Origin of the sequence: Streptomyces gardneri (assembly GCF_006539185.1) — a bacterium.
Lineage (GTDB): Bacteria > Actinomycetota > Actinomycetes > Streptomycetales > Streptomycetaceae > Streptomyces > Streptomyces gardneri.
Genome location: NZ_BJMN01000013.1, coordinates 169,144 through 225,608, shown reverse-complemented (window position 1 = coordinate 225,608; position 56,465 = coordinate 169,144). Strand labels below are relative to the sequence as shown.

The window sequence follows — 56,465 nt, the reverse complement described above, 5'->3', positions numbered from 1 at the left end:
GGTGGCCGAGGTCGCCCGCGAGGTCGGCGCCACCCCGTCCCAGACGGCCCTGGCCTGGCTGCTGCACCGGGCGCCGCACGTCCTGCCCATCCCGGGCACGAACTCGGCGGCCCACCTCCTGGAGAACCTGGGCGCGCTCGACGTCCGGCTCACCGAGGAGCAGTTCGCGCGGCTGGGGGCGGTGGGGGACGCCGCCTCATGAGCGGACGTGCCTCACGGACGGGCGCTTCATGAACCCGACGCGCCCCACACGGGCGCCTCAGGAGCGGACGATGCCCTGGGCCCGGGCGGCCGCGAGCCACGCGGGGAACTCCGAGACGAGCCTGTCGTACAGCTCCGCGTCCGGGACCCGGTGCGGCTCGCGGCCCGCGTGGAAGAAGCCGGCGTTGTCGACGGGCCGCTTCGCCGGCACGGCCAGCTCGTCCAGCCTGCGCAGGAAGTCGAACTGCCGGCTGTCGGGGTCGCCGAAGCCGATGAACTGCCAGAAGAGCGGCAGCCGGGACGCCTTGCACACGTACCGCTCGGCCGCGAGCTTGTTGATCGGCCCTCCGTCGGTCTGGAAGACGACGAGCGCGGGCGCGGTGGAGCCGCTGTCCAGGTAGTGGTCGATGACGGCGTCCATGGCGAGGTGGTAGCTGGTCTTGCCCATGTGGCCGAGCCCGGCGACGATCCGGTCGATGCTGCCGGCGTGGTCGTCGAGCCGGATGTCGGTCTCGGCGTCGATGTCGGTGGAGAAGAAGACGACCGGCACGCGGCCGTCGTCGTCGAAGTGCGCGGAGAGCCCGAGGACCCGGTCGGCCAGGGCCTGGACGGTGCCGTCGGCGTAGTACGGCTTCATCGACCCCGAGTAGTCGACGACGAGATAGACGGCGACCCGCTGCCCGCCCAAGCCGTGCCGGCGGAGCGACTCCCCCGCCGACATGTAGGGGCCGACCAGCGCGGGCGCGGTCTCCTCCACCTTCCGCAGGCTCATGGCCATGGGCGCTCCTTCTCCAGCCGTTCGATGTCCGCGAGCATGGCGTCGGCCAGGTCGCGCTCGGCCGCGTAGTACCGCTCGGCCCAGGTGAGGGTGAGCCGGGGGTACGCCCACGCCTCGTCGGTCCCGGCGTCCGCGGCGTCGGACTCGGCGCGCAGCCGCATGGACTCGGCGTACTCCCGGTGTCCGGCCAGGATCTCGCGCATCCGGTCGGGTTCGAGGAGGTGGCCGAGCCAGAGGCGCAGCATCGGACCGTGCTTGAGGACGGGCGGGTCGAGGGGGGCCGTGCGGGCCCAGGTGCGGACGGCGGCGAGGCCCTCGGCGGTGATCCGGTAGACGCGCTTCTCGCGCGAGCCGGTCTCCGGTGCGACCAGGCGGGAGGTGGCGTAGCCGGTCTTCTCCAGCCGTTTGAGCTCGCTGTAGATCTGGCTGAACGACGGGCTCCAGTAGAAGAGGCCGAGGGACCGGTCGGACCACTTCTTGACGTCGTATCCGGACAACTCCCGCCCGAAGGAGAGCAGTCCGAGGACAGCCCAGCTGGTCGCGGGAAGCTCCGGCACGGTCTCGTCGTCCACCACGACGGGAAGTCTACGACTCCCTTCCCTCCTCCACCTATGCCTGCTAGAAGTATTTCGATTAGGCATAGCTCGCTGAGGCACGACCATCCGGCCGCCGCCACGGGAGGAGCCCCCGGTGAAGTTCTCCATGATCTTCGAAGCCCAGCTCGTCGACCCCACCCCCGCACGCGAACGCGCGATCATCCACGACTGCGTCGAACAGGCCGTCCTCGCCGAGGAGATGGGCTTCGACCGCGTCTGGGCGGTCGAGCACCACTCCCTCACCCAGTACGCCCACATGAGCGCGTCCGAGATCTTCCTGACCTGGGTCGCCGCCCGTACCCGGACGATCCGCGTCGGGCACGGCGTGGTCACCATGCCGTTCGGCTACCAGCACCCGGTCCGGGTCGCCGAACGCGCCGCCATGCTCGACGTGCTCTCCGGCGGACGCCTCGACGTGGGCGCGGGCCGGGGCGCGACCCGCCAGGAGATGCGGATGTTCGGGGTGGACCCCGCCGACACCCGGCCGCAGACGGAGGAGGCCCTGCGGATCTTCGCCGCCGCGTGGCGCGAGCCGGAGTTCGAGTGGCACGGCTCGCTCGACATCGGCCCCGGCGCGGTCCTCCCACGCCCCGTGCAGCACCCGCACCCGCCCCTCTTCATGGCCTGCTCGCAGCACGACTCCCTCCGGCAGGCGGCCGAACTCGGCATCGGGGCGCTGGTGATGGGCTTCGCGGGCGCCGACGACGTCCGCGCCATGCGCAGGGTGTACGACGAGGCCCTCGCCTCCCGGGACGGATCGCGCTTCGTCTCCACCGAGGTCAACGACCACTTCTCCGCCCTCTGCCCGACGGTCGTCCTGGACGACGCCGACCGCGCCCTGCGGCTCGGCACCCGCGGCCAGCGCTTCTTCGCCGAGTCGATCGCCCACTGGTACGGCGGGGCCCCCGCGCCCACCGGGTACGCGGAGGACGAGGACCATGCGGGAGCACTCGGCCAGGAGCGCGAGAAACTGATCGCCCGCCTCCACGAGGCGAACATCCCGGCCCGCCCGGTCGACACCGGCACGTACAACACCGACCACGCCTACGGGGACGCGGCGACGGCGATCGCCTACGTGGAACGACTCCGCGAGATCGGCGTCGACGAGGTGATGTGCCTGATCCAGATGGGCACGGTGCCGCAGGAGGTCTGCCTGGAGACCATCCGCCAGTGGGGCACGAAGGTCATCCCCCACTTCCGCGAGCCGTCCAAGGACCTATGACGGGAGCACCGCGGCGCCCACCCAGTCGTCCGGTCGGGGACATTCGGGGGGCGCCGCGCTCAGTTCCGCACGTCGTTGTACGGGACGTTCTCAGGGGTGATCCGGCGGGATCAGACCGTCAGCGAACGGTCCGTCGGACGGATCGGGGCCGGCAGGGAGCTGGCTCCGGTCAGGTAGCGGTCCACGCCACGGGCGGCGGAGCGGCCCTCGGCGATGGCCCACACGATGAGGGACTGGCCGCGACCGGCGTCACCGGCGACGTACACGCCATCGACGTTGGTGGCGAAGTCCGCGTCACGGGCGATGTTACCCCGCTCATCAAGGTCCAGACCAAACTGGGCGACCAGACCGTTCTCCACGTCCGTGCCGGTGAAGCCCATCGCGAGCGTGACCAGCTGGGCGGGGATCTTGCGCTCCGTGCCCGGCTTCTGGGTCAGCTTGCCCTCGACGAACTCGACCTCGACGAGGTGGAGGAACTGGACGTTGCCCTCCTCGTCGCCCTCGAAGTGGGTGGTGGAGACGGAGTAGACCCGCTCGCCGCCCTCCTCGTGCGCGGAGGTGACCTTGTACAGCATGGGGAAGGTCGGCCAGGGCTGGCCGGCGTTCCGGTCCTCGCCCGGCTTGGGCATGATCTCCAGCTGCGTGACCGAGGCCGCGCCCTGGCGGTGCGCCGTACCGACGCAGTCGGCGCCGGTGTCGCCGCCGCCGATGACGACGACGTGCTTGCCCTCGGCGGTGATCGGCGGGGCCACGAAGTCACCCTCGACGACCTTGTTGGCCAGCGGCAGGTACTCCATCGCCTGGTGGATGCCGTTCAGCTCACGGCCCGGGACGGGCAGGTCGCGGGCGGTGGTGGCGCCGGCGGCGATGACCACGGCGTCGAACCGCTTGCGCAGGTCCGTCGACGTCAGGTCGCGGCCGATCTCGATGCCGGTGCGGAACTTGGTGCCCTCCGCGCGCATCTGCTCGATGCGGCGGTTGATGTGCCGCTTCTCCATCTTGAACTCGGGGATGCCGTAGCGCAGCAGGCCGCCGATGCGGTCGGCGCGCTCGTACACGACCACGGTGTGGCCGGCCCGGGTCAGCTGCTGGGCGGCGGCGAGACCCGCCGGGCCCGAGCCGATGACGGCGGCGGTCTTGCCGGACAGGCGCTCGGGCACCTGCGGCTTGACGTCGCCTCCGTCCCAGGCCTTGTCGATGATGGAGACTTCGACGTTCTTGATGGTGACGGCCGGCTGGTTGATGCCGAGCACACACGCCGACTCGCACGGAGCCGGGCACAGGCGGCCGGTGAACTCCGGGAAGTTGTTGGTGGCGTGCAGACGCTCCTGCGCCGCCGACCAGTCCTCGCGGTAGGCGAAGTCGTTCCACTCGGGAATGAGGTTCCCGAGGGGACAGCCGTTGTGGCAGAACGGGATGCCGCAGTCCATGCAGCGGCCGGCCTGCTTGCTGATGATCGGCAGCAGGGAGCCGGGAACGTAGACCTCGTTCCAGTCTCTGACTCGCTCGCCCACCGGACGGGTCTTGGCGACCTCGCGCCCGGTGGTCAGGAAGCCCTTGGGGTCAGCCATTGGTCGCCGCCTCCATCATCTTCTCGGTGGTCTCGGTCTCGGAGAGACCGGCGAGCTCAGCGGCGTCCTTGGCGGCGAGCACTGCCTTGTACGTGGTGGGGATGATCTTGCTGAACCGGGCCGCCGCGGCGTCCCAGTCGGCGAGGAGCTTCTCCGCGACCGTCGAGCCGGTCTCCTCCTGGTGGCGGCGCACGACATCGTGCAGCCAGTCCTTGTCGGAGTCCGACAGGGTCTCGATCGCCCCCAGGTTCCCGGAGTTGACGTTGTCCCGGTCGAGGTCGACGACGTACGCGACACCGCCCGACATGCCCGCCGCGAAGTTGCGGCCGGTCTCGCCGAGGACGACCGCCGTACCGCCGGTCATGTACTCGCAGCCGTGGTCGCCCACGCCCTCCGAGACGACCAGGGCGCCGGAGTTGCGGACGCAGAAGCGCTCGCCGGTGCGGCCGCGCAGGAACAGCTCGCCGCCGGTCGCGCCGTAGCCGATGGTGTTGCCCGCGATGGTCGAGTACTCGGCCAGGTGGTCGGCGCCGCGGTCCGGGCGGACGACGACGCGGCCGCCGGAGAGGCCCTTGCCGACGTAGTCGTTGGCGTCGCCCTCCAGGCGGAGAGTGACACCGCTCGGCAGGAAGGCGCCGAAGGACTGGCCGGCGGAACCGGTGAAGGTGATGTCGATGGTGTCGGCGGGCAGGCCCGCGCCACCGAACTTCTTCGTCACGTGGTGGCCGAGCATGGTGCCGACGGTCCGGTTGATGTTGCGGATCGCGACCTGGGCTCGGACCGGCTGCGCCTCCTCGGCGGAGGCGGCGTTCAGGGCCTCGGCGGCGAGCTGGATCAGCTCGTTGTCGAGGGCCTTCTCCAGACCGTGGTCCTGCTCGATCAGGGCGTGGCGGACCGCGCCCTCGGCCAGCTCGGGCACGTAGAAGAGCGGCTCCAGGTCGAGACCCTGCGCCTTCCAGTGCCGGACGGCGCGGCTGGTGTCGAGCAGCTCGGCGTGGCCGACGGCCTCTTCGATCGTGCGGAAGCCCAGCTCGGCGAGGAGCTCGCGGACCTCCTCGGCGATGAACTCGAAGAAGTTGACGACGTACTCGGCCTTGCCGGAGAACCGGTCGCGGAGCGCCGGGTTCTGGGTGGCGATGCCGACCGGGCAGGTGTCCAGGTGGCAGACGCGCATCATGACGCAGCCGGAGACGACGAGCGGCGCGGTCGCGAAACCGAACTCCTCGGCGCCGAGCAGCGCGGCGATGACGACGTCGCGGCCGGTCTTGAGCTGGCCGTCGGTCTGGACGACGATCCGGTCGCGCAGGCCGTTGAGCAGCAGGGTCTGCTGGGTCTCGGCGAGGCCGAGCTCCCAGGGGCCGCCCGCGTGCTTCAGCGAGGTCAGCGGGGAGGCGCCCGTTCCGCCGTCGTGGCCGGAGATGAGGACGACGTCCGCGTGGGCCTTGGAGACACCGGCGGCGACCGTGCCGACGCCGACCTCGGAGACCAGCTTCACGTGGATGCGGGCGACCGGGTTGGCGTTCTTGAGGTCGTGGATCAGCTGAGCCAGGTCCTCGATGGAGTAGATGTCGTGGTGCGGCGGCGGCGAGATGAGGCCGACGCCGGGCGTCGAGTGACGCGTCTTGGCGACCCACGGGTAGACCTTGTGGCCGGGCAGCTGGCCGCCCTCGCCGGGCTTGGCGCCCTGGGCCATCTTGATCTGGATGTCGTCGGCGTTGACCAGGTACTCGCTGGTGACGCCGAAGCGGCCGGAGGCGACCTGCTTGATGGAGGAGCGGCGCGCCGGGTCGTACAGGCGGTCCGGGTCCTCGCCGCCCTCACCGGTGTTGGACTTGGCGCCCAGCTGGTTCATGGCGATGGCGAGGGTCTCGTGCGCCTCGCGGGAGATGGAGCCGTACGACATGGCGCCCGTCGAGAACCGCTTGACGATCTCGCTGACCGGCTCGACCTCGTCGATCGAGATCGCTTCCCGGTCCTCGGAGAAGCCGAAGAGGCCGCGGAGCGTCATGAGGCGCTCGGACTGCTCGTTCACCCGCTCCGTGTACTTCTTGAAGATGTCGTACCGCTTGTTGCGCGTGGCGTGCTGCAGGCGGAAGACGGTCTCCGGGTCGAACAGGTGCGGCTCGCCCTCGCGGCGCCACTGGTACTCGCCGCCGATGTCCAGGGCGCGGTGCGCCGAGGGGACGCCGGAGACGGGGTACGCCTTGGCGTGGCGGGCGGCGACCTCCTTGGCGACGACGTCGAGACCGGCGCCGCCGATCTTGGTGGCCGTGCCGTTGAAGTACGTGGCGACGAAGGCGGCGTCGAGGCCGACGGCCTCGAAGACCTGGGCGCCGCGGTAGGAGGCGACGGTCGAGATGCCCATCTTGGACATGACCTTGAGGACGCCCTTGCCGAGCGCGTAGATCAGGTTCCGGATGGCCTGCTCGGGCTCCAGGCCCTCGATGAAGGTGCCGGCGCGGACCAGGTCCTCGACGGACTCCATGGCGAGGTACGGGTTGACCGCCGCGGCGCCGTAGCCGATGAGCAGGGCGACGTGGTGGACCTCGCGGACGTCACCGGCCTCGACCAGCAGACCCACCTTGGTGCGCTGCTTGGTGCGGATGAGGTGGTGGTGGACGGCCGCGGTGAGCAGCAGCGAGGGGATCGGCGCGTGCTCGGCGTCGGAGTGCCGGTCGGAGAGCACGATCAGGCGGGCGCCGCCCTCGATCGCGGTGTCGGCCTCGGCGCAGATCGCCTCGATGCGGGCGGCGAGGGCCTCGCCGCCGCCGGAGACCCGGTAGAGACCGGAGAGGGTCGCGGCCTTCATGCCGGGCATGTCGCCGTCGGCGTTGATGTGGATGAGCTTGGCCAGCTCGTCGTTGTCGATCACCGGGAAGGGCAGGGTGACGCTGCGACACGACGAGGAGGTGGGCTCCAGCAGGTTGCTGCCGGGGCCGAGCGAGGAGCGGAGGCTCGTCACGAGCTCCTCGCGGATGGCGTCCAGCGGCGGGTTGGTGACCTGCGCGAAGAGCTGGGTGAAGTAGTCGAAGAGCAGCCGCGGGCGGGAGGACAGGGCCGCGATCGGCGAGTCCGTGCCCATGGAGCCGAGCGGCTCGCCGGCGGTGCGGGCCATCGGGGCGAGGATGACGCGGAGCTCTTCCTCGGTGTAGCCGAAGGTCTGCTGGCGGCGGGTCACCGAGGCGTGGGTGTGCACGATGTGCTCGCGCTCGGGGAGGTCGGAGAGCTCGATCTCGCCGGTCTCCAGCCACTCCGCGTACGGGTTCTCGGCGGCGAGACCGGCCTTGATCTCGTCGTCCTCGATGATCCGGTGCTCGGCGGTGTCGACGAGGAACATCTTGCCGGGCTGGAGGCGGCCCTTGCGGACGACCTTGGCGGGGTCGATGTCGAGGACGCCGACCTCGGAGGAGAGGACGACGAGGCCCTCGTCGGTGACCCAGTAGCGGCCGGGGCGCAGACCGTTGCGGTCGAGGACCGCGCCGACCTGGACGCCGTCGGTGAAGGTGACGCAGGCCGGGCCGTCCCAGGGCTCCATCATCGTGGAGTGGTACTGGTAGAAGGCGCGGCGGGCCGGGTCCATGGAGTCGTGGTTCTCCCACGCCTCGGGGACCATCATCAGCACCGCGTGGGGCAGGGAGCGGCCGCCGAGGTGGAGCAGCTCCAGGACCTCGTCGAAGGAGGCCGAGTCGGAGGCGTCCGGGGTGCAGATCGGGAAGATCCGGTCCAGCGAGCCCTCGCCGAAGACCTTGGAGTCGAGCTGGGCCTCGCGGGCGGTCATCCAGTTCCGGTTGCCCTTGACGGTGTTGATCTCACCGTTGTGGGCGACGAAGCGGTACGGGTGGGCCAGCGGCCAGCTCGGGAAGGTGTTGGTGGAGAACCGGGAGTGGACCAGGGCCACGGCGGAGGCGCAGCGGCGGTCCGACAGGTCCGGGAAGAAGGGCTCCAGCTGGCCGGTGGTCAGCATGCCCTTGTAGACGATCGTGCGGGCGGAGAGCGACGGGAAGTAGGTCGCGGCCTCGCGCTCGGCGCGCTTGCGCAGCACGAACGCCTTGCGGTCCAGCGCGATGCCCGTGTTCTCGCCTCCCCCAGAGCCTTCGGCCTGGGAGGTACCCCCAGCCACGAAGAGCTGGCGGAAGACCGGCATGGTGGAGCGGGCGGAGGCGCCGAGCAGCTCGGGGGCGACGGGGACCTCGCGCCAGCCGAGGACGGTGAGGCCCTCTTCGGCGGCGATCGTCTCGATCTTCGAGACCGTCTCGTCCGTGCCGTCCTCGGGGAGGAAGGCGATGCCGACGGCGTACGCGCCGGCCTCGGGGAGCTCGAATCCGGCGACCTCGCGGAGGAAGGCGTCCGGGACCTGGAAAAGGATGCCGGCGCCGTCTCCGGAGTCGGGCTCGGAGCCGGTGGCGCCGCGGTGCTCGAGGTTGCGCAGTACGGTCAGCGCCTGCTCGACCAGCGCGTGGCTGGCTACACCGGTGAGGGTGGCCACGAACCCGACACCACAGGCGTCGTGTTCGTTACGGGGGTCGTACATCCCCTGCGGAGCGGGGCGACCGTCCATGGGCGACCAGGCGTCGGAACGCATCGGCTCTCCCGTCGTCGTCGTGGCATATGCAACTGCCGAGGGACGACGTTGGCCCTCCGCGAAATTTCGTGCAGGTTACATGATGGCTGGCTTCTCGCGAAGTGGATAGCTCGTTCCAGCATGCGGACACCACCGACACGCAATGGTGGTGCGTTCTCACCTGTAGGAGTGCGGGAGCAAGGACTGTCCCGCGGGGACGGGCCGGAGGGAGCCGAAGGGATCTCCGGGCTTCCGGCGGTCCGTCACTGAGCGGGCTTCGTTGCCCGCCTGGCTGGGCCTCATTGCCCGACGACGCTCATGCCTCATTCCCGTTGGTCACGAGTTCGAAACCGCCGAGTAACCGGCTACTTATGTGGCGTCGTGCATAGTGTCTCATCGCAGCGGCGGATCGAGCCAGGGATATACGTCACAACCCATACGGGCCCTATGTCCAGAAAAGGTGCCCTGAAATGCCGGAAAGGCCCCTCGAAGGGGCCTCCCGGTCGTCTCTACGGGCACGAAATCCGTTCCGATATCCGGAGCGGCGACACCGCCACCACGAACGCCTACAACGCCGCTCCGAAGAGCATCCCGAGCCCGTACGTGACGGCGGCCGCGGCCCCGCCCAGGACGAGCTGACGCATCCCGCTGAAGAGCCAGCCGCGGGCGGTCACCCGGGCCACCAGCGCCCCGCAGGCGAAGAGGCCCAGGAGCGCGAGCAGCACGGCGGGCCAGAGCGCGGTCGCCCCGAGCAGGTAGGGCAGTACGGGGAGCAGAGCGCCGAGCGCGAAGGAGCCGAAGGACGAGACCGCGGCGACCATCGGCGACGGCAGGTCGTCCGGGTCGATGCCGAGCTCCTCGCGGGCGTGGATCTCCAGTGCCTGCTCGGGGTCCTTCGACAGCTGCATCGCGACCTCGCGGGCGAGCGCGGGCTCGACACCCCGGGACACGTACAGCGCGGCCAGCTCCTCCATCTCGTCGATGGGGTGCTTGCGCAACTGGCGGCGCTCGACGTCCAGTTCCGCCTGGACGAGCTCACGCTGCGAGGCCACGGAGGTGTACTCGCCGGCCGCCATGGAGAAGGCGCCGGCGGCCAGTCCCGCGACGCCGGTGATGACCACGGTCTGCGTGGACACCGCGCCGCCGGCGACGCCGGTCATCAGGGCGAGGTTGGAGACGAGACCGTCCATCGCGCCGAACACCGCCGGGCGCAGCCAACCGCCGTTCACGTCACGGTGCGTGTGGTTGTCGCGGTGCGCCTCGTGCAGTGGTGCCTGAGCTTCGATGATGGACATGGTTCTCCCCTCGTTCCGGCGGGCCGGGTCGCACCCGCCGCCCCCAACACCCTCGAAAATACGCGCGATGTAAGGGGTCCGCCAGCAAGGCAGGCCGTACTTACTAAGGCCCGCCTCACTGGGCGCACCGGATTCCGACGTGGTGTCAGCCGGGTGACAGAACCGTTTCTTCGGCGAGTTCGCGGCCCGCGGTGGCACAGATCCAGGCATCGGGGCGCCGACCGCGCGCCCCACCCGAGGAAGGGGCCGCGAGATGGTGACCACCACGGCATGCGACACGCGTGAACGGGCGAGGGGGGCGCTCCTCGGCCTCGCCGTCGGCGACGCCCTGGGAGCCCCCGCCGAGAACATGCGCCCTTCGGAGATCCGCCGCCGATGGGGCCGCATCGAGGGCTTCGTGACGGACCGTCCTGCAGGCACCGACGACACCGAGTACGCGATCTTCTCGGCCCTGCTCCTCGCCCGACACGGCTCCGCGCTCACCGTCCACCACGTCGAACGGGCCTGGCACCACTGGATCGCCGACCTCGACGAAGGCCCCTTCCGCGGCGCGGGCTTCTCCGAGCGCGGCACGCTGGAGAACCTCCGGCGGGGGCTCGCCGCTCCCATCTCCGCCCAGCACCGCCACGCCTGGAGCGACGGTCTCGCGATGCGCGCCGCGCCGTTCGGGGTCTTCGCCGCCGGCCGCCCGGCGGAGGCGGCGCGCCTCGTCGCGATCGACGGCAGCGTCAGCCACGAAGGGGAGGGCATCTACGGCGGCCAGGCCGTCGCGGCGGGCGTCGCGGCGGCGATGGCGGGCGCGGGCGTGACCTCGGTCATCGCGGCGGCGCTCTCCGTCGTCCCGATGGACTCCTGGACGGCCCGCTCCCTGCGCCGCGCGGTCGTCGCCGCCCAGCGCGTCCAGCCGGACCCGCTCACCCGCGAGCGACAGGTCCGCTCGGCGGTCGTCATCGGCGGCTACCCGTGGACGGACCTGGCCCCGGAGGCGGTGGGCCTGGCCTTCGGCGCCTTCGCGGCGGCCCGCGGCGACTTCCGTACGGCGGTCCTGACCGCGGTCAACATGGGCCGCGACGCCGACACGACGGCGGCGGTGGCGGGCGCCCTGGCCGGCGCCATGTCGGGCGTCTCGGCGATCCCGGAGGAATGGTCGACGGCCATCGCCCCCGTCACCGGCAGCTGCCTGCCCTCCATGCGCGGCTACCACGTCCTGGACGTCGCGGACCTGCTGACCCCGGAGGGGGAATCCTGATGAGCGGAGACACAACGACCAGCCTCCCCACCGCCACCGCTGTGGGCAATCGTCCCGCAGGGCGTGGGGGTCCCCCCTCCGGGGGAGGGTGGGCACAGCCCCCGATGCCGGATGCCGGCCCCTCGCTCGCCGCCCACCAGGACCTGGCGGTGACCCTGGTGTCGGGCGCCGAAGCGCCGGACCTCACCGCGCAGGAGCAGCCCCCGGTGCGGGGCACCGGGTCGTGGGGCGGCGCCCACGAGGCCCCGCACCCCGACGCGCCCCGCAGGGCAAGTCGCGACAGGACCGAGGGCCTCCTCCTCGGCCTCGCCGCAGGCGACGCCGCCGGCTGGCCCGCCGCCCGCCACAGAGCCGCCCGCATGCCCGAGTGGACCCGCCGCCTCACCCGCGAACTCGACACCTTCGCCGAGCAGAACGCGACGACCACCCTCCCCGTCCCCATCGCCCTCAACCAGCCCCCCGAGCCCCTCCGCCTCGGCCCCTCCGACGACGCCGAGTGGGCGGCCTTCACCGCCGAGGCGATCCTCGCCGCCGCCGGCCCCGTCTTCGCCGGCCTCCCCCCGGAGCGCCGTCTCCGCGCCGCCGTCGACCTCGCCTGGAACGCCCTCGCCGGCCAGGTCGCCGCCGCCGCCGACCGCGCCCCCGAGGTCGAGTCCGCCGTCCTCCCCCTCCGCGCCCGGATCTCCGTACGCGCCGGCCTCGGCAATCTCGCCACCGGTCTGCGCCCGCCCGCCACCGGCCACGACAACCCGCACTACTTCGACGACGCCGCCTGCGTCCGGGCCGCCGTCCTCGCGGTCGTCCACCCCGGCGACCCGCGCGCCGCCGCCGAACTCGCCGAGTTCGACGCCCGGTACACCCAGGACGGGGACGGCGTCCACGGCGCCCGCGCGACGGCGGCGGCCATCGCCGCGGCCCTCGGCGGGGCGACGGTCGACGAATCCGTCGGCGCGGCGCTCGCCGAACTCCCGCCCGCCACCGAGATCGGCCGCAACGCCCGGTACGCGGTGAAGCTGGCCAGGGCCGCCGGTTCGGCCTTCGAACTGGTCCCGCTCCTGGAGCACCAGATCGTGGACCACGTCTACAGCTACGGGATCGCCGCCGCCGAGACCGTCCCGGTCGCCCTCGCCCTCGCCACCGCCGCCCGGGGCGAGATGGCGGCCGCGGTTCCGGCCGCCGTCTGCCTCTCCCGGGTCGCGGACTCCGCCCCCGCGCTCGCGGGCGCGCTCACCGGCGCGCTGGGCGGCGGCCGTTCGGTGCCGGCGACCTGGCGCGAGGCCTGCCGGACGCTCGCGGGGTGCGCGCTGCCCTGGCTCGCGGGGACGGATCTGGTCGAACTCGCCGGGCTGCTGGGAGCCACGGAACCGGCCTCTCCAGGTGGACAATTCCGACATGACACCCACACTGGATGTGCCCACCCTGGATGACCGGATCACCGGCAGCCTCCTCGGGGCCGCCGTCGGCGACGCGCTCGGCGGCCCCGTCGAGGGCTACACCCCCCAGCAGATCCTGGAGCGTCACGGCGGCCGCGTCACCGGGATCGTCGGCCCCTGGAACGGCGACGACTGGCGCACCGCCCGCCCTATCGCGCCGTACCACAAGGGCGACGGGCACGTCACCGACGACACCTTGATGACCCACGCCCTGATCCGGGTGTACGAGAAGGTCCGCGGCCACCTCGACGCGTACGCGGTCGCGGACTTCCTCGTCCCCGAACTCATGGGCTCCCCCGTCTGGATCCCGGAGCTGGAGGCCGAGGCCCTCCCCCTCCAGCGGATCTTCCTCGCCGAGAAGTGGCTCGTGGCCCGGCTCCACTACGGGCACGTGGATCCGCGCGAGGCCGGCGACGGCAACATCGTCAACTGCGGTGCCGCGATGTACATGGCGCCGGTCGGACTCGTCAACGCCGCCCACCCCGCGGCCGCCTACGCCGAGGCGCTCGACATCGCCGGCGCCCACCAGTCCTCCTACGGCCGGGAGGCGGCCGGCGTGTTCGCGGCGGCGGTCGCCGCGGCCTGCGCGCCGGGCGCGACGCCCTCCTCGGTCGTCGACGCGGCCCTCTCGCTCGCGAAGGACGGCACCCGGTCGGCGATCGAAGCGGTCACCGAAGTGGCCGTCCGGCACACGGACTTCGAGTCCGCCCTCGCCCCGCTCCGCGCGGCGGTGGCCCCCTTCGACACGGTCGGCCCCGACTACCGCTCCCCCTCCCTCGGTGCCCGCCGCCCCTCCCGGCTCCACGCGATCGAGGAGCTGCCGATCGCCCTGGGCATGCTGCTCGTCGGCGAGGGCGACTTCCGCCGTACGGTCCTCGGCGCCGTCAACTACGGCCGCGACTGCGACTCGATCGCCACGATGGCCGGCGCGATCGCCGGCGCGCTGCACGGCGAGGCCGCCGTGCCGTCCGACTGGGCGAAGCGCGTCGCGGAGGCGAGCCGGCTCGACCTGCACGCCCCGGCGGCCGCACTGGCCCGGGTGACCCGCGAGGTCTTCGCCCGGGACGTGGAGCTCCGCCGGGCGCACGAGTCGGCGTTCGCGACGCTGGCGAGCGCGGACCGGTGAACCTCCGGCTGACCTGGGTGCAGCCGGAGGACCTGGTGGGTCACGAGCTCCGCCAGGCGGCGGAGGACGGCCGCGACGCCCACGACCTCGCGGCCCGCTGGTACGAGGCGGGCGGCCCGCCCGCCCCGCCGACGGCGGGCGCGTCCGAACTCCCCCGCCCGGACCTCCGCCCCCTGGCGGAGGAACTCCTCGACTCCCTGGCGACCCTCCCCACCCCCCTGTCGGGCGACGAGCCGACCGCCCTCCCCGAGATCCAGGCCTCGGCGGCCCCCCACGATCTCTCGCCCACCCCCGTGCCGGGCGCGAGCCCGGACGCCCTCCGCGACCGCCTGCACGCAGCCTGGCTCGGGCGGGCCGCCGGGTGCCTGCTCGGCAAGCCCGTCGAGAAGCTGCCCCTCCCCGCCATCCGCGCCCTCGCCCGCGCCTCCGGCAACTGGCCCCTCTCCACGTGGTTCACCGCCCGGGGCGTACCGCCGGAGCTGCTCGCCGCCCACCCCTGGAACCGGCGCTCCGCCACCACCTCCCTCGCCGAGAACATCGACGGGATGCCCGAGGACGACGACCTCAACTACCCCCTCCTCAACCTGCTGCTCCTCAGGCGGTACGGTCGCGGCTTCACCACCGCCGACGTCGCCCGCCTCTGGCTCGACGAACTCCCCGCCGGCCGCACCTTCACGGCCGAGCGCGTCGCCTACCGCAATCTCCTCGACGGCGTCGAGCCCCCGCTGACCGCCGTCCGCCGCAACCCCTTCCGTGAGTGGATCGGCGCCCAGATCCGGGCGGACGTCCACGGCTGGACCCACCCGGGCGATCCGGTCGCCGCGGCCGCGCAGGCGTACCGGGACGCGGCCCTCACCCACACCGCGAACGGCGTCTACGGCGCCATGTTCGTCGCCGCCACCCTCGCCACCGCCGCGACCGGCACCGCCGACGTCCACCGCTCGCTCGCCGCCGGACTCGACGTGATCCCACCGCGCTCCCGTCTCGCCGGGGCCGTCCGGCTGGGCATCGCGTCCGCCCGCGCCACGCCCGACTTCGACACCGTCGTCGACCGCCTGCACACCGAGCTCGGCGGGTACCACTGGGTCCATGCCGTCCCCAACGCCGCGCTTCTCGCCGCCGCCCTCACCCACGGCGACGGCGACTTCTCCCGCTCCGTCTGCGCGGCGGTCTCCGGCGGCTGGGACACCGACTCCAACGGCGCCACCGCCGGTTCGGTCGCCGGGCTGCTCGCCGGTCACCCCGACCGGCTGCCCGAGCGGTGGACCACCCCTCTCAAGAACCGGCTCGCGACCTCGGTCCCGTCCTTCGACGGCATCGGCTTCGACACCCTGGCCGACCTGACACATCTGGAGGCAGTACGCCCATGACCAGCATCGTCGTACTCGGCAGCACGAACATGGACCTCGTCGCCTACGTACCGAGGGCTCCCGCCCGCGGCGAGACGGTCACCGGCCGCGCGTTCCGCACGGTCCCCGGCGGCAAGGGCGCCAACCAGGCCGTCGCCGCCGCCCGCGCCGGCGCCGAGGTGGCGATGATCGGCGCGGTCGGCGCGGACGACTTCGGCGCACGCCTCCGGACCAACCTGGAGCACTGCTCCGTCGACACCGACCTCCTGCGCACCGCCGAGGGCCCTTCCGGCACCGCCCACATCGTCGTCGACGACGAGGGCGGCAACGCGATCGTCGTCGTCCCCGGCGCCAACGCCACCGTCACCTCCCTCAGCCACGGCGACGAGGCCCTCATCGGCACCGCCGACACCCTGCTCCTCCAGCTCGAACTCCCCCTCTCCGTCGTCACGGAGGGCGCCGCGACCGCCCGCCGCCTCGGCGTCCGCACGGTCCTCACGCCCGCCCCCGCCCAGCGGCTCCCTCCCGAACTCCTCGCCGCCACCGACCTGCTGGTCCCCAACGAGCACGAGGCCGCCGCGCTCACCGGACTCACCGACCCGCGCGCCGCCGCCCAGGCCCTGCTGCGGGACGTCCCCGAGGTCGTCGTCACCCTGGGCGCGGCCGGCAGCCTCTACGCGGCCCGCGGCGTCGAACCGGTCGCCGTGGCCGCCCCCCGGGTCAGGGCCGTGGACACCACCGCGGCCGGCGACACCTTCGTCGGCGCGCTCGCGGTCGCCCTCGGCGAGGGCCGGCCCGTCCCGGAGGCGCTGGCCTGGGCGCAGGCCGCCGCCGCGCTCTCCGTCCAGCGCGAGGGCGCGTCGACCTCGATGCCGTACCGGACCGAGATCGAGGCGGCCTTCGGCTCCCTCGGCGACCTGGAGGCCGACTCCGTATGACCACCACGCAGCACGCCCCCACGACACCCGCCCCGGCCGCGCCTCCCCTCCGCGGACTGCGCGTCCTGGACCTCGCGACCCTCTTCGCCGGGCCGCTCGCGGCCACGATGCTCGGCGACTTCGGCGCCGACGTCGTCAAGGTCGAGCACCCCCGCAAGCCCGATCCCTCGCGCGGCCACGGCCCCGCCAAGGACGGCGTCGGCCTGTGGTGGAAGGTCCTCGGCCGGAACAAGCGGACGATCACCCTCGATCTCTCCAGCCCGGGCGGACGCGACACCCTCCTCGGACTCGCCGCCGAAGCCGATGTGATCGTGGAGAACTTCCGTCCCGGCACCCTGGAACGCTGGGGTCTGGGCTGGGAGGAGCTCTCCACCGTCAACCCGCGTCTCGTCCTCGCCCGCGTCACCGGCTTCGGCCAGTTCGGCCCGTACGCCCACCGCCCCGGCTTCGGCACCCTCGCCGAGGCGATGAGCGGCTTCGCCTCCATCACCGGCGAGCCCGACGGCCCGCCCACCCTGCCCCCCTTCGGCCTGGCCGACTCGATCGCCGCCCTCGCCACCGCGTACGCGGTGATGACGGCGCTCACCGCCAGGACCACGACCGGCCGCGGCCAGGTCGTCGACATGGCGATCATCGAACCGATGCTCTCCGTCATCGGACCCCACCCCCTCTGGTACGACCAGCTCGGCTACGTCCAGCCCCGCACCGGCAACCGCTCCCGCAACAACGCCCCGCGCAACACCTACCGGACCGCCGACGGTTCCTGGGTCGCCGTCTCCACCTCCGCCCAGTCGATCGCCGAGCGTGTGCTGCGCCTCGTCGGCCGCCCGGAGCTGATCGACGAGCCGTGGTTCGCCGACGGCACGGGCCGCGCCGAGCACACGGACGTCCTGGACGAGGCGGTCGGCACCTGGATCGCGCGCCACACCCGCGACGAGGCCATGGCCGCCTTCGAGAAGGCCGAGGCAGCCATCGCCCCCGTCTACGACGTCCGGGACGTCCTCGACGATCCGCAGTACCAGGCGCTCGGCACCGTCACCGAGGTGCAGGACCCGGAACTCGGCCCGATCAAGATGCAGAACGTCCTCTTCCGGCTCTCCGAGACGCCCGGGGCGATCCGCTGGCCCGGCCGCCCGCACGGCGCCGACACCGACGGCGTCCTCACCGAGCTCGGCCTCACCCCTGCCGAGATCGCCGCCCTCCGCGCCCAGGGAGCGGTATGAGCGAGCCTCGCGAGAGGGGCGGCATCGGCGATATCGGGTGCCTGCGCACCCCTCTCACCTGGCTGTACGCGCCCGGCGACCGCCCCGAGGTCGTCCGCAAGGCCCTGACCTCCGGCGCCGACGTCGTCATCGTCGACCTGGAGGACGCGGTCGCCCCGCACCGCAAGGCGTACGCCCTCGACGCCACGGTCGATCTGCTCGCCGACGCCCACCCCGTCCCGGTGCACGTCCGCGTCCACTCCCCGCACGACATCCCCACCCTGGCCCCCCTCCCCGGCCTCTGCGGTCTCCGTGTACCCAAGGTGACACACGCCACTGACATCCACCGGATCGCCGACCTCGCCCCCGGCCTCCCCCTCTACCCGCTCCTGGAGAACGCCCTCGCCGTGGAGCACGCGTACGCCATCGCCAGCGCGCACCCGGCCGTGCGCGGCATCGCGCTCGGCGAGGCCGACCTCCGCGCCGACCTGGGGGTACGGGACGACCGCGGCCTCGACTGGCCGCGCGGCCGCGTGGTGGTCGCGGCCCGCGCGGCGGCCCTGCCACCCCCCGCGCAGTCGGTCCATCCCGACATCGGCGACCTGGTCGCCCTGGCCGCCGGCTGCGCCCGGGGCCGGGCGATGGGCTTCCTCGGCCGGGCGGCGATCCACCCCCGCCAGCTGCCCGTCATCGAGCGGGCCTACCTCCCCACCCCGCAGGAGGTCGACGCGGCGCGGGAGGTCGTCGCGGCGGCCGGGACGGACCGGGGCGCCCTGGCCCTCCCCGACGGCCGCTTCGTCGACGCGGCGGTCGTGGAGGGCGCCCACCGGGTCCTCGCCCTCGCCTCCCGCACGGCCTGACCCCTGCGCCCCTGTACGCGAAAGGGCCGCCGGAACCTCTCGGTCCCGGCGGCCCTGTGACGGCGGTGGATCAGCCCTTGGCGGCCGACCCGGCGCCGTTGTCGGCATCGTGGTCCGCGTCCGTGTCCGCGTCCTCGTCGGAGTCCGGGACCGCGCCGGATACGGCGTCCTCGGACGCGTCGGAATCGAAGTCCGCGTCGAAGTCGGCGTCGACATCGGCGTCGGCGCCCGACGCGACCTCCCCGGCCTTCCCCGTCTTCTCGGCCCTGGGCTCCACGATCTCCTCGCGTCCCGGCCGGATCCGCGCCGAGATCACCATGTAGGTCACCGCGAGCAGGAAGACGATGATCGCCGTCCACACGTTCAGCCGGAGGCCGAGGATGTGGTGCGCCTCGTCGACGCGCAGGTACTCGGTCCAGACGCGGCCCGCGCAGTACGCGGCGACGTAGAGCGCGAAGGCGCGCCCGTGGCCGAGCTTGAAGCGGCGGTCGGCCCAGACGACCAGGGCGGCGACGCCGACGCACCAGAGCGACTCGTACAGGAAGGTCGGGTGGTACAGCCCGGCCTCGCGGTTCGCGCTCTCGGTGATCTTCAGCGCCCAGGGCAGGTCGGTCGGCTTGCCGTAGAGCTCCTGGTTGAACCAGTTGCCCCAGCGGCCGATGGCCTGGGCGAGGGCGATGCCGGGGGCGATGGCGTCGGCGTACGCCGGGAGCGGGATGCCCCGTCGGCGACAGCCGATCCAGGCACCCACCGCGCCGAGCGCGATGGCGCCCCAGATACCGAGGCCGCCCTCCCAGATCTTGAAGGCGTCGACCCAGTTCTCACCCTCGCTGAAGTACAGCTGATAGTCGGTGATCACGTGGTAGAGGCGTCCGCCGACGAGGCCGAAGGGCACCGCCCAGACGGCGATGTCGGCCACGGTGCCGGCAGTGCCGCCCCGGGCGATCCAGCGCTTGTTGCCGTACCAGACGGCGACGAAGACACCGATGATGATGCAGAAGGCATAGCCGCGCAGCGGGATCGGTCCGAGATTGATCACGCCGGTCGACGGGCTGGGGATGTAGGCAAGGTCCATGGCAGGACCGACGCTACCCTGCCGGGCGGGCGGGACGGCAGCCCACCCGGCAACGTATGGGTAACTAACCCGCCGAAGAAGCCGCGGGAGCGGAGGGGGCGGCGGGAGCCGAGGGAGAGGCTGTGCCGAGCTTCTTGCCCTTGTTGGCCTCGGCGACCCACTTCTTCAGGTTCTCCGGGGAGATCTGCTCGTTCCCCTTCGTCGGGAAGATCGATTCGCCGTTGAGGAGGACGGACGGCGTGCCTCGGAAGCCGCCGTTCCGGAAGGCCTCGTTGGACTTCTCCACCCAGCTGTCGTGCGTGCCGTCCTCGACACAGCTGCGGAAGGCGGGCGTGTCGAGCCCGGGCACCTTCGCCGCCAGCTCGATCAGCTTGGCGTTCTTCCCGAAGGCGTCGTCCGTCTCCGGCGGCTGGTTGATGTAGAGCGTGTCGTGGTACGCGGTGAACTTCCCCGCGTCCTGGGCGCACGCGGCCGCGTTCGCCGCGCGCAGCGAGCCGCTGCCGCCCATGTTCCCGTCGATGAGGGTGGCGAGGTGGTACTCGGCCTTGAGCGCGCCGGAGGCCTCCAGCTCGTGGATGGTGTCCCGCATGACGTTCTCGAACTGGGCGCACGCCGGGCAGCGGAAGTCCTCCCAGATCGCCAGCGTCGACGGGGCGTCCGTCGTGCCCGTGGGGACGGCGGGCTTGTCGCCCTCGACGGACCCCGCCGGCGCCACCACAGGCCCCGCCTTGTCCGATCCGCCGCCGTCGCCGCTGTTGGCGGCGATCACCCCGACGACCGCGGCCAGGCCGAGGACGCCGACCACCGCCGCCGACACGATGAGGACGCGCCGCTGCTTCTCGCGGGCCTTGTCGTGCTCGCGCTGCTGCTGGAGGCGCTCCCGCGCGCTCCGGTTACCGTCACCACGGTTCTTCTCGCTCACGCCCACAGCAACGAACCGGGGAGGCACGTACGTGCCTCCCCGGTCCCAGATCCACCCAAATGGGTTACGAAACGCGACGCACGCCCGCCGCGAGTTCGCCCGCCAGTTCCCTTACGGCGGCGAGCCCGGCGGCCTCGTCACCGTCGGCGTCGAGGATCCGCTGCACGAAGGCGGAGCCGACGATGACGCCGTCGGCGAAGGCGGCGACCTCCTTGGCCTGGGTGGCGTTGGAGACGCCGAGCCCGACGCACACCGGCAGTCCGGAGGTGGCGCGGGTACGGCGGACGAGGTCGGCGGCCTGCTCGCCGACCGACTCGCGGGTGCCGGTGACACCCATGAGCGAGGCGGCGTAGACGAAGCCGGAGCCGGCCGCCGTGATGGTGGCGAGGCGCGCGTCCTTGCTGCTGGGCGCGACGACGAAGACGGTGGCGAGACCGTGCTTGTCGGCGTGCTCGCGCCAGACGGCGGACTCCTGGACCGGCAGGTCGGGCAGGATGCAGCCCGCGCCGCCGGCCGCGGCGAGCTCCTCGGTGAAGCGCTCGACGCCGTAGCGGTCGATCGGGTTCCAGTACGTCATGACGAGGACGGGCTTGCCGGTGGCCTCGTGGGCCTCCTTGACCGTCCGCATCACGTCGGCGATCTTGACACCGCCGCGCAGGGCGATGTCGTCGGCGGTCTGGATGACGGGCCCGTCGAGGACCGGGTCGCTGTGCGGAAGTCCGACCTCGACGACGTCGGCGCCGCCGTCGAAGACGGCCTTGATGGCCGCGATGCCGCCGCCGACGGTCGGGAAGCCGGCCGGCAGGTACGCGATGAGCGCCGCCCGGTTCTCCGCCTTGGCCTTGGCGAGGGTCTCGCTCAGCAGCTGGATGTTTCCGCTCGTCACTTGGAGCCCTCCCCGTCGTACAGGCCGAAGTAGCGGGCCGCCGTGTCCATGTCCTTGTCGCCGCGCCCGGAGAGGTTGACGAGGAGCAGCGCGTCCTTGCCGAGCTCCTTGCCGACCTCCAGCGCCCCGGCGAGGGCGTGTGCCGACTCGATGGCCGGGATGATGCCCTCGGTACGGGAGAGCAGGCGCAGTGCCTGCATGGCGGCGTCGTCGGTGACGGCGCGGTACTCGCCGCGTCCGCTGTCCTTGAGGTACGCGTGCTCGGGGCCGATGCCCGGGTAGTCGAGGCCGGCCGAGATCGAGTACGGCTCGGTGATCTGGCCCTCCTCGTCCTGGAGGACGTACGAGCGGGAACCGTGCAGGATGCCGGGCTCGCCGGCCGTCAGGGTCGCCGCGTGCTCCCCGGTCTCGACGCCGTGACCGGCCGGCTCGCAGCCGATCAGGCGCACGCCCGCGTCCGGGACGAAGGCGTGGAAGAGGCCGATGGCGTTGGAACCGCCGCCGACGCAGGCGATCGCCGCGTCGGGGAGGCGGCCGGCGCGCTCCAGGATCTGGCGCCGGCCCTCGACGCCGATGACCCGGTGGAAGTCGCGGACCATGGCGGGGAAGGGGTGCGGGCCGGCGACCGTGCCGAACAGGTAGTGCGTCCTGTCGACGTTGGCGACCCAGTCGCGGAAGGCCTCGTTGATGGCGTCCTTGAGGGTGCGGCTGCCGGACTTCACGGCGACGACCTCGGCGCCGAGCATCCGCATCCGGGCCACGTTCAGGGCCTGGCGCTGGGTGTCGATCTCGCCCATGTAGATGGTGCATTCGAGACCGAAGAGGGCGCAGGCTGTGGCGGTGGCGACGCCGTGCTGGCCGGCGCCCGTCTCGGCGATGACCCGCGTCTTGCCCATGCGCTTGGTCAGCAGGGCCTGACCGAGCACGTTGTTGATCTTGTGGGAGCCGGTGTGGTTGAGGTCCTCGCGCTTGAGGAAGATCCGGGCACCGCCGGCGTGCTCGGCGAACCGGGGGACCTCGGTGAGGGCGCTCGGGCGGCCGGTGTAGTTGACCATGAGGTCGTTGAGCTCGCGGGCGAACTCGGGGTCGGACTTGGCCTTGTCGTACTCGACGGCGACCTCGTCGACGGCGGCGACGAGGGCCTCCGGGATGAACTTGCCGCCGTAGGCACCGAAGTAGCCCTCGGCGGTCGGAACCTGACCCTCCGGGTCCGGAATGAAGAACTCGCTGGACATGCGGATGCTCCTCGCGGGGCGGATGCCCCGGGATACGTGTGGTTGATGGTCACGGTATGCGCGCGAGCCGCTCACGTACGGCAACGCCGGGCCGTCGCCCGCCGCCCCATCCCGTTGTGGGCAGTCGTTCCGCTGGGGCGGAACGGGTGGGCACAACGGGACGGCGCCCTTGCCGGCGCCAGAGGCTTCCGCGCCTGGACCCGCACCCCGGTGCACGGCCGCTGGTGGTGCAGGCCGGTACAGGGGACGGAGGCGTCCGCGAAGGGCGCCGCCCCGTGTGCCCACCCGTCCCGCCCTGCGGGACGATTGCCCACACGGCGGTGGGCAGCGGCACAGGGGGCGACGCGGGGCCCACACGGGGTGGGCAGCGGCGCCGGCGACGCGACCACGCAGGGGTGGGCACGGGCAGGAGTGGGGCGGGCCTGCACGGAAGGGCGGAAGCTCGGGCCCGGCACGGGCCCATGCAGCTCGGGCTCGGCTTGGGTGCCGGCTATGCGTCGTACGTGAAGGTGCGCGCGGGGCGCGGGCGCCATCGCATGCCGTTGACCTGGCCCGGCTCGTCGCCGATCACGTACCGGACCCGGCGGCCGTGGACACGGCGGGCGGGTGCGCGGCAGCCACGCGGTCGGCAGCCCCTGGCCAGCGGGGCGTGCTTGGAGACGGGCGCGGCGGCCGTACGGAGACGGCCGCGGCGGCCCGAGACGTCCGCGGGCACGACCGGCCCGCCCGGGGCGGAGCCCAGGGCGGTCGGCGTGGCGCGGACGAGGGTCATGGCGCGGTCAGCTCCGGCCGTGGCGGAGCGCCGGGTGGGCGCCGGCGGCGACGAGGTCGGCGACGGCGGCCTTCGGGTCGCGGCCGGTGACGAGCGACTCGCCGACCAGGACCGCGTCGGCGCCGGCGTTGGCGTAGGCGATCAGGTCGTGCGGGCCGCGGACACCGGACTCGGCGATCTTGACGATGTGCGCGGGGATCTCGGGGGCGACGCGCTCGAAGGTGGAGCGGTCGACCTTCAGGGTCTTCAGGTTGCGCGCGTTGACGCCGATGATCCGGGCGCCCGCGTCGACGGCACGCTCGACCTCGTCCTCGTCGTGGACCTCGACGAGCGGGGTGAGCCCGATGGACTCGGCGCGCTCGATGAGGGAGACCAGGGCCTCCTGCTCCAGGGCGGCGACGATGAGGAGCGCGAGATCCGCTCCGTACGCCCGGGCCTCCCAGAGCTGGTACGCGGTGACGATGAAGTCCTTGCGCAGGACGGGGATGTCGACCCGGGCGCGCACGGCTTCCAGGTCGGCGAGGGAGCCGCCGAAGCGGCGCTCCTCCGTGAGGACGGAGATGACGGCCGCGCCGCCCGCCTCGTAGTCCGCGGCGAGTCCGGCCGGATCGGCGATCGCGGCGAGCGCACCCTTGGACGGGCTGGAGCGCTTGACCTCGCAGATCACCTTGACGCCGTCGCCACGCAGCGCGGCGACGCCGTCCTTGGCCTGCGGCGCCTTGGCGGCGCGCTCCTTGAGCTCGTCGAGGGTGACCCGCGCCTGCCGCTCTGCGAGGTCGGCGCGTACGCCTTCGATGATCTCGTCGAGCACACTCACGCGAGGGGCCCCCTTCCGGGACGGTGATGGTGATGAGGAACCAGGTTCAGCCACATCGATCCTATCCGCAGGACGGCCCCGGACTCGCATCGGCCGGAGTGGTGTCCCACCTGCTGGGACTCCCGTAGGGGTCTGACCGGGAGCGCAAGGACCTTCACGGGGCCAGCGCGGAGCCGAAGGGGAGGTTCCGGACCAGGGTGAAGAGAGCGAGTACGGCCCCGATCCCCCACCACCAGACCGGGGAGACCGTGAGGCGCATCGGCACCCCGCGAATGACACGAACCAGCCACAGGGCCATGACGGCGGCGAAGACTCCGTAGCCGACGACGGCGAGGGCGTTCGCGCCCAGGGCGGCCGGGAGGTCGCCGTGGACGAAGGCGTGGGCGCTGCGGAGTCCGCCGCACCCGGGGCAGAAGACGCCGGCGAAGCGGAGCATGGGGCAGACGGGGTAGTGCCCGGGTTCGTTGGGGTCGACGGCCCCGACGTAGGCGAAGGCGGCGGCGACGCCGGCGAGGGTCGCGACCGGCGCGAGCAGCCGCCGGGCGAGCGGCCGTGGCGCATCCGGCGGCGCGACCGGCCGTGGCGCATCCGGCGGGGCGATGAGCCCTGGCGCGTCCTGCGGGGCCAGCGGCCGTGGCGCGTCCGTCCGGGCGGATTCACCCGGTCGGGCGAGAGGTTCGTCTGTCTCGGCTTCGGCCGTCGGCTGCGGGTCCACCCGGTGATTCTCGCCCCTGACACGCGAGAGCGCAGCCCGGCACGGCCGGACTGCGCTCTCGGGTGCTGCGTGTCGCGTCAGGAACGGGCCTGCGCGGTCGCCGTCGCGACCTCGCGGGCGGCGGCGACGGCCGCCGACTCCTTCGGCATGCCGAGGCCGGCCGCCTTCATCGCGCCGCCGACGATGCCGCCGAGGACGATGACACCCATGCCCGCCCAGAATCCGGGCTGGTTGGCGGCCACCATGAAGACGCCGGCGATGCAGAAGCCGATGAAGGAGATGATGACACCGGTCCAGGCGGCCGGGGTGTGTCCGTGGGCGCTGCCCGCCATGAGTTGCTCCTCGTTGCAGTTGCTCGATGGTGAGGTCTCGCGTGCGCGGACACTCGGTGCCCATTGTCCCGCACGCGGGCGCGCGAGGATGAATCGGGGGTGCCCGGACGATCACGCGTCGCGGCGCGCCGCCCCTCGGGCCGGGCTCGCCGGCCGCCCTCTCCGGTCGGTCACTCGCCCCGGGTGGGGTCCTCGCCGCGGTCCAGGGCCTTCCAGAGGTCCTCGGGGCGGTCCGGGTCGACGGTGGGGGCCTTGCGCGCGGTGCGCGGGGTCCCGGACCGCTCGTAGCGGCCGCCCATCGCAGGCCAGGTCTTGCCGAAGCGCAGCGCGAGGAGGCCGGCGAGCAGGATGAGGGCGGCGCCGGCGGCCGTGACGTACGGCCAGGCGGTGTGGGTCAGACCGGCCACGGCGGCGGCCGTGTCGCCGCTGATCCGGGCGGCCTCGGCGTCCAGCGCGGCGCTGTCGGAGGCGCCGAGGACGGCGGCGAGCACGGCGCCCGCGCCGCTGAGCGCGAGGAGCGCGGCGACGAGGGTGCGGCCGGTGCGGCGGACGGCGAAGACGGCGAAGAGCGCGGCGAGTCCGACGATCGCGAGGGCGGTCGGCACACCGGTGACGGCGCCGCCGTCGGCCTCGACGGGGACGGTGCCGCCGCCGACGGACGCGGTGCCCTCCGCCCAGATCTGGCCGGCCGAGAGCAGGACGACGGTGGCGCCGAGGGCGCCGAGGAAGAGGGCCGCGGCCAGGCTGCGGCGGCCGCCGGTGGGGACGGCCACTCGGGCGGCCCGGGGCTGGGGTACGGGTACGGCACTCACGTACCCCACTATCCCCTACGGACTCAGGAGCCGTTCATCCGGTTGGCGGTGTGTACGGCGCGGAGTACGGCGGCGGCCTTGTTGCGGCATTCGTTGTCCTCGGCAACCGGATCGGAATCCGCGACGACACCCGCTCCGGCCTGCACATACGCCGTTCCGTCACGGAGCAGGGCGGTGCGGATGGCGATGGCGGTGTCGGCGTCTCCCGCGAAATCGAGATAACCGACACATCCGCCGTACAGGCCGCGCCGGGAGGGTTCGAGCTCCTCGATGATCTGCATGGCGCGGGGCTTGGGCGCGCCGGAGAGCGTGCCGGCCGGGAAGCAGGCGGTGAGGACGTCGAAGGCGGTGCGGCCCTCGGCGACCCTGCCGGTCACGGTGGAGACGATGTGCATGACGTGGGAGTAGCGCTCGACGGACATGAAGTCGACGACCTCCACCGAGCCGGGCGCGCAGACCCGGCCGAGGTCGTTGCGACCGAGGTCGACGAGCATGAGGTGCTCGGCGCGCTCCTTGGGGTCGGCGAGCAGCTCCTCGGCGAGGTCGTGGTCCTCCTGCGGGGTGGCGCCGCGGTGCCGGGTGCCGGCGATGGGGTGGAGCAGCGCGTGGCCGTCCTCGACCTTGACGAGGGCCTCGGGGCTGGATCCGACGACGTCGAAGCCGTTCTCGAAGCGGAAGAGGTACATGTACGGGGAGGGGTTGGTGGCCCGCAGGACCCGGTAGACGTCGAGCGCGGAGGCTTCGCACGAGGTTTCGAAGCGCTGGGAGGGGACGACCTGGAAGGCCTCGCCGGCCCGGATCCGCTCCTTGATGTCCTCGACGGCGTCCTGGTAGGCCGGGCCGCCCCAGAGCGCGGAGAACTCGGGGAGCTCGGAGGGCGGGAGCGCGGCGGGGACGGTGGCGACCGGGCGGGCCAGGTCGGCCTCCATGGCGTCGAGGCGGGCGACGGCGTGCGCGTACGCCTCGTCGACGCCGGTCTCCAGGTCGTTGTGGTTGATCGCGTTGGCGATCAGCAGGACCGTGCCGTCCCAGTGGTCGAGGACCGCGAGGTCGCTGGTGAGGAGCATGGTGAGCTCGGGGAGCTCCAGGTCGTCGCGGGTGGAGTCGCCGATCTTCTCCAGGCGGCGGACGATGTCGTAGCCGAGGTAGCCGACCATGCCGCCGGTGAAGGGGGGCATGCCGGACTCGGGGCTCCGCGGCGTGTGGAGGGTCTCCACGGTGGCGCGCAGGGCCTGGAGCGGGTCGCCGTCCGTGGGGACGCCGACGGGCGGGGTGCCGAGCCAGTGGGCCTCGCCGTCCCGGACGGTGAGGGTGGCGTCGCTGCGGACTCCGACGAAGGAGTAGCGGGACCAGCTGCGGCCGTTCTCCGCGGATTCGAGGAGGAAGGTGCCGGGTCGTTCGGCGGCGAGCTTGCGGTAGAGCCCGACCGGGGTGTCGCCGTCCGCGAGGAGCCTGCGGCTGACGGGGATGACGCGGCGGTCGGCCGCCAGCTTGCGGAAGGTCTCGAGATCCATGGCGCCAGACCTTACTGGGAGAGCGGGAGCACGTCGGCGTCGAAGCAGGTGCGGTCGCCGGTGTGGCAGGCGGCTCCGACCTGGTCGACCTTGACGAGGACGGTGTCGGCGTCGCAGTCGAGGGCGACGGCCTTGACGTGCTGGACGTGCCCGGAGGTGTCGCCCTTGACCCAGTACTCGTTGCGGCTGCGGGACCAGTAGGTGGCGCGGCCGGTGGTGAGGGTGCGGTGGAGGGCCTCGTCGTCCATCCAGCCGAGCATCAGCACCTCGCCGGTGTCGTACTGCTGGGCGATGGCGGGCACGAGCCCGTCGGGGCTGCGCTTGAGGCGGGCGGCGACGGCCGGGTCGAGATTGCTGCTCATGGGGACATTGTGCCGCGCGCGGGGGTGGTGTCCGGCGCGGTGTCCACTGGGCGGACCGCCGGCCCCCGCCGTACGCTGGCGGGCATGTCGACGCATGCGAAACGTGAACGGCTTCTGCTCGCCGATCTGTTGGAGGCGGCGGGCCCGGACGCCCCGACGCTCTGCGAGGGCTGGCGGACCCGGGACCTCGCGGCCCACGTGGTGGTGCGCGAGCGCCGGCCGGACGCGGCTGCGGGTGCGGTCGTACCGGCGCTGAAGGAGCGGCTGGACCGGGTGACGGCGGAGTTCGCCGAGAAGCCGTACGAGGAGCTGATCCAGCTCATCCGTTCGGGGCCGCCGCGGTTCTCCCCGTTCACGATCAAGCAGGTGGACGAGGGGGCGAACGTCGTCGAGTTCTACGTCCACGCGGAGGACGTGCGGCGGGCCCAGCCCGAGTGGTCGGCGCGCGAGCTCGACCCGGTCTTCGCGGACGCCCTCTGGTCCCGTCTGGAGAAGGCGGCCCGGCTGATGGGCAGGAAGGCCCCCGTGGGCCTGGTGCTGCGCCGCCCGAACGGCCAGACGGCGGTGGCCCACCGCGGCACCCCGGTGGTGACGGCCTCCGGGGAGCCGGGCGAGCTGCTGATGTACCTGTACGGGCGCCAGGACTCGGCCAAGGTGGCCCTGGACGGTGAGCCGGACGCGATCGAGCGGCTGCGGGAGACGAAGCAGCTGGGGATCTGAGCGGTCAGCCCCGGGGCAGCTCGGCGCGGCGGACGGCCGGGACCGCGAGGCTGTAGAGGCCCGCGAGGGCGCAGATCGCCGCGCTCACGACGTACACCGGTCCGATGCCCCACAGCTGGATCGCCGCGCCCGTGACGGGGAAGCTGAGCGGCGCGATGCCGAGAGAGCAGAGGCTCGCGACGGCGGTGACGCGGCCGAGGTAGGCGGGGTCGCACTCGGTCTGGACGAGGGCGTTGCACAGCGCCCCGGAGAGTCCGGCGAGCAGCCCGACCGAGAGGGCGAGGGCGACCGCGACCGCCAGGTGTGCCGTGTGGGCGAGGGCGCCCACGGAGACGGCGCCCGCGATCATGGTCCAGCCGCTCAGGAGTCCGGCGCGCGGGACGCGGCCCCGGACGGTCAGGAGCAGCGAGGCGGCGCCCGCGCCCGTGCCGAAGCCGGCGAGGATCCAGCCGATGCCGGAGGCGCCCCAGCCGCGCTGCTCGGCCAGGAGGGCGAGGCCGACGTTGAAGGGGCCGACGAAGCCGAGGTCGCTGAGGAGGACGACGATCATCAGCGGGCCGAGGACGCGGTGGCCGCGCACGTAGCGCAGTCCGTCGGCGAGGTCGCGCAGGGCGGTGCCGTCCCGGGCCTCGTCGCCGGCGGGCAGCTGCCGGAGGCGGAGCGCGCAGAGCAGGGGTATCGAGAGGGCGAAGAGCAGTCCGGCGACGCCGAAGGCCGTGGCCTGGCCGCCGAGGGCGATGGCGAGGCCGCCGAGCGGGCCGCCGAGGACGGCGCCGAGGCGGTACGAGAGACCGCGCATCCCCTGGACGCGGGCGAGCTGGTCGCGGGTGGTGATGCGGGGCGGCAGGGCGCCGACGGCGGGCAGGAACAGCGCGTCGACGATGCCGAAGAGGAGGGCGACGACGGCGAGGACCCACAGGCCGGGCGAGGTGAGAAGCAGGGTCGCGGCCAGGCCGAGGACGAGCAGACAGCGGACGGTGTCGGAGGCGATGACGACCCGGCGCGGGCCGAGGCGGTCGGCGATCACTCCCCCGACGAGCATGAGCAGCGCGCGGGGCACGGCCGAGACGGCCATGACGAGTCCGGCCTGGGCGGGGGTGCCGCTGCTGACGGCGGTCCAGGAGAGGGCGAGGTGGTAGACGCTGTCGCCGAGCGTGGAGGCGGTGTGGGCGCCGAGCCAGCGCAGGACCTGAGGGTCGCGGTGGGCGGGGGCCGCAGCTCCGGTGCCGGCGGGGGACACGGTGCTTGTGGTGCTCGCGTTGCTCGCGTCGGCGGTCATCCGACGCCCCGGTACGGGAAGCCGTGCAGGTGGACGGCGACGTTCTCCCGGCCCTCGGTGTCGCCGGCGGCCTCGGCGGCGCGGGCCTTCTTGTCGTGCTTCCTGAGGACGGCTTCGAGCTCCTCGCCGAGGGCGGCGAGTTCGGCGGCGGTGAACCGGGGCAGCCACTCGGAGCTGAGGGCGGCGGCCCGCCACTCGCTCGACCAGGTGAGGCGCTCGTCGAGGAAGCGGCGGTGCAGATCGGCGCGCTGCTCGCTGAGCGTCCGGCCGAGGGCGGCGCTCGCGGCGAGGAGTTCAGGGGCGTCCTTGAGGTCCTCCTCCTGGACGCTGAAGCCGTCGGAGGCGGGCTGCCACCAGCGCTCGCGGCCGTCCGCCGACCGGTTCTCGGCCTCCTCGATGAGGCCGTGGTCGGCGAGCTTGCGCAGGTGGTAGCTGACGAGCGAGACGGCCTCGTCGACCTGGTCGGCGAGCTGGGACGCGGTGGCCGTGCGGGCCACGAAGAGGGCCCGGTAGAGGCGCATCCGCAGCGGGTGCGAGATGGCCTTGAGGGTGCCGAGGTCGGTGATCCGACGGTTCTCCTGCGAGGTCATGACGCCGACCCTAGATACGAAGGAAAACTTGCACAACAGAAATTGCACAAATAATCCTGCACATCTGGCGAAGAGGAAGGGGCTCCCGAAGGAGCCCCTTCCTGCCACGGCTCAGCGGACCGGGTGGCCCGCCTCCCGCAGCGCGTCCTTGACCTGCGAGATCCGCAGGTCGCCGAAGTGGAAGACGGAGGCCGCGAGCACCGCGTCCGCGCCCGCCGCGACGGCCGGCGGGAAGTCGGCGAGCTTACCGGCGCCGCCGGAGGCGATCACCGGGACCGTGACGTGCTTGCGCACGGCCGCGATCATCTCGGTGTCGTAGCCGTCCTTCGTGCCGTCGGCGTCCATCGAGTTGAGCAGGATCTCTCCCGCGCCGAGCTCGGCGGCCCGGTGCGCCCACTCGACGGCGTCGATGCCGGTGCCCTTGCGGCCGCCGTGCGTCGTCACCTCGAAGGAGCCGGAGGCGGTACGCCGGGCGTCGACCGACAGGACGAGCACCTGGCGGCCGAAGCGCTCCGCGATCTCCTGGATCAGCTCGGGGCGCTCGATGGCGGCGGTGTTGACGCCCACCTTGTCGGCCCCGGCGCGCAGCAGCTTGTCGACGTCCTCCGCCGCGCGGACCCCGCCGCCCACGGTGAGCGGGATGAAGACCTGCTCGGCGGTGCGGCGCACCACGTCGTAGGTCGTCTCCCGGTTCCCGGAGGAGGCGGTGATGTCGAGGAAGGTCAGCTCGTCGGCGCCCTCGGCGTCGTACAGCTTGGCCATCTCGACGGGGTCGCCCGCGTCGCGGAGGTTCTGGAAGTTGACGCCCTTCACGACCCGGCCGTTGTCCACGTCCAGGCAGGGGATCACGCGTACGGCGAGGCTCATGCGGGCTCCTCCGTCCGGTACGCCTCGATCTCCACCTCGACGACCAGACGCGGGTCGACGAAGCCGGAGACGATGATCATCGAGGCGGCGGGGCGGACGGCGTCGAACAGCTCCTTGTGGGCGCGGCCGACCTCGTCCACGTCCCGGGCGTGGGTGATGTACATCCGCGTCCGCACGACGTGCTCCGCGCCCAGGCCGAGCTGCTTCAGCGCGGCGAAGGCCACGTTGAAGGAGTTGACCGTCTGGTCGTACGGGCCGCCGTCGGCGATCTGGCCGTCGACCACCGACGTGCAGCCGGCGACCAGGACCAGGCCGTTCGGCAGCTCCACCGCGCGGGAGTAGCCGAACTGCTCCTCCCAGGGAGCGCCGGTGACGACCTTGCGTACGGAATCGGTCATACGGCAGCCACCGCCGCGAGCGCCTCTTCGAGGGTGAAGGCCTTGGCGTAGAGCGCCTTGCCGACGATCGCGCCCTCGACGCCCAGCGGGACCAGATCCGAGATGGCCCGCAGGTCGTCCAGGGAGGAGACGCCGCCGGAGGCGACGACGGGCTTGTCGGTGGCCGCGCAGACGTTCTTCAGGAGCTCCAGGTTGGGGCCCTGGAGCGTGCCGTCCTTGGCGATGTCGGTGACGACGTAGCGGGCGCAGCCCTCGGCGTCGAGGCGGGCCAGCGTCTCGTACAGGTCGCCGCCGTCGCGGGTCCAGCCGCGGCCGCGCAGGGTCGTGCCGCGCACGTCGAGGCCGACGGCGATCTTGTCGCCGAACTCGGCGATGACCTTGGCGACCCACTCGGGGGTCTCCAGGGCGGCGGTGCCGAGGTTGACGCGGGTGCAGCCGGTGGCGAGGGCCGCCGCGAGGGAGGCGTCGTCGCGGATGCCGCCGGAGAGCTCGACCTTGATGTCCATCGCCTTGGCGACCTCGGCGATCAGCTCACGGTTGTCACCGGTGCCGAAGGCGGCGTCGAGGTCGACCAGGTGGAGCCACTCGGCGCCGGAACGCTGCCAGGCCAGGGCGGCCTCCAGGGGAGAGCCGTAGGAGGTCTCGCTGCCGGACTCGCCGTGGACGAGGCGGACGGCCTGGCCGTCGCGGACGTCGACGGCGGGGAGGAGTTCGAGAGTGCTCACAGGGTTCCGATCCAGTTGGTGAGGAGCTGGGCTCCGGCGTCGCCGGACTTCTCGGGGTGGAACTGGGTCGCCCACAGGGCGCCGTTCTCGACGGCCGCGACGAACGGCTCGCCGTGGGTGGCCCAGGTGACCTTGGGGGCGCGCATGTTCTTGTTGCCGACCTCCAGGGTCCACTCGCGCACCGCGTAGGAGTGCACGAAGTAGTACCGGGCGTCGGCGTCGAGGCCCGCGAAGAGCTGGGTGTCCTCGGGCGCGTCCACCGTGTTCCAGCCCATGTGGGGCACGACGGGGGCGTTCAACGGCTCGACCGTACCGGGCCACTCGTCGAGGCCCTCGGTCTCCACGCCGTGCTCGATGCCCTGGGCGAAAAGGATCTGCATGCCGACGCAGATGCCCATGACGGGGCGGCCGCCGGAGAGCCGGCGGCCGATGATCCACTCGCCGCGGGCCTCCTTGAGCCCCTTCATGCAGGCGGAGAAGGCGCCGACGCCGGGGACGAGGAGTCCGTCGGCGTTCATCGCCTTGTCGTAGTCGCGGGTGATCTCGACGTCGGCGCCTACCCGGGCGAGCGCGCGCTCGGCGGAGCGGACGTTGCCGAAGCCGTAGTCGAAGACGACGACCTTCTTGGGGCTGCCGGTCATGACCACACGTCCAGCCGCAGCACGCCGGCGCCGAGGGACATGGCGGCGCCGATGGCGACGAGCACGATGAGGCCCTTGGGCATCTGCTGCTTGACGAAGGAGTAGATGCCGCCGAGCAGGAAGAGCCCGACGACGATGAGGATGGTGGAGAGGCCGTTCACGACTAGAGCGCGCCCTTCGTGGAGGGGAGGATTCCGGCGGCGCGCGGGTCGCGCTCGGAGGCGTAGCGGAGGGCGCGGGCGAAGGCCTTGAACTGGCACTCCACGATGTGGTGGGCGTTGCGCCCGTACGGGACGTGGATGTGCAGCGCGATCTGGGCCTGTGCGACGAAGGACTCGAAGATGTGCCGGGTCATCGTCGTGTCGTACGAGCCGATCATCGGCGCCATGTTCTCGGGCTCGGTGTGCACGAGGTACGGGCGGCCGGAGAGGTCGACGGTCACCTGGGCGAGGGACTCGTCCAGCGGGACGGTGCAGTTGCCGAAGCGGTAGATGCCGACCTTGTCGCCGAGGGCCTGCTTGAAGGCGGCGCCGAGGGCGAGGGCGGTGTCCTCGATGGTGTGGTGCGAGTCGATGTGCAGATCGCCGTCGGTCTTGACCGTCAGGTCGAAGAGACCATGCCGCCCGAGCTGGTCGAGCATGTGGTCGTAGAAGCCGACCCCGGTCGACACGTCGACCTTTCCGGTGCCGTCGAGGTCGATCTCGACGACGACGGACGTCTCCTTGGTGGTGCGCTCAACGCGGCCTACGCGGCTCATCGCTTCTGCTCCTTCATCAGTTCACGGACCGCGTCGAGGAACGCGTCGTTCTCTTCGGGGGTGCCCGCGGTGACCCGCAGCCAGCCCGGTACGCCGTTGTCCCGGACCAGGACGCCCCGGTCGAGGATCCGCTGCCAGGCCGCGTGCGTGTCGGCGAACCTGCCGAACTGCACGAAGTTGGCGTCGGACTCGGTGACCTCGCAGCCGAGGGCACGCAGTTCGGTGACGAGCCGGTCGCGCTCGACCTTGAGCTGCTCGACGTACCCGAGGAGGGTGTCGGTGTGCTCCAGGGCGGCGAGCGCGGTGGCCTGGGTGACGGCGGAGAGGTGGTACGGCAGGCGGACCAGCTGGACGGCGTCGACGACGGCCGGGTGCGCGGCGAGGTAGCCGAGGCGCAGCCCGGCGGCGCCGAACGCCTTGGACATGGTCCGGGAGACCACCAGGTTCGGCCGGCCTTCGAGGAGCGGCAGCAGCGAGTCGCGGTGGCTGAACTCCACGTACGCCTCGTCCACGACCACCATCGAGGGCCCGGCCGCCTGGGCCGCCTCGTACAGGGCGAGGACGGTGTCGGCCTCGACCGCGGTGCCGGTGGGGTTGTTGGGAGAGGTGATGAAGACGACGTCCGGCGTGTTCTCGGCGATGGCCTGTCGGGCCGCCGCCACGTCGATCGTGAAGTCGTCGTTGCGCGGGCCGGAGATCCAGCCCGTGCCGGTGCCGCGGGCGATCAGGGCGTGCATCGAGTACGAGGGCTCGAAGCCGATCGCGGTACGGCCGGGGCCGCCGAAGGTCTGCAGGAGCTGCTGGAGGACCTCGTTGGAACCGTTGGCCGCCCACACGTTCTCGATGCCGACGCGGTGCTTGCCGGTCCGGGTGAGGTAGGCGGCGAGCTCCGTGCGCAGCTCGACCGCGTCGCGGTCGGGGTAGCGGTTGAGGCCGCGGGCGGCCTCGGCGACCCGCTCCGCGATCCGGGCCACCAGGGGCTCGGGCAGCGGGTACGGGTTCTCGTTGGTGTTCAGCTGGACGGGGACGTCGAGCTGGGGCGCGCCGTAGGGGGACTTGCCGCGCAGCTCGTCGCGGACGGGCAGGTCGTCGATGCGGACGGTGTCGTACGAGGTCACTTGGTCTCGGGAACCTTCCATCCGAACCTTGCCTTGATCGCCGCGCCGTGCGCGGGCAGGTCCTCGGCCTCGGCGAGCGTCACCACGTGGTGGGCCACGTCGGCGAGGGCGTTCCGCGTGTAGTCCACGATGTGCACGCCGCGCAGGAAGGACTGCACGGAGAGACCCGAGGAGTGGCAGGCGCAGCCGCCGGTGGGGAGGACGTGGTTGGAGCCCGCGCAGTAGTCGCCGAGCGAGACCGGCGCCCAGGGGCCGACGAAGATCGCGCCCGCGTTGCGGACCCGGTCGGCGACGGCGGCGGCGTCGGCGGTCTGGATCTCCAGGTGCTCGGCGCCGTACGCGTCGACGACCTTGAGGCCGTCGGCCAGGTCGCGGACGAGGACGATCGCGGACTGGCGGCCGGCGAGGGCCGGGACGATCCGGTCGTCGACGTGCTTGGAGGCGGCGACCTGGGTCTTCAGTTCGGCCTCGGTGGCGGCGGCCAGCTCGTCCGAGTCGGTGACGAGGACGGAGGCGGCCATCGGGTCGTGCTCGGCCTGGCTGATGAGGTCGGCGGCGACGTGGACGGGGTCGGCGGTGGAGTCCGCGAGGATCGCGATCTCCGTCGGGCCGGCCTCGGCGTCGATGCCGATGCGGCCCTTGAGGAGGCGCTTGGCGGCGGCCACGTAGATGTTGCCGGGGCCGGTGACCAGGTTGACCGGGGCGCAGCCGGGCTCGGCGTCCGTGGCCGTGGTGCCCAGGGTGCCGTACGCGAACATGGCGATGGCCTGGGCGCCGCCGGCCGCGTACACCTCGTCGACGCCGAGCAGGGCGCAGGCGGCGAGGATCGTCGGGTGCGGCAGGCCGCCGAAGTCCTTCTGCGGGGGCGAGGCGACGGCCAGGCCCTCGACGCCGGCCTCCTGGGCCGGGACGACGTTCATCACGACGGAGGACGGGTAGACGGCGCGGCCGCCCGGCACGTACAGACCGACGCGCTCGACCGGGATCCACTTCTCGGTGACCGTGCCGCCGGGGACGACCTGGGTGGTGTGGGTGGTGCGGCGCTGCTCGCGGTGGACGAGCCGGGCGCGCCGGATGGACTCCTCGAGGGCGGCGCGGACGGCCGGATCGAGCTCGTCGAGGGCGCGGGTGATCGCCTCGGTGGGGACGCGCAGGCTCGGGACGCGGACGCCGTCGAATTTCTCCCCGTAGTCGATCACCGCGGCCGCGCCATGATGCCGGACGTCCTCGCAGATGGGCCGCACCTTCTCCAGGGCGGCTTCCACGTCGAACTCGGCACGGGGCAGCAGGTCGCGCAGGGCGGAACCCTCGGGGAGGGTCTCACCGCGCAGATCGATTCGCGAGATCACGGGTCAATTCTCGCAGACGGCCTAGAACGCCGGTCGCCCGTATCAACAGCTGATACATGCCAATCAGTGACTGATACCCGCCACACTGGCGTCTTGTCGCCACAGCTGACCGTTAGCGTTCAGCCCGTCACTCAGCGGGAAGAACGGCTGTACGAATCCACGGAACCCGGCGAGGGAAATCGTGGGAGCGGACGTGGAAAGCGAGGGGGGCGGCGTGACCGAGCCGCACGACGACGGGATGCCCGACGGGCTCACGGGCCCGGAGCGGGCCGTGTGGCGGGCGTTCCGGATCGGCAGGACCTGTGATCTGACGGAGGGGATCGCCGAGCGGGACGATCCGTTCGGAGCACGGGAGTGGGGCCCGGAGCGGAGCGTCCGCGCGGACGTGGTGGCCCTGCTGCTGCTCGACGGGCCGCAGGCCAGGTCGGGACGGGTGGCCGCGCTGAAGCTGCGCGGCGTGCGGATCACGGGCGTGCTGAACCTGGCGGGCGGGACGATAGGGCCGTACGTGGAGCTGCACGGCTGCCGGTTCGACGGCGAGGTCGTGCTCCCCGAGGCCCAGTTCGGCACCTTGCGGATGGTCGCCTGCGCGATCCCGCGCCTGGAGGCGGCCCGGCTGCACACGACGGGCGACCTGCACCTGCCGCGCTGCCGGGTGGGACGGGGCATCCGGCTCACGGACGCCCAGATCGGCACGGACCTGCTCATCAACCAGATCCAGGTGTGGCCGGACCGGCGCGGACGGGCGATCACGGCCGACGGGATGGTGGTGGCCCAGGACCTCCAGGCCGAACTGATCGAGACGCACGGCGAGCTGAGCCTGCGCGGGGCGAAGGTCGGCGTCTCGCTCAGCCTGCGGGGCAGCGTGCTGCGCGGGGCGCAGCAGCGGCGCGCGCTCAACGCCCCGCAGTTGACGGTGGAGCGCTCGCTCTACCTGAACGCGGCATGGGTGTACGAGGAGACGGACCCCTCGGGGAACACGGGGAGCACGGGCAACACGACCGCCACCCCGCCGTACGGCGTGACGCCCGCCCAGGGCACCCGGCGCAAGCCCGTGGAGTGCCACGGCGGCGTCCGGCTCGACGACGGGCGGTTCGGCGACGCGGTGGACCTGCACTCCGCCCGGTTCCTGCTGAACGGCTCGCGCCGGGAGGAGGTGTCGCTGCGCAGGATCGCCACCCCCGAGCTGCGGTTCAACGGCGAGCGCCCGGAGGAGGGACGGGTGGTGCTCAACGGCGCCAGGATCGTGACCCTGATCGACCTGTCGACCAGCTGGCCGGGGCCCGGCGGTCTGGCGATGGGCGGGTTCGTCTACGAGAACCTCGTGCCGTACGGGCACTTCCCGCTGGCCCGGCGCCTGGAGTGGGTGGCGGCGGCGACCCCGGAGTACGCCCCCGAGCCGTACGAGCGGCTGGCGACGGTCCTGCGCAACAGCGGGGAGGACGCGGACGCGCGCGAGGTGCTCCTCGCCAAGCAGCGGCGCCGGCGGGAGACGCTTCCGGTGGCGGGGAAGCTGTGGGGGTTCGTCCAGGACTGGACGGTGGCGTACGGCTACCGGCCGGGCCGGGCCGCCCTGTGGATGGCCGTGCTGTGGGCGGCGGGCACGGTGGCCTTCTCCCACTACCGCCCGATCCCGCTCAAGGAGGACGAGGCTCCGGCGTGGAACGGCACGCTGTACGCGCTGGACCTGCTGCTGCCGGTGATCAACCTCGGGCAGGACGGCTACTGGCGCCTGGAGGGCGTCTGGCAGTGGGCGGCGGCGGTGCTGATACTCCTCGGCTGGATCCTGGCGACGACCGTGGCGGCGGGCGCGACCCGTCTCCTGCGCCGCGGCTGACCCGACGGAAGCCGCCTCGGCCCGGCGGAGGGAAGGCGGAGGGAAGGCAGAGGCGAGGCGGAGAAGAGGAGGCCGCGCGGGGGCGTGGGGCCGCGCCGCGGCGGCGATGTGAGGGGGCCGGGTGAGGTGGGGGTGAAAGGGCTGGGCAGATGGGCGCGAAACAGCACGACCCGGTGCGAAAATATGTCGCACCATGGCCTTCCTCCGCGCCCTGATCGGCGCCGTCCGTTCGGCCCGGCACACCCCGCGGTCCGCCGCCGGGCTCGTGCCGGACGACGACGTGCTGCTCGACGCCCCGGACGAGCGGCTCGCCCCCGCCCTGGTCGCCGCCGCGCTGGCCGACCCGGAACCCGCGGCGAAGCTGCTCGCCACCACCCGGGACGCGGCCGAGTGGGAGGACCGCGACCGGTACGTCACCCGGCTCGCCACCTTCGCGTACAGCAGGGGCGACTGGCTGGCCCACTGGCTCGCCGCCGCGCCCCACGACCCCGACGCCCTGCTCGTCTCGACCCAGCTCGCCGTCCGCCGCGCCTGGGAGTCCCCCGCCCGGGCCGAGCGGCTGCGCGAGCTCGACCCGCTGATCCGGACGGTCACCGAGGAGGCGCCGCACGATCCGGTGCCGTGGCGGCTCGCCCTGGACCACGCGCGCGGTGAGCACGCCGGGCACGCCGTCTTCGAGACGCTGTGGGAGCAGGCCGTGCGCCGCTCCCCCCACCACTACGGCAGCCATGTCGCGGCGCTCAAGTACCTCTCCGCGCAGTGGTACGGCTCGCACCGGGCCGCCTTCGACTTCGCCGAGCAGGCCGCCGACGACGCCGCCCCGGATTCGCTCGTGCGGGCCCTCCCGGTCCGCGCGGCCTACGACCGGCTCCGTTCGCTGCCCAGGCCGGACCGTTCGGCGGCCGCGGCTCGGCTCGACGGGGCCGCCGACCGGGCGCTCGCCCTCTCGGCCGCCTTCCCCGCGGGCGACCCGTGGCCCGCCGAGGTGCGCAACCTCCTCGCGTACGTGCTGGTGGAGCGCGCGCGGTGGACGGACGCGCTGGACGAGTTCCGCCGGATCGGCCCCCACGCGACGTCCTTCCCGTGGGGTGCGCCGCGGGGCGCCGTGCAGGAGGATCCCCTCCGCCGGTTCCTGGCCGTGCGGGACCTCGTACGGGCCGAGTCGGCCGGCCGGACGCCCCTGTGGAGGCCCGGATACGGACGGGCCGGACGGGGCGGTCCCGGCGGCCATTAGGCTTGCCGCCGTGACCACCGCTCGCCTGCCCCTCTTCCCGCTCAACGCGGTGCTGTTCCCTGGCCTCGTGCTGCCCCTGAACGTCTTCGAGGAGCGCTATCGCGCCATGATGCGGGAGCTGCTCACGATCGACGACACGGAGCCGCGCCGCTTCGCCGTCGTCGCCATCCGCGACGGGCGCGAGGTCGCGCCCACCGCCCCCGGGATGCCGGACCCGACGGCCCTGCCGGAGAAGGGCCCCGCCGCCGGCTTCGGCGCCGACCCGATCCAGGCCTTCCACCGGGTCGGCTGTATCGCCGACGCGGCGAGCATCCGCGAGCGCTCCAACGGCAGCTTCGAGGTCATGGCCACCGGGACGACCCGGGTCAAGCTCCTCTCGGTCGACGCGAGCGGACCGTTCCTGGTCGCCGAGGTCGAGGAGATCGCGGAGGAGCGGGGCGAGGACGCGGGCACCCTCTCCGAGGGCGTGCTGCGGGCCTTCCGGAACTACCAGAAGCGGCTGGCGGGGGCGCGGGAGCGGTCGCTGACGACGAGCGAGCTGCCGGACGACCCGTCGGTCGTGTCGTACCTGGTCGCGGCGGCCGCGGTGCTCGACACCCCGTCGAAGCAGCGGCTGCTCCAGGCCCCGGACACGGCGACGCGGCTGCGTGAGGAGCTGGCGCTGCTGCGCGCGGAGACGGCGGTGCTGCGGCACCTGCCCTCGCTGCCGGCGGTCGACCTGACGCAGGGTCCGACGAACCCGAACTGAGGAAGGGCGAGGAGCGCGTGGCGAAGAAGCAGAAGAAGAACAGCGGGGGCACCCCGGCGACGGTCGCGCTGACCTCGGCCGGGACGCCCTTCACCCTGCACGCGTACGAGCACGACCCGGCCTCCCCCTCGTACGGCGAGGAGGCGGCGGAGGCGCTCGGCGTCTCCCCCGACCGGGTCTTCAAGACGCTGGTGGCCGACGTCGACGGCGAGCTGACGGTCGCGGTCGTCCCGGTCGCGGGGCAGCTGGACCTGAAGGCGCTGGCCTCGGCGGTCGGCGGGAAGCGGGCGGCGATGGCGGACCCCGCCGCCGCCGAGCGCACGACGGGGTACGTCCGGGGCGGCATCTCTCCCCTGGGCCAGCGCAAGCGTCTGCGTACGGTCCTCGACGCCTCGGCCTCGGACCACGCGACGATCTGCATCTCGGCGGGCCGCCGCGGCCTGGAGGTCGAGCTCTCCCCCGCCGACCTGGCCGCCCTCACCTCGGCGGTCGTGGCCCCGATCGGCCGCGGCTGACGCCGGGTCGTGGCCCCTGCCGGCCACGGCCGGCGCTCAGAGGGACTTCGGCCCGGGCTGTGCCTGCTGCGGCCCCCAGTACTCCGGCTCCGGGTCGCGGGGGCCGAAGAGCGCCGTCAGCGCCAGGTGCACGATCATCGCCGCCAGCGGCCAGGCCAGCATGGCGGCGGCCGCCATGTTCAGTTCGAGTGGCGCCTCGAAGACGACGTTCGGGCCGACCGACTTCGCGTGCGCGACCACGTCCCGCGCCGGACCGAAGTACGTCCCCACGCCCCAGGCGAGCAGCGATCCGAGGACGCCGCCGAGCGCCAGGCCGAGCACCAGCGGCACCCCGCCCTCACGGCGCCACAGGAAGACGACGAGCGCGGCGACCGCCCCGAAGGCCAGGGCGAGGAGCACGAACGTCCCGTCCGCGCCGATCGCCGACTCGCCCTCGGAGTCGCGGAGGTAGACCCCCTTGCCGTCCGAGATGAGCAGGACGCGCGGCGCCAGCCACAGCCACAGCAGCCCGAGCACCGCACCCACGACTGCCGAGACGCCGGTCACGACGGCACCCCGCAGGACCTCGGCCGCCGTGATCGGGTCCCCGGCGGGCCCGAGCGGCGGCGGGGGCGGCGGAGGCCAGGCGGGGTCGTGCGGAGGCTGGTGGGGCGGAGTCAGAGGTGCGGTCACCCCGCCATCGTGCCAGGTGTGTCTGTGGCCCGCCTCAGCGGACGGCAGCCCGCCGGTAGGCCCAGGTGGCGACCGCCAGGGACACCACGCCGACCGCCCCGCAGACGGCGAGGTCGAGGGCGACGGCCGCCCAGTCCGGGTGGGGGTCGAAGGTACGGGCCAGGGCCTCCACGCCGTACGTCGACGGCAGCAGGTCCCGCGCCCAGCCGATCGGCTCCGGCAGCCGCTCGGCGGGGAGCACGCCGAGGAGCAGCGCCGCCGACATGCCGAGCTGGCCGAGGAGCGTGGCCAGCTCCTGCCGGGGGGCGAGGAGTCCGAGGGCGGCGCCGAGTCCGGCGAGTGCCGCCCCGGCGAGCGGCACCACGGCGCCGAGGATCCACAGCTGGCCGAGGGGCAGCCCGAAGAGCAAGGAACCGGCGACGGCGGTGAAGACGGTCCCGGGCACGGTGAAGGAGGCGTACGCGCCCGCCGCGCCGAGCACGACGGCGGCCGGCGGCACGGGCAGGGTGGCGTAGTGGTCGAGGCCGCCGCTCGCCCGCAGCTGCCCGAAGTACTGGGCGAGCAGGTTGAGCGCGACGAAGGCGACGACGAGGACGGTGGAGCCGGCCACGACGGCCCGCGCCTCGGAGCCGCCGTCGACGACCCCGCGCATCAGGACCATGATCCCGATCGACTGGAAGGTGGCCACGAAGAGGAGCGGGATGCGGGCCACGCGGGCACGCGACAGCTGCGCGCGGTAGACGGCGGCCATGGCCGGCAGCAGCCGGGCGCGCGGGGCGAGCGGCGCCGCGCCGTCCCCGGCGTCCTGCGACCGGAGAGGGAGCGCGCCGGTCGGCAGGACCTCGGCGGGCACGGTGCTCACTGCGTACAGCTCCTGACGGTCACGTGCGGAACGTGGGGGGTCACGTGCGGGTCGGGGGTCATGCCTTCACCAGGCCCTCTGACGCGCCGCCCAGCGCGAGGTAGACGTCCTCCAGGCTGGGCGTGGCCAGCGTGAAGTCGTCGAGCGCGGCGAAGGCGGCCCCGCCGGTGACGGTGGCGACGGCCGCGCGGGCCGCGTCGGGGGCGAGCCGGAGGCTCCAGCGCCGTCCGGTCTCCTGGGCGAGTCCGCGCAGGGCGGCGACCTCGGGCAGCTGGAGCGGCGGCGCCTCGCGCCACACCAGCTCGACGCGGACCTCGCCCGCGACGCGCTCCTTGAGCCCGGCCGGGGTGTCGCAGGCGATGACCCGGCCGCGGTCGAGGACGGCGACGCGGTCGAGGACGGTCTCGGCCTCGATGACGTTGTGGGTGACGAGCAGGACGGTGGTGCCGTGCTCGGCGCGCCGCCGGTCGACGGCGGCCCAGACGGCCCGGCGGGCGACGGGGTCCATGCCGGTGGTCGGCTCGTCGAGGACGAGGACCGGCCGGTGGCCGACGAGCGCGGTGGCGAGGCAGGCGAGCCGCCGCTGACCGCCGGAGAGCTTCTTGAGGGGCCGGCCGGCGAGCGCGGTGAGGCCGAGCTCCTCCAGGACGGCGTCGCGCTCGGCGCGCGCTTCGTGGGCGCCGAGGCCGCGCAGGCGTCCGGTGGTCTCGGCGGCGAGGGAGACGGTCAGCTCGTCGAGGGCGGTGGACTCCTGGCCGAGGTAGGCGAGGAGTCGGGACGCGCGCTCGGGGTGGCGCACGAGGTCGTGGCCGAGGAGCTCGACGGTGCCGGAGTCGGGGCGCATGAGCCCGGTGAGCTGGCGGACGAGGGTGGACTTGCCCGCTCCGTTGGGTCCGAGCAGGCCGAAGATCTCGCCGCCGCGCACGTCGAGGCTGATCCCGTCGGTGGCGCGCACCTCGGGTGTCGCGGGCGCACCGCGCCTGCCGCGCGTGGCGGGGTACGTCTTGACCAGATCCCGCACCACGCACACCGTACTCACGGGGGAAGAGCCTACGGGGTCGCCGGGCCGGCCCCGGGCGCGGGGGCATGTTCGGCGGCGGCCCGGACGTCGATCTCGCGCCAGAAGCCGGCCCGGATGGCGTACCGGTCGTGCTCGTCGATCTGATCGTCCTTGTGGGCGAGCAGACCGAACCGTGCCGCGTAGCGGAGGAGTTCGCCGTCGATGCGGTGCGGGATGCGGGGGTAGAGGGTGGAGAGCTTCTGGACGTGGCTCTGTTCGGGGAGCCGTTCCATCCAGCGGCGGGCGAACACCTGTCCGACCTCGAAGGGATCGCCGCCGACGGTCGTGATGTCCTCCTCGCGGTCCGCCCAGCGCTGCTCGGCGCTGGTGAGCAGGGCGAGGGTGGGCAGCGACGCGGTCTCGGCCGGTTCCCCGAGGGCGGAGGTGGCCGGGCGGTCGATCCAGCCGCGGTCGGAGGACCAGCGGAGCGCGCTCGCGCCCTGCGGCACCGTGCCGAGCGGCCCGCCCGAGCCGTTGGATCCGCCGGGTCCGCGCAGTCCCGCGAGGTCCTTGGGCGTGGGGACGCCCCGGCCCGTGCCGGGGGCGGGGACGCCGTGGACGTGACCGTTGGTCGCGGCGGGCACCTCCGCCGTGGCCGGTCCGTCCCCGTTCCGCGTGGCGGCGGCTTCGGCGGCCCGTTCGGCGGAGGCCGCGAGGGCGGCCTCGGGCAGCGGCGCCGAGAGGATGGCGGCGATCTCGGGGCGCGGGGCGGGCGGGGGCGCGCAGATGCCGGTGAGGTCCCTGGCGCGGACGGCCCGGGTGATCCAGGTCCGGTCGAGGACCCGCCGCTCGTCGGCCTCGGCGACGAGGTCCTCGGACTGGTTGTAGTCGCCGTCGGCGGCCTGGACGGCCCAGAGGTGGACGGCGACGCCGTGCTCCTTGGCGGACATCAGGCCGGGCAGCAGATCGCCGTCGCCGGTGACGAGCACGATGTCGGAGCAGGCCCTATTGCGGGCGAGTTCGGTGAGCTCGGTGTGCATGGCCGCGTCGACGCCCTTCTGCGCCCAGCGTCCGTCGCTCCTGGTCAGGGCGCCGAGCCGGACGGTGACCCGGGGCATCACGCGCAGTCTGCGGTGCTCGGGCTGGGGCACCCGGTCGGGTGCGCCGTCGAACCAGTAGATCCGCAGGAGCGGCAGCGCCGTCTCGGCCTCGGCGCGCTCACGCAGCTGCTGGATGAGCGCGGCGTGGTCGACGGCGATTCTGGAGCGGGCCGGTTCCCCGGCGAGCAGACTGGCGGCGGCGCCCAGCAGGTAGCCGGCGTCCACCAGGACGACGCAGCGGTCCACGTGTTCCACCCTCTTTCGGGAACCTCGGGGTCGGACTCGGGGGTCGGAAGGTGCTAGGGGGCGTCTTCGTTCTCTTCGTTCACTTCGAGTCTGCCCGACGGCCGGGGGCTTGACGGTCGGAACTGGATCATCGGCGTGGCGGATATCACGTCCACCCCGGTCCTTACGTTCCGTAATGATCCAAAATGCGGGCCATTCGCCCGTGTGTGAATCTGACAGCGGCCCTGGCCCCTAGGTCCCTTTGAGGAGGCATCATCCCCATGGCCAAGAACCGCAAGCAGGACCGTATGCAGCAGAAGGCGTCGGCAGCAGAGCGTGGCAGCCAGCAGGCGCAGCAGTCCGCGATGGAGTCGCAGGCGGAGCAGCGCGCCACCCAGGTGACCCCTGGTGACATGGCCCGGAAGGGCCGTCAGAAGCGCTTCGGCCACAACTGACGCGATCCACGGCAAAGGGGCGCGCCCGTGACGACGGGCGCGCCCCTAGCGCGTGTGCGGAGTGCGGAGTGCGGTCAGCCGGCCAGGCAGGACGGGCCGAGCAGCACCTTCAGGTCGCCGAAGAGTGCCGGGTCGGCCGTCACCCGGTGCCGGTCGAGCCGGAGCACGGTCGTGGTCCGGGGGCCCTGGAGCTTGATCCGCACCTCGGTGTTGCCCTTGTGGTGCTTGAGGATCTCGCCGAGCCTGCTGACCATCGGCGGGGTCACCTTCACCGTCGGGATGGTGAGGATCACCGGCGCGTTGGTCCCGGCGTTCGACAGGTCGGGGACCATCAGCTCCATGGCGACCAGGCGGGGGATGTCCTCGCGCTTGTCGAGCCGTCCCTTGACGAAGACGACCGTGTCCTCGACGAGCTGGGTGGAGACCAGCTGGTAGGTGGCGGGGAAGAACATGCACTCGATGGAGCCGGCCAGGTCCTCGACGGTGGCGATCGCCCAGGCGTTGCCCTGCTTGGTCATCTTGCGCTGGAGGCCCGAGATGATGCCGCCGATGGTGACGACCGCGCCGTCGCTGTGCTCGCCACCGGTGAGCTGCGAGATCGCCGCGTCCGTCTTGTCGGACAGGACGTGCTCGATGCCGAAGAGCGGGTGGTCGGAGACGTAGAGGCCGAGCATCTCGCGCTCCTGGGCAAGCAGGTAGGACTTCTCCCACTCGACGTCGGAGAACTCGACGTCCAGGCCGAAGCCGGGCTCGTCGCTGGTCTCCTCGCCCATGCCGCCGAAGAGATCGAACTGTCCCTCGGCCTCCTTGCGCTTGACCGCGACCACGTTGTCGATCATCGGTTCGTGGTGGGCGACCATGCCCTTGCGGGTGTGGCCCATCTCGTCGAAGGCGCCGGCCTTGATCAGCGACTCGATGGTCCGCTTGTTGCAGACGACGGCCTCGACCTTGTCGAGGAAGTCCGGGAAGGTGCTGTACTTCCCCTTCGCCTTGCGCGACTTGATGATCGACTCGACGACGTTGGTGCCGACGTTCCGCACGGCGGAGAGACCGAAGAGGATCACGTCGTCGCCCTGGGCGGCGAAGTTCGACTCGGACTCGTTCACGTTCGGCGGGAGCACCTTGATGCCCATGCGGCGGCACTCGTTGAGGTAGACGGCGGACTTGTCCTTGTCGTCCTTGACCGAGGTGAGCAGACCGGCCATGTACTCGGCGGGGTAGTTCGCCTTGAGATAGGCGGTCCAGTAGGAGACCAGGCCGTACGCGGCGGAGTGCGCCTTGTTGAAGGCGTAGCCGGCGAAGGGGACCAGGACGTCCCAGAGCGCCTGGATGGCCTCGTCGCTGTAGCCGTTCTTCTTCGCGCCCTCCTGGAAGATGACGAAGTTCTTCGCCAGCTCCTCGGGCTTCTTCTTGCCCATCACGCGGCGCAGGATGTCGGCCTCGCCGAGCGAGTACCCGGCGATGATCTGGGCGGCCTTCTGCACCTGCTCCTGGTACACGATCAGGCCGTAGGTGACCGCGAGCACCTCTTCGAGCGGCTTCTCCAGCTCGGGGTGGATCGGGGTGATCTCCTGCTGCTTGTTCTTGCGCAGGGCGTAGTTCGTGTGCGAGTTCATGCCCATCGGGCCCGGCCGGTACAGGGCGGACACGGCGGAGATGTCTTCGAAGTTGTCGGGCTTCATCAGCCGCAGCAGCGACCGCATGGGTCCGCCGTCGAACTGGAAGACGCCGAGGGTGTCACCGCGGCAGAGCAGTTCGTACGTCTTGGGGTCGTCCAGCGGGAGGGCCAGCAGGTCGAGCTCGACGCCCTTGTTGGCCTTCACCATCTTGACGGCGTCGTCCATGATCGTGAGGTTCCTGAGGCCCAGGAAGTCCATCTTGATCAGGCCGAGCGACTCGCACTGGGGGTAGTCCCACTGCGTGATGGTGACGCCGTCCGTGTGCCGCACCCAGATCGGGGCGTGGTCGACGATGGGCTCGCTGGACATGATCACGCCGGCGGCGTGCACGCCCATCTGGCGGACCAGACCCTCGACGCCGCGGGCGGTGTCGATGACCTTCTTGACGTCCGGCTCGTTCTCGTACATCGCGCGGATCTCGCCGGCCTCGCTGTAGCGCGGGTGCGAGGGGTCGGTGATGCCGTTGAGGTCGATGCCCTTGCCGAGGACGTCGGCGGGCATGGCCTTGGTGAGCCGGTCGCCCATGGCGTAGGGGTAGCCGAGGACGCGCGCGGAGTCCTTGATGGCGTTCTTCGCCTTGATCTTGCCGTAGGTGCCGATCATGGCGACCTTGTCCGAGCCGTACTTCTCCGTCACGTACCGGATCACCTCGACGCGCCGACGCTCGTCGAAGTCGATGTCGACATCGGGCATCGAGACGCGCTCGGGGTTGAGGAAGCGCTCGAAGATCAGTCCGTGCGGGATCGGGTCGAGGTCGGTGATGCCCATGGCGTACGCGACGATCGAGCCGGCCGCGGAGCCTCGGCCGGGGCCCACTGCGATGCCCTGCTTCTTCGCCCACATGATGAAGTCGGCGACCACGAGGAAGTAGCCGGGGAAGCCCATCGAGATGATGGTGTCCATCTCGTACTCGACCTGCTTCATGCGGTCCTCGGGGATGCCCCCGGGGAAGCGGCGGTGCATGCCCCGCATGGTCTCCTCGCGGAACCAGGTGGTGTCGGTGTACCCCTCCGGGATGTCGAACTTCGGCATGAGGTTCTTCTCGACGAACATGCCGTCGGTGTTGATCTGCTCCGCGACCAGGAGGGTGTTGCGGCAGCCCTCCTGCCAGGCGTCCGAGGAGTCGATGGCGTACATCTCGTCCGTGGACTTGAGGTAGTAGCCGGTGCCGTCGAAGCGGAAGCGGTCCGGGTCGGAGAGGTTCTTGCCGGTCTGGATGCACAGCAGGGCGTCGTGCGCGGTCGACTCGTGCGCGTACGTGTAGTGCGAGTCGTTGGTGACGAGCGGCGGGATGCCGAGCTTCTTGCCGATCTCCAGGAGTCCGTCGCGGACGCGGCGCTCGATCTCGATGCCGTGGTCCATCAGCTCCAGGAAGTACCGCTCCTTGCCGAAGATGTCCTGGTACTCGGAGGCGGCCTTGAGGGCCTCGTCGAACTGGCCGAGGCGGAGGCGGGTCTGGAGCTCTCCGGAGGGGCAGCCGGTGGAGGCGATGAGCCCCTCGGACCACTTGGAGATGGTCTCCTTGTCCATCCGGGGCCACTTCTGCAGCCAGCCCTCGGCGTACGCGTCGGAGGAGAGCTTGAAGAGGTTGTGCAGTCCGGTGGCGTTCGCCGCCCAGATCGTCTTGTGGGTGTAACCGCCGGAACCGGAGACGTCGTCCCGCTTCTGGTGCGGCTGGCCCCACTGGATCTTGCGCTTGTTGCGCCGGGACTCGGGGGCGACGTACGCCTCGATGCCGATGATCGGGGTGACCCCCGCCTTCTTCGCCGTGTGGAAGAAGTCGTACGCCCCGTGCAGGTTGCCGTGGTCGGACATGGCGATATGGGTCATGCCCATCTCGTTGCACGCGTTGAACATGTCCTTGAGCCGCGCGGCACCGTCCAGCAGCGAGTACTGGGTGTGGACGTGGAGGTGCGTGAAGGGCGGCTTGGTCACGGCGGGGGGCCTCCAAAAACACGGAGTGACAGGCTGCGGACAGTCTGGGGGGACAGCGTGGAAGTCTACGTCGCGCGACTGACAGACGACGGGCACTCGGGGCTAGGGTCGCGCGTTGGGAGACAGAGAACACCTTCCCCCTCGCGAGCTGGGGGGACCCCCAAATTGTCATGAACGGTCTTGCAGCACGTCCGGTACCAGGAGGCACCTCGATGTCGGTCCCCCAGCCCACCGTCGCCGAGCGCGGTGAGCACATCCTCGCCGTCTTCGACACCGCCTTCGGCGAGCTCCTCGCCGCCGACCCCGCCGCCTTCCGCGTCAAGTTCCGGAAGATGGCCGGCTCCGCGTTCGCCTTCTACCGGGGGACGGCCTGCCTCTTCTACTCGGACCTGGAGAAAGAGGCTCAGGGTGGGCCCTACCTGGACGAGCGCACCGGCCGGGTCTGGATCCACGGCGATCTGCACGGCGAGAACTTCGGCACGTACATGGACGCCAACGGCCGGCTGATCTTCAACGTCAACGACTTCGACGAGGCGTACGTGGGGCCCTTCACCTGGGACCTGAAGCGGCTCGCCGCCTCGCTCGCCCTGATCGGCTACGCGAAGGCGCTCAGCGACGAGCAGATCACCAAGGGCGTCCGGATCTGCGCCGCCGCCTACCGCGAGCGGATCCACGCCCTCGCGACCGGCGCCGGCGAGGACGAGGTGCCGCCCTTCACGCTGGAGACCGCCGACGGCGCGCTGCTCGCCGCCCTGCGCGACGCCCGGGCGCAGACCCGCTTCGGGCTGCTCGACTCGATGACGGAGATCCGTGACTTCGAGCGCCGCTTCGCGGCCGGCGGGGGCGCGATCGACCTGGACGCGGCCACCCGCTACAAGGTCCTGGCCGCCTTCGACGGCTATCTGGAGACGCTGCCGGAGGCGAGCCTGGTCCGCCCCGACTCGTACCGGGTGAAGGACGTCGTCGGGCGGCGCGGGATCGGCATCGGCTCGGCCGGCCTCCCCTCGTACAACATCCTGCTGGAGGGTCACAGCGACGCCCTGGAGAACGACGTCGTGATCTATCTGAAGCAGGCGCAGACCCCGGCGGTCTCCCGCCACGTCACGGACTCGGCGGTACGGGAGTACTTCAAGCACGAGGGCCACCGCACCGTGATCTCGCAGCGGGCGCTCCAGGCGCACGCCGACCCCTGGCTGGGCTGGGCGGAGCTCGACGGCGCCGGACAGCTGGTCGCCGAGGTCTCGCCGTACGCGGTGGACCTGGACTGGTCGGACATCGACGACCTCGACGAGATCGCGGCGACCGTCGCGGACCTGGGCCGGGCGACGGCGACCATGCACGCGGCGGCGGACGAGTCGAGCGGGCACTCGCTGGTGCCGTTCTCGACGGAGCGGGCCATCGACGCGGCGATCGCCGCCGACGAGGAGGGTTTCGCCGACCTCCTGGTGGACTTCGCGCACGCGTACGGGGCCCGCGCGCGGGCCGACCACCAGATCTTCGTGGACCTCTTCCGCAACGGCCGGATCCCGGGGCTGTAGGCCCCCGGGCGGCAGGGGCCCGCGGGGGCAGGGCGGGCGGTTCACAGACTGTCTTTAGCGACCCCTTACGGCACGACATGGCACACTCCACGACGATGGACATGGCAGGGACGCAGCTGAGGGCGCTGCGGGCGGCGTTCTTCACGGCACTGGTCGTGACGCTGTCCGTGGCGTCTCACGTGCTGCTCTCCGGCGTGCCGCTGCCGCTGGGGACGGTCGTCCCGGTCGCGGTCTGCGTCTTCGCCGTCGCGTACGCGCTGGCCGGCCGCGAGCGCGGCTTCGGCCCGATCGCCGGGCTCCTCGTCCCGCTGGAGCTGGCGGCCGACACCCTCTTCACCAGTGGCCAGGTGGTCTGTTACGGCGCCGCCGGCGGCCCCGTCGCCGGTTCGCTGCGCGCGGTCGGCGTGGAGGTCTTCTGCGGCGGCGCGGTGGGCGCTCCGCTGCCCGGTGTGGCCGCCCCCGAGAGCGGGACCGCGGCCGCCCTGCTCGACTCCCCCGACCCGGCGCTGCCGTGGCTGCTGCTCCTGGCGCACGTCGGGGTCGGGCTCACGGCGGCGTTCTGGCTGCGCGGCGGGGAGCGGGCGCTCGCCCGGCTGCTCGGCGCGGTGGCCGCCTTCGCGTTCCGGCCGCTGCTGCTCGTGGTGGCCTTCTTCCGCGGCGGCGGTACGGCTCCGGGCCGGGCCGTCCGGCCCACGGGACGGCCCCGGTCGTCCCGCGTCCGTCTCCTCGTGCACTCCGTAGGGCGGCGGGGGCCGCCGTTCCCGGGCTTCGCTCTCGTCTGAGCGACCCCGGTACAGCGGTCCCCCCTTTCCTCACACCTTCACGGAGAACACGATCATGAGCGCACGCAACAGCCAGTCCAACAAGGCCGCCGCCCGCGAGCGGCTGCGCGTCGAGCGCGAGCGCCAGGCGAAGAAGGACCGGGCGCGCCGGCAGCTGGTCGTCGGCGTCTCGGCCGTGGCCGTCCTGGCCGCCGCCGGCGGCATCGGCTATGCGGTGGTGCAGTCGAACAAGCCCACCCAGTGGGAGGCGGCGGCGGAGGCGACGACCGTGACGGCCCCGAAGAACACCTCGGGCACGAACGGCACGACGGTCGTCATCGGCAAGCCGTCCGCGAAGAAGACCCTGGAGCTGTACGAGGACTCGCGCTGCCCCGTCTGCGCGACCTTCGAGCAGGGCGTGGGCTCGACGATCGAGAAGGACGTCGAGTCCGGCAAGTACAAGATCAAGTACATCGGCGCCACCTTCATCGACAACGGCGTCCCCGGCGAGGGCTCGAAGAACGCCCTGTCGGCCCTGGGCGCGGCCCTGAACGTGAGCCCCGAAGCCTTCCTGAAGTACAAGGCGGCGCTCTACTCCACGGAATTCCACCCGGAGGAGAACCAGGACAAGTTCGCCAAGGACTCGTACCTCCTCGAGGTCGCGGACTCGGTCCCGGCCCTCAAGAGCAACGCCGAGTTCAAGAAGAACGTCGAGAACGGCACGTTCGACGCCTGGGCGATGAAGATGAACAAGGCCTTCGACGAGAGCGGCGTGAAGGGTACGCCGACGCTGAAGATGGACGGCAAGCCCGTCACGACGCAGGGCTCCGACAGCCCGCCGATGACGGCCGATCAGTTCACCACCGCGATCGACGCGGCCCTCAAGGCCTGATCCGCGAGACCCCTCTCGCCCGTCGCCCGGCCCCGGACCTCCTGAGGTCCGGGGCCGGCGGCGTCCCGGCGGGTGCGTGCGAGGTGCGGGCTACGCACGGGGCGAGACGCGTCCTCCGGGCGACAAGTCGACGAACTTCCGGAATTCACCTGCCCAAGTGCCCTACCCGTCAGTAATCTGACTGCCCGTGACCAGTCAGTTCATATCTTCTGCCCCCAGTCGTCGTACGGTCGTCAAGGCCGCCGCCGTCACCGCCGTCGCCGCGCCCGCCCTGCTGGGCGCCGCCTCCCCCGCTCTCGCGGACTCCGGGGCACCCGCCTTCCTCCACGGTGTCGCCTCCGGCGACCCGCTGCCCGACGGCGTCCTCCTCTGGACGCGCGTCACCCCCTCCGCCGAGGCCGTGCCCGGATCCGGTCTCGGCCCGGACGTCACGGTCGGCTGGGAGCTCGCCGAGGACCGCGGCTTCGCCCGGACCGTCGCCTCCGGCTCGACCACGGCGAGCGCCTCCTCCGACCACACCGTGAAGGCCGACGTCCGGGGCCTGCGCCCGGCGACCGCCTACTGGTTCCGCTTCACCGCGGGCGACGCCGTCTCGCCGGCGGCCCGGACCCGGACCGCGCCGGCCGCCGACGTCGCCGGCCCCGGGGTCCGCTTCGGCGTGGTCTCCTGCGCGAACTGGGAGTCCGGCCACTTCTCCGCGTACCGCCACCTCGCCGGCCGCTCCGACCTGGACGCCGTCCTCCATCTCGGCGACTACGTCTACGAGTACGCCAGCGGCGTCTACCCGGAGGCGAAGGACACCGTCCGGCAGCACGAGCCGCGCCACGAGATCGTCTCGCTCGCCGACTACCGCACCCGGCACGGGCACTACAAGACGGACGCCGACCTCCAGGCGCTGCACGCCGCCCACCCGGTGGTCGCCATCTGGGACGACCACGAGTTCGCCAACGACGCCTGGGCGGGCGGGGCCGAGAACCACACCCCCGGCGCCGAGGGCGAGTGGGCGGCCCGGGTGGCCGCCGCCAAGCAGGCGTACTTCGAGTGGATGCCGGTCCGCGCCTCCACCGAGGGCACGGTCTTCCGGCGGCTGCGCTTCGGCAAGCTGGCCGATCTGCACCTGCTCGACCTGCGGACGTTCCGCTCCGCCCCGGCGAAGACCGGCAGCGGCTCGGTCGACGACCCGGAGCGGACGATCGCCGGCCGCGCCCAACTGGACTGGCTCAAGGCCGGTCTCGCGGGCTCGGACGCGACCTGGCAGCTGGTCGGCACCTCGGTGATGATCTCGCCGATCGCCTTCGGCGCCCTGCCCGCGCACCTCCTGGAGCCGCTCGCCGAGCTGATGGGCCTGCCGAAGGAGGGGCTCGCGGTCAACGTCGACCAGTGGGACGGCTTCACCGACGACCGCAAGGAGCTGATCGGGCACCTGACCTCGCGCGCGATCCGCAACACGGTCTTCCTCACCGGCGACATCCACATGGCCTGGGCCAACGACGTGCCGGTGAAGGCGGCGACGTACCCGCTGTCGGCCTCGGCGGCCACCGAGTTCGTGGTCACCTCGGTGACCTCGGACAACCTGGACGACATGCTGAACGTGGCCCCGGGGACGCTCTCGGTCGTGGCCGCGGGCGCCGTGAAGGCCGCCAACCGCCATGTGAAGTGGGTGGACATGGACCACCACGGCTACGGCGTGCTCGACGTGACGTCCGAGCGCTCGCAGATGGACTACTACACGGTCTCCGACAAGGCGGATCCGGCCGCGACGACCGCCTGGGCGCGCTCGTACCGGACGAAGAGCGGAACCCAGCGTGTCGAGCGGGTGTACCAGCCGGTTCGCTGACGGGTTCCTAACGGCGATTTTCAGCCATGATCTCTTCTGTTAACGGGAGATCACATCGCTACGGCGGGTGGCCAGTTTCGGAGATCGAATCCGGACACACCACCCGCCTCTGGCACCTCATCCGTTACGTCGAGGTCTCAAACTCCGGAACGGGCGCAAGAATTTCTTCCCGATGTGCCGAATTGCCCCATGAATGATTGGGCTTGATCACTCCTCAACAGTGTCTGACATGGACGCGTAATCTCCGGGCCGTGGCGAGGAAGTTCCTCTCCCACCCTCCCCCACGAGGAGTCACCATGCGTGCTCTTGCCCGTATTTCGCCCCGTATGTCACGTCGTATATTCGGCACCGCCGTCATGGCCGGAACCCTGGCCCTGGCCCCGCTCTCCGCCCCCGTCGCCACCGGTGCGTCGACGGCCACCCTGGCCGGCGCCTCCGCCGAGGAGTGTGCCGACGACGCCGGTGTCTCCAGCGCCCGCAAGGCGCGCGGCGCCGACAGCCACGCCGCCGAGCCCAACGAGCTCTCGGCCGCCAAGGCCAAGGCCATGGACGACGACCTGAAGAAGAAGCTGGCCTCGGCCGCCGTCCAGGGGCGCCTCAGCGCCACCGCGGACGCCGCCGCCGTGGTCAACATCCCCGTCTACTTCCACGTCATCCACAGCGGCACGACGGGCAAGCTGTCCGCCACCGCCATCAACAACCAGCTGAACGTGCTGAACGCGGCCTACGCGGGCCAGGGCACCGGCAATGTGAACACCAACTTCCAGTTCACGCTGGCCGGTACCGACTACACGGACAACGCCTCCTGGTACAACCTGGCCTCGGGCTCCACCGCCGAGAAGTCGATGAAGCAGACCCTCCGCAAGGGCGGCGCCGGCGCGCTGAACTTCTACACCGCGAACCTGAGCGGCGGCCTCCTCGGCTGGGCGACCTTCCCGTCCTCGTACGCCTCGAGCCCGTCCATGGACGGTGTCGTCGTCCTCGACTCCTCCCTCCCGGGCGGCTCCTCGGCCAACTACAACGAGGGTGACACCGCGACCCACGAGGTCGGCCACTGGATGGGCCTCTACCACACCTTCCAGGGCGGCTGCAACGGCGCCGGTGACTCCGTCGCCGACACCCCGGCCGAGAAGAGCCCCGCGTACGAGTGCCCGACCGGCCGTGACTCCTGCGCCTCCAAGGCCGGTGTGGACCCGATCCACAACTTCATGGACTACACGTACGACGCCTGCATGTACCAGTTCACTTCCGGCCAGGTGACCCGGATGAACCAGTTCTGGACCTCGTACCGCGCGAGCTGACACACCCCGGACAACACCGAGGGCGCGACGGGAGAAAGCTCCCGCCGCGCCCTCGGGCGTTCGTACCGGCGACCGCTACAGGGTGTCCAGGAAGGACAGCGCCACCGACCAGGTCCGCTCGGCGGCCTCCGCGTCCCAGTCGGGCAGCTCCGGGTCCGTGTACACGTGCCCCGCGCCCCGGTAGCGGTAGATCTCCACGTCCGCCCCGGCCTTGCGCATCTGGAGGTACCAGGACGACAGCCAGTCGTCCGTCTCGAAGGGGTCGGGCTCCGCCACGTGCAGCTGTACGGGCAGCTCGTCCACCGAGGCCGACTCCGCGAGGTCCGAGGTGCCGTGGAACAGGAGCAGCCCGCGCGCCTTCTCGTCGCCGAGGGCCAGGGTCTGGGCGATCGAGGCCCCGAGGGAGAGGCCCATGTAGACCAGTCCCCGCTCGGAGTAGGGGGCGGCCGCCAGGACCGCCCGCTTCAGCAGCTCGTCCTTGCCGATCTCGTCCCGGAGCGCCACGCCCTCCTCGACGGTCCCGACCGTCTTGCCGTCGTACAGGTCCGGCGTCCAGACCTGGTGCCCGGCGGACCGGAGCCGCTCGGCCGCGGCCTCGACGGAAGGGGTCAGCCCGTAGGCCGAGTGGAAGAGCATGATGTCCATGCGTCCCATCCTGCCACCCGGCCCGCGGGGCACCGGCCTCACCGCATGCTGCGCACGTCCAGGTGCCGCAGCACCCGGTCCACCACCTCCGGGTCGGCGCCCGGCTCGTTGCGGGCCGAGAGGACCTCGTGCCGCGCGGCGGACATCAGCTCCCGCTGGATCCGCTGCACCGCCTTGAACCGCTCGGTCCGCTCGACGAACGCGGCCCTCCGCTCCTCGTCGACCATGTCCGGACTGATCCGCGCCCCGATGTCGTACGCCCCGCGCAGCAGCCGCTCCTGGACCTCCTCGGGCAACTCCTCGACCTCCTCGATCTCCTTGAGCCGGCGCTTGGCGGCCTTCGCGGCCCGGATGGCGAGATCTCGCTCAAGGGCCCGCTCCGCGTCGGCATCCGCCCGGACCCCGAGCTTCCGGACCAGCCAGGGCAGGGTGAGCCCCTGGAAGACGAGGGTGGCGATGATCACACAGAAGGCGATGAAGACGATCTCGTCGCGGCCCGGGAAGGGTTCGCCGTCGTCGGTGCGGAGCGGGATGGCGAGCGCGAGCGCCACCGAGGCCACCCCGCGCATCCCCGCCCACCACATGACGACGGTCTCCCGCCAGCTCATCGGGATCTCCTCGTCGACGTCCCGGCCCGTGTGGAGCCGCTTCGCCAGCCAGGTGGCGGGCAGCAGCCACAGCAGCCGGACCCCGACGACCACCGCGACCACGGTGGCGCCCCAGCCGAGCATCTGCAGGCCGCGCCCCTCGGCCACCCCGAAGACGTGAACGAGCTCCAGACCGATGAGCCCGAAGGCGATGCCGGTGACGAGGGTGTCCACGATCTGCCAGAAGGTCTGCCCGGCGAGCCGGCCCATGACGTCGTCGGCGTCGGCCGCGTGCTCGGCGAGGAAGAGTGCGGTGATCAGGACCGCGAGGACGCCGGAGCCGTGCAGCTCCTCGGCGAGGACGTAGCTCACGAA

Annotated in this window: 53 protein-coding genes (2 of these 53 only partly in view); 20 read left to right on the top strand and 33 right to left on the bottom strand. The window is 72.3% G+C overall.

Annotated features, from left to right (window positions below):
• Positions 1-202, top strand: the final stretch of a protein-coding gene (locus SGA01_RS11960; RefSeq protein WP_141296377.1) for an aldo/keto reductase. It extends 701 nt beyond the left edge of the window; only the last 202 of its 903 coding nucleotides appear in the window; the start codon falls outside the window, past its left edge; it ends in the stop codon at positions 200-202.
• A 57-nt stretch (positions 203-259) separates the two neighbouring features.
• Here SGA01_RS11960 and SGA01_RS11955 read toward each other — a convergent pair whose 3' ends face one another.
• Together SGA01_RS11955 and SGA01_RS11950 are read right to left on the bottom strand one after the other, a co-directional pair.
• Positions 260-979: a vWA domain-containing protein gene (locus SGA01_RS11955; protein WP_141296374.1), complete on the bottom strand. Its 720-nt coding sequence runs from the start codon at positions 977-979 to the stop codon at positions 260-262.
• Entirely contained in the window at positions 970-1,554 is a 585-nt protein-coding gene (locus SGA01_RS11950; protein ID WP_229917776.1) for a PadR family transcriptional regulator, read from the bottom strand. The genes SGA01_RS11955 and SGA01_RS11950 overlap by 10 nt, the downstream gene beginning before the upstream one ends.
• Before the next feature lie 115 nt (positions 1,555-1,669).
• On the opposite strand from SGA01_RS11950, the gene SGA01_RS11945 reads away from it, so the two are divergent.
• Complete coding sequence (locus SGA01_RS11945; RefSeq protein WP_141296371.1) at positions 1,670-2,797, top strand: LLM class flavin-dependent oxidoreductase; 1,128 nt, start codon at positions 1,670-1,672, stop codon at positions 2,795-2,797.
• Between the two features lie 110 nt (positions 2,798-2,907).
• On the opposite strand, the gene SGA01_RS11940 is transcribed toward SGA01_RS11945, so the two are convergent.
• The 3 genes from SGA01_RS11940 to SGA01_RS11930 all read right to left on the bottom strand — a co-directional run bounded on the left by SGA01_RS11940 (position 2,908) and on the right by SGA01_RS11930 (position 10,224).
• Positions 2,908-4,368 carry a glutamate synthase subunit beta gene (locus SGA01_RS11940; protein WP_055644104.1) on the bottom strand — a complete coding sequence of 487 codons (1,461 nt, stop codon included), beginning with the start codon at positions 4,366-4,368 and terminating at the stop codon, positions 2,908-2,910.
• On the bottom strand, positions 4,361-8,950 hold the full coding sequence (gltB, locus tag SGA01_RS11935) for a glutamate synthase large subunit (protein ID WP_141296368.1): 4,590 nt from the start codon (positions 8,948-8,950) through the stop codon (positions 4,361-4,363). Before gltB ends, SGA01_RS11940 begins: the two co-directional genes overlap by 8 nt.
• Before the next feature lie 545 nt (positions 8,951-9,495).
• Positions 9,496-10,224, bottom strand: coding sequence for a VIT1/CCC1 transporter family protein (locus SGA01_RS11930; protein WP_141296365.1), 729 nt, complete (start codon positions 10,222-10,224; stop codon positions 9,496-9,498).
• A 253-nt stretch (positions 10,225-10,477) separates the two neighbouring features.
• Here SGA01_RS11930 and SGA01_RS11925 point away from each other — a divergent pair, with 253 nt between their 5' ends.
• The 7 genes from SGA01_RS11925 to SGA01_RS11895 all read left to right on the top strand — a co-directional run bounded on the left by SGA01_RS11925 (position 10,478) and on the right by SGA01_RS11895 (position 18,381).
• Positions 10,478-11,473 (top strand): ADP-ribosylglycohydrolase family protein, encoded by a 996-nt coding sequence (locus tag SGA01_RS11925; RefSeq protein ID WP_055644101.1) that lies wholly within the window; start codon positions 10,478-10,480, stop codon positions 11,471-11,473.
• Positions 11,474-11,577: 104 nt separating this feature from the next.
• Positions 11,578-12,900 carry an ADP-ribosylglycohydrolase family protein gene (locus SGA01_RS11920; RefSeq protein ID WP_229917778.1) on the top strand — a complete coding sequence of 441 codons (1,323 nt, stop codon included), beginning with the start codon at positions 11,578-11,580 and terminating at the stop codon, positions 12,898-12,900.
• Positions 12,866-14,032 carry an ADP-ribosylglycohydrolase family protein gene (locus SGA01_RS11915; RefSeq protein WP_141296363.1) on the top strand — a complete coding sequence of 389 codons (1,167 nt, stop codon included), beginning with the start codon at positions 12,866-12,868 and terminating at the stop codon, positions 14,030-14,032. The genes SGA01_RS11920 and SGA01_RS11915 overlap by 35 nt, the downstream gene beginning before the upstream one ends.
• Complete coding sequence (locus tag SGA01_RS11910) at positions 14,029-15,402, top strand: ADP-ribosylglycohydrolase family protein (protein WP_141296360.1); 1,374 nt, start codon at positions 14,029-14,031, stop codon at positions 15,400-15,402. Before SGA01_RS11915 ends, SGA01_RS11910 begins: the two co-directional genes overlap by 4 nt.
• Complete coding sequence (rbsK, locus tag SGA01_RS11905) at positions 15,399-16,319, top strand: ribokinase (RefSeq protein WP_141296357.1); 921 nt, start codon at positions 15,399-15,401, stop codon at positions 16,317-16,319. The genes SGA01_RS11910 and rbsK overlap by 4 nt, the downstream gene beginning before the upstream one ends.
• Positions 16,316-17,542, top strand: coding sequence for a CaiB/BaiF CoA transferase family protein (locus SGA01_RS11900; protein ID WP_141296354.1), 1,227 nt, complete (start codon positions 16,316-16,318; stop codon positions 17,540-17,542). Before rbsK ends, SGA01_RS11900 begins: the two co-directional genes overlap by 4 nt.
• A complete protein-coding gene (locus tag SGA01_RS11895) occupies positions 17,539-18,381 on the top strand; it encodes an HpcH/HpaI aldolase/citrate lyase family protein (protein ID WP_141296351.1) in 843 nt (280 codons plus the stop codon). Before SGA01_RS11900 ends, SGA01_RS11895 begins: the two co-directional genes overlap by 4 nt.
• A 70-nt stretch (positions 18,382-18,451) precedes the next feature.
• Here the strand turns inward: SGA01_RS11895 and lgt are convergent, their stop codons facing one another.
• From lgt to hisI, 11 genes are all read right to left on the bottom strand, one after another.
• Positions 18,452-19,456, bottom strand: a complete 1,005-nt coding sequence (gene lgt / locus SGA01_RS11890) for a prolipoprotein diacylglyceryl transferase (protein ID WP_141296348.1) — start codon at positions 19,454-19,456, stop codon at positions 18,452-18,454.
• 64 nt (positions 19,457-19,520) lie between these two features.
• Positions 19,521-20,378, bottom strand: a complete 858-nt coding sequence (locus SGA01_RS11885) for a DsbA family protein (protein ID WP_141296345.1) — start codon at positions 20,376-20,378, stop codon at positions 19,521-19,523.
• A 64-nt stretch (positions 20,379-20,442) separates the two neighbouring features.
• Positions 20,443-21,264, bottom strand: a complete 822-nt coding sequence (gene trpA, locus SGA01_RS11880; protein WP_141296342.1) for a tryptophan synthase subunit alpha — start codon at positions 21,262-21,264, stop codon at positions 20,443-20,445.
• Positions 21,261-22,499, bottom strand: a complete 1,239-nt coding sequence (gene trpB / locus SGA01_RS11875) for a tryptophan synthase subunit beta (protein ID WP_141296339.1) — start codon at positions 22,497-22,499, stop codon at positions 21,261-21,263. Before trpB ends, trpA begins: the two co-directional genes overlap by 4 nt.
• Positions 22,500-22,989: 490 nt before the next feature.
• Entirely contained in the window at positions 22,990-23,271 is a 282-nt protein-coding gene (gene trpM / locus SGA01_RS42830) for a tryptophan biosynthesis modulator TrpM (RefSeq protein ID WP_167534064.1), read from the bottom strand.
• A gap of 7 nt (positions 23,272-23,278) precedes the next feature.
• The gene (gene trpC, locus SGA01_RS11865; RefSeq protein ID WP_055644091.1) at positions 23,279-24,088 is read right to left on the bottom strand and encodes an indole-3-glycerol phosphate synthase TrpC; all 810 of its coding nucleotides are present in this window, start codon (positions 24,086-24,088) and stop codon (positions 23,279-23,281) included.
• 154 nt (positions 24,089-24,242) lie between these two features.
• On the bottom strand, positions 24,243-24,803 hold the full coding sequence (locus SGA01_RS11860) for a DUF2752 domain-containing protein (RefSeq protein ID WP_371866020.1): 561 nt from the start codon (positions 24,801-24,803) through the stop codon (positions 24,243-24,245).
• A 77-nt stretch (positions 24,804-24,880) separates the two neighbouring features.
• Positions 24,881-25,135 (bottom strand): HGxxPAAW family protein, encoded by a 255-nt coding sequence (locus SGA01_RS11855; protein WP_141296328.1) that lies wholly within the window; start codon positions 25,133-25,135, stop codon positions 24,881-24,883.
• A 170-nt stretch (positions 25,136-25,305) separates the two neighbouring features.
• Positions 25,306-25,956 (bottom strand): TIGR02234 family membrane protein, encoded by a 651-nt coding sequence (locus SGA01_RS11850; RefSeq protein WP_141296325.1) that lies wholly within the window; start codon positions 25,954-25,956, stop codon positions 25,306-25,308.
• A 14-nt stretch (positions 25,957-25,970) separates the two neighbouring features.
• Positions 25,971-27,461, bottom strand: coding sequence for an anthranilate synthase component I (locus SGA01_RS11845; protein WP_141296322.1), 1,491 nt, complete (start codon positions 27,459-27,461; stop codon positions 25,971-25,973).
• Positions 27,462-27,472: 11 nt separating this feature from the next.
• On the bottom strand, positions 27,473-27,823 hold the full coding sequence (gene hisI, locus SGA01_RS11840; RefSeq protein WP_055644087.1) for a phosphoribosyl-AMP cyclohydrolase: 351 nt from the start codon (positions 27,821-27,823) through the stop codon (positions 27,473-27,475).
• An 84-nt stretch (positions 27,824-27,907) separates the two neighbouring features.
• On the opposite strand from hisI, the gene SGA01_RS11835 reads away from it, so the two are divergent.
• Positions 27,908-28,543: a TIGR03085 family metal-binding protein gene (locus SGA01_RS11835; RefSeq protein ID WP_141296319.1), complete on the top strand. Its 636-nt coding sequence runs from the start codon at positions 27,908-27,910 to the stop codon at positions 28,541-28,543.
• A gap of 4 nt (positions 28,544-28,547) precedes the next feature.
• Here SGA01_RS11835 and SGA01_RS11830 read toward each other — a convergent pair whose 3' ends face one another.
• The 10 genes from SGA01_RS11830 to hisD form a co-directional block, all read right to left on the bottom strand.
• Entirely contained in the window at positions 28,548-29,822 is a 1,275-nt protein-coding gene (locus SGA01_RS11830; protein WP_141296316.1) for an MFS transporter, read from the bottom strand.
• Positions 29,819-30,412, bottom strand: coding sequence for an ArsR/SmtB family transcription factor (locus SGA01_RS11825; RefSeq protein ID WP_141296313.1), 594 nt, complete (start codon positions 30,410-30,412; stop codon positions 29,819-29,821). The genes SGA01_RS11830 and SGA01_RS11825 overlap by 4 nt, the downstream gene beginning before the upstream one ends.
• A 111-nt stretch (positions 30,413-30,523) precedes the next feature.
• The gene (gene hisF / locus SGA01_RS11820; RefSeq protein ID WP_141296310.1) at positions 30,524-31,279 is read right to left on the bottom strand and encodes an imidazole glycerol phosphate synthase subunit HisF; all 756 of its coding nucleotides are present in this window, start codon (positions 31,277-31,279) and stop codon (positions 30,524-30,526) included.
• Positions 31,276-31,677 (bottom strand): RidA family protein, encoded by a 402-nt coding sequence (locus SGA01_RS11815; protein ID WP_141296307.1) that lies wholly within the window; start codon positions 31,675-31,677, stop codon positions 31,276-31,278. Before SGA01_RS11815 ends, hisF begins: the two co-directional genes overlap by 4 nt.
• Positions 31,674-32,402 (bottom strand): bifunctional 1-(5-phosphoribosyl)-5-((5-phosphoribosylamino)methylideneamino)imidazole-4-carboxamide isomerase/phosphoribosylanthranilate isomerase PriA, encoded by a 729-nt coding sequence (gene priA, locus SGA01_RS11810; RefSeq protein WP_141296304.1) that lies wholly within the window; start codon positions 32,400-32,402, stop codon positions 31,674-31,676. The genes SGA01_RS11815 and priA overlap by 4 nt, the downstream gene beginning before the upstream one ends.
• Complete coding sequence (gene hisH / locus SGA01_RS11805) at positions 32,399-33,043, bottom strand: imidazole glycerol phosphate synthase subunit HisH (protein ID WP_141296301.1); 645 nt, start codon at positions 33,041-33,043, stop codon at positions 32,399-32,401. The genes priA and hisH overlap by 4 nt, the downstream gene beginning before the upstream one ends.
• Positions 33,040-33,204, bottom strand: a complete 165-nt coding sequence (locus SGA01_RS40980; protein WP_055644079.1) for a CG2302 family histidine operon protein — start codon at positions 33,202-33,204, stop codon at positions 33,040-33,042. The genes hisH and SGA01_RS40980 overlap by 4 nt, the downstream gene beginning before the upstream one ends.
• 2 nt (positions 33,205-33,206) lie before the next feature.
• Positions 33,207-33,800 carry an imidazoleglycerol-phosphate dehydratase HisB gene (gene hisB / locus SGA01_RS11800; RefSeq protein WP_015032911.1) on the bottom strand — a complete coding sequence of 198 codons (594 nt, stop codon included), beginning with the start codon at positions 33,798-33,800 and terminating at the stop codon, positions 33,207-33,209.
• Positions 33,797-34,918 carry a histidinol-phosphate transaminase gene (locus SGA01_RS11795; RefSeq protein WP_229917781.1) on the bottom strand — a complete coding sequence of 374 codons (1,122 nt, stop codon included), beginning with the start codon at positions 34,916-34,918 and terminating at the stop codon, positions 33,797-33,799. The genes hisB and SGA01_RS11795 overlap by 4 nt, the downstream gene beginning before the upstream one ends.
• Positions 34,915-36,267 carry a histidinol dehydrogenase gene (gene hisD, locus SGA01_RS11790; protein WP_141296295.1) on the bottom strand — a complete coding sequence of 451 codons (1,353 nt, stop codon included), beginning with the start codon at positions 36,265-36,267 and terminating at the stop codon, positions 34,915-34,917. Before hisD ends, SGA01_RS11795 begins: the two co-directional genes overlap by 4 nt.
• Positions 36,268-36,481: 214 nt before the next feature.
• On the opposite strand from hisD, the gene SGA01_RS11785 reads away from it, so the two are divergent.
• From SGA01_RS11785 to ybaK, 4 genes are all read left to right on the top strand, one after another.
• Positions 36,482-38,104: an oxidoreductase gene (locus SGA01_RS11785; RefSeq protein ID WP_141296292.1), complete on the top strand. Its 1,623-nt coding sequence runs from the start codon at positions 36,482-36,484 to the stop codon at positions 38,102-38,104.
• Between the two features lie 193 nt (positions 38,105-38,297).
• Positions 38,298-39,338: a hypothetical protein gene (locus tag SGA01_RS11780; RefSeq protein WP_141296289.1), complete on the top strand. Its 1,041-nt coding sequence runs from the start codon at positions 38,298-38,300 to the stop codon at positions 39,336-39,338.
• Positions 39,339-39,348: 10 nt separating this feature from the next.
• Positions 39,349-40,086 (top strand): LON peptidase substrate-binding domain-containing protein, encoded by a 738-nt coding sequence (locus SGA01_RS11775; RefSeq protein WP_141296286.1) that lies wholly within the window; start codon positions 39,349-39,351, stop codon positions 40,084-40,086.
• 17 nt (positions 40,087-40,103) lie between these two features.
• Positions 40,104-40,601: a Cys-tRNA(Pro) deacylase gene (ybaK, locus tag SGA01_RS11770; RefSeq protein ID WP_141296283.1), complete on the top strand. Its 498-nt coding sequence runs from the start codon at positions 40,104-40,106 to the stop codon at positions 40,599-40,601.
• A gap of 36 nt (positions 40,602-40,637) precedes the next feature.
• On the opposite strand, the gene SGA01_RS11765 is transcribed toward ybaK, so the two are convergent.
• Genes SGA01_RS11765 through SGA01_RS11750 form a run of 4 tightly spaced genes read right to left on the bottom strand, consistent with a single transcriptional unit; the run spans position 40,638 to position 44,490 of the window.
• Complete coding sequence (locus SGA01_RS11765) at positions 40,638-41,273, bottom strand: DUF2567 domain-containing protein (protein ID WP_141296280.1); 636 nt, start codon at positions 41,271-41,273, stop codon at positions 40,638-40,640.
• 34 nt (positions 41,274-41,307) lie between these two features.
• Complete coding sequence (locus SGA01_RS11760) at positions 41,308-42,135, bottom strand: ABC transporter permease (protein ID WP_141296277.1); 828 nt, start codon at positions 42,133-42,135, stop codon at positions 41,308-41,310.
• Between the two features lie 58 nt (positions 42,136-42,193).
• Entirely contained in the window at positions 42,194-43,165 is a 972-nt protein-coding gene (locus SGA01_RS11755) for an ABC transporter ATP-binding protein (protein ID WP_174867273.1), read from the bottom strand.
• 20 nt (positions 43,166-43,185) lie between these two features.
• Positions 43,186-44,490, bottom strand: a complete 1,305-nt coding sequence (locus tag SGA01_RS11750) for an NYN domain-containing protein (RefSeq protein WP_141296274.1) — start codon at positions 44,488-44,490, stop codon at positions 43,186-43,188.
• A gap of 251 nt (positions 44,491-44,741) precedes the next feature.
• Between SGA01_RS11750 and SGA01_RS40975 the strand changes: the two genes are divergently transcribed.
• Positions 44,742-44,915, top strand: a complete 174-nt coding sequence (locus SGA01_RS40975; RefSeq protein WP_167534063.1) for a hypothetical protein — start codon at positions 44,742-44,744, stop codon at positions 44,913-44,915.
• Between the two features lie 74 nt (positions 44,916-44,989).
• On the opposite strand, the gene dnaE is transcribed toward SGA01_RS40975, so the two are convergent.
• Entirely contained in the window at positions 44,990-48,529 is a 3,540-nt protein-coding gene (dnaE, locus tag SGA01_RS11745; protein WP_141296271.1) for a DNA polymerase III subunit alpha, read from the bottom strand.
• Between the two features lie 212 nt (positions 48,530-48,741).
• Between dnaE and SGA01_RS11740 the strand changes: the two genes are divergently transcribed.
• The 5 genes from SGA01_RS11740 (at position 48,742) to SGA01_RS11720 (ending at position 54,858) form a co-directional block, all read left to right on the top strand.
• Positions 48,742-50,067: a DUF2252 domain-containing protein gene (locus SGA01_RS11740; RefSeq protein WP_141296268.1), complete on the top strand. Its 1,326-nt coding sequence runs from the start codon at positions 48,742-48,744 to the stop codon at positions 50,065-50,067.
• Between the two features lie 95 nt (positions 50,068-50,162).
• Entirely contained in the window at positions 50,163-50,849 is a 687-nt protein-coding gene (locus SGA01_RS11735) for a hypothetical protein (RefSeq protein ID WP_141296265.1), read from the top strand.
• 55 nt (positions 50,850-50,904) lie between these two features.
• A complete protein-coding gene (locus SGA01_RS11730; RefSeq protein WP_141296262.1) occupies positions 50,905-51,720 on the top strand; it encodes a DsbA family protein in 816 nt (271 codons plus the stop codon).
• Positions 51,721-51,907: 187 nt separating this feature from the next.
• Positions 51,908-53,557: an alkaline phosphatase D family protein gene (locus SGA01_RS11725; RefSeq protein WP_141296260.1), complete on the top strand. Its 1,650-nt coding sequence runs from the start codon at positions 51,908-51,910 to the stop codon at positions 53,555-53,557.
• 326 nt (positions 53,558-53,883) lie between these two features.
• Positions 53,884-54,858: a zinc metalloprotease gene (locus SGA01_RS11720; RefSeq protein ID WP_229917783.1), complete on the top strand. Its 975-nt coding sequence runs from the start codon at positions 53,884-53,886 to the stop codon at positions 54,856-54,858.
• Positions 54,859-54,933: 75 nt separating this feature from the next.
• Here the strand turns inward: SGA01_RS11720 and SGA01_RS11715 are convergent, their stop codons facing one another.
• Both SGA01_RS11715 and SGA01_RS11710 read right to left on the bottom strand, forming a co-directional pair.
• On the bottom strand, positions 54,934-55,503 hold the full coding sequence (locus SGA01_RS11715) for a dienelactone hydrolase family protein (protein WP_055644062.1): 570 nt from the start codon (positions 55,501-55,503) through the stop codon (positions 54,934-54,936).
• A gap of 38 nt (positions 55,504-55,541) precedes the next feature.
• Positions 55,542-56,465, bottom strand: partial view of a Na+/H+ antiporter gene (locus tag SGA01_RS11710; RefSeq protein WP_141296257.1) — the 3' portion only. It continues 663 nt past the right edge of the window; 924 of the gene's 1,587 nt are visible here — the last part of the coding sequence; its start codon lies beyond the right edge, outside the window — the gene reads right to left on this strand; it ends in the stop codon at positions 55,542-55,544.

What these genes read in the sequence shown, in the direction of transcription:
- hisI (WP_055644087.1), bottom strand. Translation starts at nt 27,823, where the DNA reads ATGAGCAGCAATCTCGACCCGGCCGTCGCCGCCCGCCTCAAGCGCAGC.
- SGA01_RS40975 (WP_167534063.1), top strand. Translation starts at nt 44,742, where the DNA reads ATGGCCAAGAACCGCAAGCAGGACCGTATGCAGCAGAAGGCGTCGGCA.
- SGA01_RS11895 (WP_141296351.1), top strand. Translation starts at nt 17,539, where the DNA reads ATGAGCGAGCCTCGCGAGAGGGGCGGCATCGGCGATATCGGGTGCCTG.
- hisB (WP_015032911.1), bottom strand. Translation starts at nt 33,800, where the DNA reads ATGAGCCGCGTAGGCCGCGTTGAGCGCACCACCAAGGAGACGTCCGTC.
- SGA01_RS11855 (WP_141296328.1), bottom strand. Translation starts at nt 25,135, where the DNA reads ATGGCGGGCAGCGCCCACGGACACACCCCGGCCGCCTGGACCGGTGTC.
- SGA01_RS11715 (WP_055644062.1), bottom strand. Translation starts at nt 55,503, where the DNA reads ATGGACATCATGCTCTTCCACTCGGCCTACGGGCTGACCCCTTCCGTC.
- rbsK (WP_141296357.1), top strand. Translation starts at nt 15,399, where the DNA reads ATGACCAGCATCGTCGTACTCGGCAGCACGAACATGGACCTCGTCGCC.
- SGA01_RS11955 (WP_141296374.1), bottom strand. Translation starts at nt 979, where the DNA reads ATGGCCATGAGCCTGCGGAAGGTGGAGGAGACCGCGCCCGCGCTGGTC.
- hisF (WP_141296310.1), bottom strand. Translation starts at nt 31,279, where the DNA reads ATGAGCCTCGCCGTACGCGTGATCCCCTGCCTGGACGTGGACAACGGC.
- SGA01_RS11825 (WP_141296313.1), bottom strand. Translation starts at nt 30,412, where the DNA reads ATGACCTCGCAGGAGAACCGTCGGATCACCGACCTCGGCACCCTCAAG.
- SGA01_RS11920 (WP_229917778.1), top strand. Translation starts at nt 11,578, where the DNA reads ATGCCGGATGCCGGCCCCTCGCTCGCCGCCCACCAGGACCTGGCGGTG.
- SGA01_RS11730 (WP_141296262.1), top strand. Translation starts at nt 50,905, where the DNA reads ATGAGCGCACGCAACAGCCAGTCCAACAAGGCCGCCGCCCGCGAGCGG.
- SGA01_RS11780 (WP_141296289.1), top strand. Translation starts at nt 38,298, where the DNA reads ATGGCCTTCCTCCGCGCCCTGATCGGCGCCGTCCGTTCGGCCCGGCAC.
- trpB (WP_141296339.1), bottom strand. Translation starts at nt 22,499, where the DNA reads ATGTCCAGCGAGTTCTTCATTCCGGACCCGGAGGGTCAGGTTCCGACC.
- SGA01_RS11930 (WP_141296365.1), bottom strand. Translation starts at nt 10,224, where the DNA reads ATGTCCATCATCGAAGCTCAGGCACCACTGCACGAGGCGCACCGCGAC.
- SGA01_RS11925 (WP_055644101.1), top strand. Translation starts at nt 10,478, where the DNA reads ATGGTGACCACCACGGCATGCGACACGCGTGAACGGGCGAGGGGGGCG.
- gltB (WP_141296368.1), bottom strand. Translation starts at nt 8,950, where the DNA reads ATGCGTTCCGACGCCTGGTCGCCCATGGACGGTCGCCCCGCTCCGCAG.
- SGA01_RS11740 (WP_141296268.1), top strand. Translation starts at nt 48,742, where the DNA reads ATGTCGGTCCCCCAGCCCACCGTCGCCGAGCGCGGTGAGCACATCCTC.
- lgt (WP_141296348.1), bottom strand. Translation starts at nt 19,456, where the DNA reads ATGGACCTTGCCTACATCCCCAGCCCGTCGACCGGCGTGATCAATCTC.
- trpM (WP_167534064.1), bottom strand. Translation starts at nt 23,271, where the DNA reads ATGACCCTCGTCCGCGCCACGCCGACCGCCCTGGGCTCCGCCCCGGGC.
- hisH (WP_141296301.1), bottom strand. Translation starts at nt 33,043, where the DNA reads ATGACCGGCAGCCCCAAGAAGGTCGTCGTCTTCGACTACGGCTTCGGC.
- SGA01_RS11845 (WP_141296322.1), bottom strand. Translation starts at nt 27,461, where the DNA reads ATGGATCTCGAGACCTTCCGCAAGCTGGCGGCCGACCGCCGCGTCATC.
- SGA01_RS11835 (WP_141296319.1), top strand. Translation starts at nt 27,908, where the DNA reads ATGTCGACGCATGCGAAACGTGAACGGCTTCTGCTCGCCGATCTGTTG.
- SGA01_RS11735 (WP_141296265.1), top strand. Translation starts at nt 50,163, where the DNA reads ATGGACATGGCAGGGACGCAGCTGAGGGCGCTGCGGGCGGCGTTCTTC.
- SGA01_RS11815 (WP_141296307.1), bottom strand. Translation starts at nt 31,677, where the DNA reads ATGACCGATTCCGTACGCAAGGTCGTCACCGGCGCTCCCTGGGAGGAG.
- SGA01_RS11720 (WP_229917783.1), top strand. Translation starts at nt 53,884, where the DNA reads ATGTCACGTCGTATATTCGGCACCGCCGTCATGGCCGGAACCCTGGCC.
- SGA01_RS11900 (WP_141296354.1), top strand. Translation starts at nt 16,316, where the DNA reads ATGACCACCACGCAGCACGCCCCCACGACACCCGCCCCGGCCGCGCCT.
- SGA01_RS11915 (WP_141296363.1), top strand. Translation starts at nt 12,866, where the DNA reads ATGACACCCACACTGGATGTGCCCACCCTGGATGACCGGATCACCGGC.
- SGA01_RS11940 (WP_055644104.1), bottom strand. Translation starts at nt 4,368, where the DNA reads ATGGCTGACCCCAAGGGCTTCCTGACCACCGGGCGCGAGGTCGCCAAG.
- SGA01_RS11830 (WP_141296316.1), bottom strand. Translation starts at nt 29,822, where the DNA reads ATGACCGCCGACGCGAGCAACGCGAGCACCACAAGCACCGTGTCCCCC.